We start from the raw sequence: 57,671 nt of genomic DNA, 5'->3' as shown, positions 1-57,671 counted from the left end.
TTTTGGGCTCCGTCTCTTAAGGTAGTGTCATACAACCAAATTTTTCGCTCATTCATCCTTATAATATCTCTATATCAGGCTATGAAATAATTTTAACGCAATAGCCTATTAAGATATAGATAAAATACTTAGAATTTAATCAATTTTATTTTGTTACAAATTCATTAAGGTATTTTAAAATTCTTTGACAATTCTTCCTTGACTGGTGAAAGAAATTCCTTGAGTACTAGCAGTACTAATCATAACCGATTCAGCGAAAGGTTTTACGACTTTTTTATCTGCTACCCATTCCATTAAAAAATTAGCACCTATTCCTCCTCTAGTATCACTATCTTCGATATAAAAATTAGTAGAAGCTAAAGGTTTTAATGTTACAGGAGAAGCTAAATAATCGTCAATTAAATTACCTTGAGTATCATAATATTTAACAGATTTAATAATAATAGAATTATCTAAATCAATGTTATGAAAACTTACCGTAACCGCTAAATTATGGCTTCTTTGCTGATTGGAATGATAAATATTAGAATATACTGGAATATAAATAATTTGTCCCGTAATCGGTTTAAAATCTGGAGATAAATTAATAGTTTCGGTATTAATAGGATTTTTATTATTAGTAATATTAGTCGGTTGATTATCTAAGGTTTGAGTAGAATTACAAGCGAAAAAGAAGAGAGAGATTAACAATAAAAAACAGAATAAATATTTTTTAGGCATTATTAATTACCATAACGAAGAATAAACTTTTTATTTACAAAAAGAAGAAGATTAAATAATAAGATAGTTATTATCAATTTACCTTAAAATATATTTCAATAATTTTTGATTCTCCTACCCTGACAGTGAATGATTAAGAGACTATATTATAAGCCTGTGGAAAACTTAAATTTTAGGGATAATCGTAAATATTTTATAATATTTTTCTTAGTATGGCATAAATTTACGAAATCCACTGGATAAATAGATAGAAATAAAAAACATCAAATTTACAGGAGAATTAAACCATGACAAAACAAAATGTATCTCAAAAACCTATTATTAAACCTGCCGTCACACTAAAAGGAAATCTCAATGTTGAGAAAATTAAAGTAGGGGAATATTTAGCAGAAATTCAATATTATCAAGTCGTTAAAGTTAACCCTAAAACCATTAAAGTTGTTAGTGATAAAGGAGTAGAATCAAATATAGATAAAGATTTAGTTTTAGAGATGTATTCCGCTAGTCAATATCAAATAGAAAAATATATTACTCGCATAGAAGTTAATAATATTTTAGCGAATATTGGACAACAAATATTTACCGTTAATTTTAACAAACAAGTTAAACAAGATGATATAAAAAATAAGTTATTAACTGCTATTAAAGATGAAGAAGGAAATCCTCTTACTTATGAACAAATAGAGAAAAATTTAAAGACAATTAGTAAGGAATTAAACAAAGGAGAAGAAAGAACTTTAATCGGTTATTTATTAGAGATTAATAATGAGATGGGCAGAAGTAGTGCCATTGATTTAGAAATAGAGAGAGGTAAAAATCGTTTGCGTCAAATTGATCATCGTACTATTAATTATTTAATATTTAAAAATACTAAATATCTTGTTAAATAAAAACTATTAATAATAGGAAAAAACGAAAAGTGATAACCATAGAGATATATTTGATTTATTTTGTCACGATATTAACATTAAGTTAAATTATTAGATAGTAGAAATTATATCAAGGATACTTAAATAGCCTAAGTACCATCAACAATGTACAATCTTAAGTTAAACTCAAGCAACTATAAGAAAATAATATGAAAAATTACCAACTCAAAAGAGTTTTAGCTTTATTTATTAGTCTTAATTGGTTAACCGTTGGCTGTGGTATGTTTGGCACAACGGGAGAAAATACCACCACAACACCAGAAACAGAAAATACGAATACTGCTGAAAATAGTAGTGAAGGCTTGAAATTAGGAGCATTATTTCCTATCACTGGGGATTTATCGTCTATTGGGCAAAATATGCCTATTGCATCTCAATTAGCGGTGGATACTGTTAACGCTTGTGGAGGTGTCAATGGTAAACCTGTAACTTTAGTGAAAGAAGATGATCAAACTGATCCTGTAGCTGGAACTTCTGCTATAACGAAATTAACGGAAGTGGATAAAGTATCAGGAGTAGTTGGTTCGTTTGCCAGTAGTGTTTCTACGGCAGCTTTGGATGTAGCGGTGAGAAATAACGTTATGATGATTTCACCGGGTAGCACAAGCCCTGTTTTTACTGATAGAGCGAAAAAAGGAGAATTTAACGGATTTTGGGCGCGCACAGCACCTCCAGACACCTATCAAGCCCAAGCCTTAGCCGCTTTAGCCCAGAAAGAGGGTTTTAAAAATGTTTCTACAGTAGTGATAAATAATGATTATGGAGTAGCATTTGAATCGCAATTTGTAAATGCGTTTACTACGGCAGGAGGCAACATTCTCAATAAAGAAAAACCAGTACGTTATGATCCAAAAGCCACTACATTAGACTCAGAAGCAGGATTAGCCTTCGCAAATAAACCAGATGCAGTAGCGGCGGTATTATATGCAGAAACAGGTAGTTTATTGTTACAAGCGGCTTATAAACAAGGTTTAACTAAAGGCGTTACGGTATTGTTAACTGATGGTGTTTATTCGGAAGATTTCACGAAACAAGTAGGAAAAACTGCCGATGGTACATCTATCATAGCTGGTGCATTAGGCACTGTACCGGGGGCTGACGGTAAGGCTTTACAGGATTTTACCACTTTATGGAAGGAAAAAACAGGAGATAAACCAGTGACGGCTTTTGTGCCTCATACATGGGATGCAACGATTTTATTAATGTTAGCGGCACAATCAGCAGGAAGTAATACTGGAGAAGGGATTAAGAGTAAAATTCGAGAAGTATCAGTAGGTGAAGGTACAGAGGTTACAGATCCTTGTCAGGCTATGGAATTATTACGCAAAGGTGAGAAAATTAATTATCAAGGTGCTAGTGGTAATGTGGATGTAGATGAAAATGGTGATGTTGTGGGAGTTTATGATGTTTGGAAAGTTAACCCTGATGGTAGTTTAGCGGTTATTGATAAGATTTCCCCTATCATTAAATAACTCATTTTTATAATTTTTTAGTTAAATTTGACTAACTTTGGCTATCAGTAATTTACTAATATTATGTATTTTAATAGTTTGAAAAAAAAGTTTATTAGTTATCAAAAATATTTACTAAAAATTAGAGTTATTGTCAATATAATTAGTTAACAATTAATTTCATCAACACAGTTTAATTTTTCAGATATTTACCAATAATTTTACTATTATGTTTATCGCCATTGTTTCATTAAAAGGAGGCGTAGGTAAAACTACTACTGCCATACATTTATCAACTTATTTACACATGGATAAACCGACTTTATTAATAGATGCTGATCCTAACCGTTCTGCGTTAGTATGGGCTAGGGAAGATAATCTACCTTTTATCGTAGCATCTCAAGCTGGTTCTGCAACATTTGTGCCTAAACATAGCCATATTATCACGGATATGAAAGCTCGACCAGAAGAAGACGACTTATTAGATTTAGCTAAGGGAAATGACTTAATTATTATTCCTACAACACCGAATCATCTCGATTTAGATGCCACTATTAAAGCAGTGGATTTTTTCAAAAAACATAATGTTAATAATTATAAAATTCTCTTGACAAAAGTTGATTCAAGAACTACTAATAGTAAAACAGCTAAACAATTTTTAATCAGAGAAAACATCCCTTTATTTAAAACTGAAATTCCGTTATTAATTGCCTTTGAAAGAGCATCACAAAATGGTAAAACTGTTAAAGATTATCATGATTCCCGTGGTAAACAAGCATGGAAACAATATGAATCCGTTGGCAAAGAAATAATTAATTTATAAACTTATATTATTTTGATTATCGCTTATATTTACACTAATCCTGTGATAGAAATAACTCCTGATTCTTTTTTTTGGGGTTGTGAAATTGAGGCGATTTATCAAGATATTGGTGAGAGACAACAATTAATAAAGTTAATTCGTGATTGTGAAAAAAATGCGCCAAGTTATCTATTAATTCGTAGTTTATCTGAATTTGGGAATAGTTTAGATGAGGTTACTCAAATTATAACTATAATAGAAGAATTAGGTATAGAAATTATTGCTATTGATGAAGATTATAATAGTAGTAAATTCAAAATAATTAATAATAGTAAGACTAAAGAAAAATTACTTAATATTTGGAATGATATTAGCCAAAAAATCCATCAAAAAAAATTATTAAAATCTCACGGTAATAATCGTTTAAATATTTTACCACCACCGGGTAAAGCACCATTTGGTTATTTAAAAGGAAAAGATAGTTATATTATTAATAGAGCAACTTCTTCTATTATTAGAGACTTTTTTGAACATTTTTTGTTATATTCTTCTGTCAGTGATAGTGTTAGATATTTAGCGAAAAAATATGATAAAAAAATTGCTTTATCCACAGCTATTAATTGGTTAAAAAATCCTGTTTATCGAGGAGATTTAAACTATAAAAATAAAGAAATTATTTCCGATACCCACACCCCGATTATTAGTCGAGAAGAAGGGGCACAAATTGATAGAATCTTAAAAAGTCATCGGTTAGTAAAACCCAGAAGTGCGTCAGCAAATTATTCTTTAGCAGGTTTATTAAGGTGTCAACAATGTGAATCCTCTTTTAGAATTAGCAAGGTAAAAAATAAGAAATATCCTGAAAAATATTTATACCTAATTCCGACTAAATGTCAAGGTAATTGTAATTATAAATCGGTTAAATATGACTTAGTTTTTTCTGAGGTTATTAATAAAATTTGTCGAGATTTTCCTTTGTTAAGTAAAAATACTAATTCTCCTGATTCTAGGGTAATCAAACAGCAGTTAGAAACTAAAATAAAAGATAATGAAGATATTTTAAATAAACTGAAAACTTTAGAAATAGAAAAAATTTTAGATAAAGAAACAACATCTTTAAGAAGTTATAAGATTAACCTAGAAATTGGACAATTAAAACAACAAATTGCACAGTTACCTCCTGATAATTTAGAAAAAATTGCAGTGGCGATTTCTAATCCTCAATTTTGGTATGATTTATCTGCTATAGAGTGTCGCTTTTATTTAAGAGAATTTATTAAAGTCATTAAAATTAATTCTGTTAATAAAGAGGAGAAATATATTGATATAACTTTAGAATTTATCTTTCAAAATAATGTATAATTATTAACGTTAATTCTCATGGCTAAATTAATTATTATGCGTATTTTACACACAATGTTACGAGTGGGTAATCTCGAAAAATCTCTTGATTTCTATTGCAATGTTTTAGGGATGAAGTTATTACGAAAAAAAGACTATGAAAGCGGTAAATTTACCTTAGCATTTGTAGGTTATGGTGACGAAAAAGATAACAGCGTCATCGAACTTACTCACAATTGGGATACGAATAGTTATGATATTGGTAACGGTTATGGTCATATTGCGTTAGGGGTTGATGATATTTTCCGTACTTGTGATCAAATTAAGTCTTTAGGTGGTAAAGTGACTAGAGAACCGGGGGCAATGAAACATGGTTCAACAATAATTGCTTTTGTAGAAGATCCCGATGGTTATAAAATTGAGTTAATTCAAGTTAGTACTCAAGGAAATAAAACAGAATCAAAAAATTAATTATTAATTCATTCAACTTTTGATAATTTGTGTTAGCATCAGCAATAAATCATTGAGAGTAATACCTTTATGGCTAAGGTTTTAGTTTTGAATGCTTCCTATGAGCCGCTCAATATTACTAACTGGAAAAGAGCGGTGGTTTTGTTAATAAAAGGTAAAGCTGAGCCTTTAGAGCATCATTCGCAATTTATTCATCAAACTTTTTCATTACCATCGGTGATTAGGTTACGTCACTATGTCAAAGTGCCTTATAAAGACATTCCTCTGACTAGAAAAAATATCTTTGAGAGGGATAAAAATTCTTGTCAATATTGCAGTTATAAAGGAGATCAAATAACTTTAGATCATATCATACCTCGTTCTCGTGGTGGTGGTGATAGTTGGGAAAATTTGGTGGCGGCTTGTGTACGCTGTAATATAAAAAAAGGAAGTCGTACACCAAAAGAAGCTCAAATGCCTTTACATAAACAACCAAGAAAACCTTATAGTAGCCTTCATTTTGAAATTGCTAAATGTACTAAAGATAATAATAATCATGAATGGCGTAAGTATGTTATTGGTATTTAATAATTGAACATTGTTAATCTTCTTTTTTTTAATACCAAATGCTGTCAATATTGGGTACATTAATTATTGATTGAAAGCAAATTTTTTTACCCACAATTACCATGAATTTATTAAAATTAATTAGTCTGACTTTAGCATTGATTCTTAGTTTAATCACGATAGTTAATCCCGTAGAAGCCTTAGATTATACTAAAAGAGATTTATTTGAAAGTGATTTTTCTGGACAAGATTTGGTAGGATCAACTTTTAATAAAGCAAATCTTCGTAGTAGCAATTTAAGCAAAGCAAATTTACAAGGGGTTAGCTTTTTTGGTGCTAACATGGATTCAGCTAATTTAGAAGGTGCAAATTTAACCAATGCAGTATTGGATTCAGCGAGAATGACAAGAGTTAATCTTCATAACGCTATTCTTGAAGGTGCTTTTGCTACTAATACTAAATTTGAACAAGCAAATATTGAAGGTGCAGATTTTACAGATGTATTGTTACGTCCAGATTTAGAAGAATTATTATGTAGTATGGCAACGGGTACTAATCCTATTACGGGAAAAAATACCCGTGATACTCTTTATTGTGAATAACAATTTATCCTTAGGGTTTGCACAGAAAAATCACAAATTTTTTTTCAGCAATTCCCTAGTTAATAAACAACCATTTTTTTAACATTTCTTGTTGTTTTTTCGAGGGATTATCGATCATTTTTACTAGATAATTAGATGGTTGAGGAGAAGCTAATTTTATCTCGATAGTTTTCAATTCTTCTTGATGAAAATAAGTTAATTTAATCATGTCGTTTTCTTGATAATCTAGTAATCTTTCGTTTAAATTATCTGCGGTTACTCGAAAACCATCAATAGCTAATAACTCGTCTCCAGCATCAATTCCAGCTTTTCCTGCAGGGGAATTTGCTTCTACAAAACTTATTTCTTCATTGCCATTTTTTTTCGTGATATTTAAACCTAAATAAGGAGGAATATTTTTGTCTATTTGTGGTTCTAATTTTACACCAAAAGGCTCAAAATATTCATTAAAGGGTAATTCTGCTGTGGTATCTAAATATAAGTAGAAAAATTCCTTTAAATTTGTATTGGCAATGAGTTCTATTTCTGTTTGTAATTGTTCAGGGGTAAAACCTATTTCTGATACTCCAAATTTTAACCACATAGTTTTCATCACATCATCAAAAGACTTTTCATTGTCGGTATTTTTTCTAATCAATAAATCTAATAATAGAGTAATAAATTGCCCTTTTAAATAATACGAAATCTGATTATTATTACTATAAGCATCTCGGCGATATAATTTAATCCAAGCATCAAAACTAGATTCTTTTAAAGGTTGAATATTTCGCCCTGAAGTTGTTAAATATTGACTAATATCTTTACTTAATAACTCGAAAAATGTTTGATAATTATAAATACCAGCTCTGAGGGGAATAATCATGTCATAATAACTGGTTGTACCTTCAGAAAACCATAAAGAAGTGGTATAATTTTCTTGATCATAATCGAAATTTTCTAAGGCTTTAGGACGAATTCTTTTTACATTCCAAAGATGGAAATATTCATGGGCAACTAATTGTAAGAAACGATAGTATTTTTCTTGTTTTTTGAAGCCAAAACGAGGATAATTTAAGACACAACAATTTTTATGTTCTAATCCTCCAAAGCCACTAGCGGATAAATGTAATAAGAAAAAGTAATTATCATAGGGCAAATTACCAAATATTTTTTCTTCAGTTTTAATAATTTTTTCTGTGTCTTTAATTAGTTTCTGAATGTCAATATTTCCGTCTCCCCAAATTACCCATTGATGAGGTTTATTTTCTAGGGTAAAATCATAAATTTTTTGTGTACCAATTTCAAAAGGGCTATCTACTAAAGTATCAAAATTATCAGCTAAAAAGGTATTTTCTAAAGACGATATTTTTGGTAGGGATGTTGAAACTTGCCAAGAAGAGTAAGGTACATTAATAGTAATTGTAAGAGGTAAATTTTCGTAATTAGGTATATAAAAGAATAACGCAGCACCATTAAAATAACCGTGAGTAGCATCTAAATGATTAGTTCTAACAGTTAATTCATTAGCATAAATTTGATATTTTACTGTTATATTTTGCTCATTATTTGCAGTAACTAACCAATTATTTTTAGATGTTTTTTTCCAGTTTAATTTATTATTATTTACCGTTGAATAAGCTGTAAAATTTTGTAAATGTCGAGAATATTCCCTAACTAAATATGAGCCGGGTGTCCACACAGGCATTTTACAATTTAGAGTTTTTTCTTGCCAGTTTTCAATGTTTAAGGTTACTTCAAATAAGTGAGATTCTGGACAAGCCATCGAAATAAAATAATGGATATTTGGACTTAATTTATTCATGTTTTATCTTCAATAATTAGTGAAATTTATAAGTTATATTTGATAGTTATTCATTACCTAATTTACCGATAATATGATGTAATTGTTTAATATTTAAAATATAAAAAATATCACTATTTGATTTTAGATAAATCACTTTTTTTTCTTCTAATTTATTCATAATTTGACTACATTCTTCTAAACTTAATTGAGCTAAATCTGCTAAATCTTGTTTTAAAAAAGGATAAAGTTTAATGCCTTTTTCTGTGATTTCACCATATTTATCTGCAAGGGAAATTAAAACAGTAGCTAATCTTACTTTTCCTGTTTGGCGATGAAATTGACAATATTTTTGATATTCGGTAACTCGACTTACCATCAATTTTAGAAAACGGTTTTGTATTTGAGAATCTCGAAATAATATTTGTAAAAATCTTTGTGCGGAGATACTTAATACTTCTACCGCCGAAATGGCGATAACTCGACTATTACCATTAAGAGTACTTAAAATTCCTGCTTCTCCTACACAGCCACCTTTACCGATAATTTCTAATGTGACATTTTCTTCGCTATAAATATTTTCTAGCTTTACCCATCCCGAAACTATAAAATAAATAGCTTTTCCCCAGTCGTCTTCGGCAATAATCACTTCTTCTGATTCATAATTGTCACTGTCTGCCATAGAAACTAGCCATTCTATGGTTTCAGTATTTAGGTTATGGAATAGGGGAAAAAGATCGCTAATTTCTTGCGTCTCCATGAAATATTAATTAAATATAAGAAGTTGATTTTAAGATCTTGAACTACTGCATTCTACTCGATTTAGTCAATAAACATCAACTAATTTAAAATTACTTCCGTTGAGAGCAGGTTTCAGGTTTAATATCCTCGAATTTAGGTGATTAGTCAATCAAAAAATGTAAAGTTTTCCCTCCTCTAACCTCCGAAACTTGAGGGGAATTAAAGGAAAGATTGTCCACAAATTATTTAATATTGCTATATATTTTCTATGTATTTTTTTTACTTAAAACCCTTTACACCTGACACCTTTACACCACCAAAAATTTTATAGTTAACGGATGGTAAAATTAAAGGACATGGGCCATAAGAAACTAACCAAAAAATATTTATGGAAATCTTAAGTTTTCCTTACATTAACTTTACTTTATTTTCGACAAATGTAAAAATAGATACAGAAATAAAAAATATTTTAGTAATTTTAAACAAAAAAATTATATCTACAACCTAAAGAGAAAATAATATGAAAATGAAATATCGTGGCAATCAATATAAATCAGAAACTTCCGTGCTGGAAATGAAAGAAAGTGACATTATCGGCAAATATAGAGGTAGTGAATGGAATTATAAATTACCGAAACATATTCCACAACTTCAACCTAAATTATTTTTAACCTATCGTGGTACGAGTTATAGTACTTGCCCTAATGCTATTCCTTTGATGATGGAGACAAAAACACCCATAACTACTTCTCATCTTGTCACTACGGTAGCAGAATGTAACTTAGAGCAAGTACATTTATCTAACTTGAGAAGAAACTTAGAAAGAAGAATCAAAGTGGCACAAGAAAACCACAATGATTATTTATTAGAAATGTTGAAACAAGAATCTCAACAATTAGCCGTTAACTAATTAATTATTAATTACTTACTATATACAGGGCCTAATCCCACTTTTGGAGCATAAAGAGCGCGATCGCCTAATTCATGTTCTATGCGTAATAAGCGGTTATATTTAGCTACTCTTTCACTACGACATAAAGAACCTGTTTTTATTTGTCCTGCTCTTGTAGCCACAGCTAAATCGGCAATAGTGGTATCTTCAGTTTCTCCAGAACGATGACTAATAACAGAGCTGTAACCTTTACGAGTAGCTAATTCGATGGTTTGGAGAGTTTCTGTTAAAGTACCGATTTGATTAAGTTTAATAAGGATAGAGTTAGCAATACCTAAATCTATACCTTTTTGTAAACGTGTGATATTAGTAACAAATAAATCATCACCGACTAACTGAATTTTAGATCCGAGTTTTTCGGTAAGTAATTTCCAGTTATCCCAATCATCTTCGTGTAAAGCATCTTCGATGGAGACAATAGGATATTTACCAACTAAACTTTCTAAATAATTAATAAATTCTACGGGAGAATGATCACAACCATCGTAGTTATATTGACCATTTTTGTAAAATTCACTAGCGGCAACATCCATGGCTAGGGCAACTTGATCTCCTGCTTTATAACCTGCAATTTCAATGGCTTGAATTAATAAGTCTAAAGCCTCTTGATTTGAACCTAAATTAGGGGCATAACCACCTTCATCTCCCACTCCTGTTAGTAAACCTTTCTCTTTTAAAACTTTGCTTAAACAAGCGAAAATTTCTGCACCCCACCGTAAACCTTCAGAAAAAGTTTCTGCACCGATGGGCATAATCATAAATTCCTGAAAATCTACGTTATTATTAGCATGACTTCCGCCGTTAAGAACGTTCATCATGGGTACGGGTAAAACATTAGCTAAAGGGCCTCCTAAATAGCGATAAAGAGGAATTTGTAACTCTCCCGCTACCGCTTTGGCATTGGCTAAAGATACGGCTAAAATCGCATTGGCACCCAAATTTTTTTTATTAGGTGAACCATCAAGATTAATCATAGCTGTATCAATCCCAACTTGGTCAAAGGCATCATGATCAAGTAATGCTGGTTCAATTTTATCGATGATATTATCTACCGCTTTTAAAACTCCATTGCCACCGTATCTATGGCGATCGCCATCTCGTAATTCATGGGCTTCAAAGCTACCAGTAGAAGCACCACTAGGTACTTGAGCTAAACCGACAGAGCCATTTTCTAAGCGGACTTCAGCCTCTACAGTGGGCCTTCCACGGGAGTCTAAAATTTCTCTAGCGGTAATTTCTTCAATTAACATTGATTGTTGTTCTAACATGGATAAACCTAATTTATTGAATAAAATCTACACCAATGATACTCTTAGAACTGTCAAAAATTACGAAGACTTTTTCTTTATTTTGGCTAAATTCTAAGTCCATAATTACAACATCCGTATTGTCACCTTTTGAGCCGTTTCTAAGGGTAGTTTTGGTAATTCCTTTAAAATCCCCTTTACCTTGGATAAAGCTATTCCAACGGGATTGTAACTGTTGAGGTAAGATGGTTTCTTTGAGGAAGGGATTTAACCACCCCCTTGCTTGAGCGGATTCTTGAGATACTAAAGAGTTAATAAATTCTGTGGCAATAGTTTCGATGTTTTTATTGGTGGGAATATCTACACCGATGACTTCTTGTTGATCATTAAAAATTACAATCCAATCTTCTGTGATTTTCTCAAAATTGAGGGTTAAAACAACTAAATCACTGCCGGGGGTAACGATTACTTTTGAGTCAGTTAATTTTTGAAATTTACCATTTTGAGTTAAGGTATCCGTAAGAAGGGATTTCATATACTCTAAAGGAATCTCCGAGCGTAAATCTGGAGTAAACAGTTGAGAGACAGAATCAAATTTTTCTGTAAAAAATAAGTTAATAACTTCTTTGGCTTTGGCTTCAAGTTGAGGCGATTTTTCTTGATTGTTACTTTGAGTGATAATTTGATGAGTTTGAGTTTTTTCGGCATAACTGGAGGTTTGATAACTTAACCCTCCGAGTATCAAAGAAAGTGTACTGATAGCGATAAATCGACTAATTTTCATGAAAATAAATTACCTAAATATTTTGATGTGATAACTACTTAGTTTGAATTTTACTTCCTTTTATAAAGAAAAAATTAAATAGATTTGAGAAAATATTTTTTAATCATGGTAGAAAATGCTTCGATTTGGATAGGTTTACTTAAATAGTTATCCATACCTAAAGCTAAACAACGATCTTTTTCTCCTTTGACAGTTCCAGCCGTAAGAGCGATAATGGGTGTATGATGGTTAGATTTTTGTAAAGATCTAATTTTTTGTGTAGCTTCATAACCGCTCATAATGGGCATTTGTATATCCATTAAGATAATATTAGGGTTATATTGTTGATATTTTTTGATGGCTTCTTCTCCATGATTAGCTTCGATAATGTTAATGTCAGGTAAAACTTTCTGAATAATAACTTTGGCTAACATCATAATTTTATTATCTTCCACCAAAAGAATGCTATAGGATGAATAATCGAAAAAAGTATCTTCTTGAGAGGATGTTATGGGTAAAAGATGATTATCTATGTCTGCGGTTTCGGTTTTAACTTTGAGGGTAAAAAAGAAACGACTTCCTTTATTTAATTGACTTTCAAGTTTTAATTTACTGTCCATTAAATATAAAAGTTTATTAGAAATCGTCAAGCCTAAACCTGTGCCTCCATATTTACGAGTAGTAGATTCATCTTCTTGAGAAAAGGCTTTAAATATTATTTTTTGTTTTTCGGGAGATATACCAATGCCTGTATCTTTTACGGAAAATTCTATAGTAGCAATATTGGTTATTTTATCAATATTTAATAGCTTAATCGCTAATTCAATTTCTCCTGTTTCTGTGAATTTTGTGGCGTTACTGAGAAGGTTAATTAATACTTGTTTAAGTCTTAAATCATCTATCCATGCAAAACGAGGTAACTTAGGAGAAACATTTAATATTAATTCAATTTCTTTATCAATAATTTTAAAACGAATTATATCCATTATTAGCCTCGAAAGTTCCCATAAATCATATTTATTAATGGCTAATTCTAGTTTTCCTGCTTCTATTTTAGAAAAGTCAAGAATATCGTTAATTAAATCTAATAATATATCTCCTGATTGATGAACAAAATTTAAGTATTCTTGTTGAGTTGAGTTAAGATTAGTTTCTAATAATAATTCGGAAAAACCTATAATACCATGAAGAGGAGTGCGAATTTCGTGACTCATATTTGCTAAAAATTCTGATTTTGCACGACTAGCAGATTCCGCTTGTTGTTTTGTTTTTAATAAATTTTCTTCAAGGTTTTTTCTTTGAATTGCACTAGAAACACTGTCGGCAAAACTAGATAATAAACTAATTTCGGCTTCTGTCCAAATTCTTTCCTCATGACAGTCATCAAAACCAATAATTGCCGTAGTTATTCCATTATTTAGGAGAGGAAAATAAATTAAAGATTTGATATTTTGTTCTACTAATATGGGCTTAAAAAGTACATCATCTGCAATATTTTTAATTAAAATATGAAAGGTTTTTCCTGCTAAAATTACTTGTTCGGCTTCTTTAAAAAATGAGGTAGGAATATTTTGTAATTCAGGACTATTAATAACAGGTTCTCTTTCGTCTCGATAACATTCATATTTATGGTTACAAACTAACTCATGACCATTATGCTCGAAAGTGAAATAATAGGCTTGATCTGCTTCTATAGCATGGCATAAAATATTTAAAGAATTGGCAATAGCATTTTCAACATTTTTATTAGATAATAATTCTTTTGTAGCTTGAGAAATAGCTAATAACATTTTTTCTTTCTGTTGTAATTTATTCTCTGTTATTTTCTGTTTATTTATATCAAAAATAATGCCTTCAATAAAAAGCAATTCACCTTCATTATTATAAATTCCTTTACCTTTATCTAATACCCAAATTTTATTTCCTTCCATGGTAATTAGGGGGTATTCCACAGCAAAAGATTCTTTGTTTGTTAAAGATTTTGTGATATTTTCGTGAACTTTTTTAATATAATCTGGATGAATAATAATATTCAAATTGATAGTTTGATTATCAAAAAAATCTATCGGTTTATATCCTGATAATCTTTGAATTTCATCACTTATAAAAATAGTCGTAAAATCTTCATCATTTAAACATTGATAAGCTACCCCCGACATATTTGCAATGAGATTTTTTAGTTTATTTTCACTCTCAATTAAAGCAATTTTTGTTTGTTGATTTTTAGTTATATCTGTAACAATTCCGTCTATTCTAATGCGATCGCCATCATCATTAAAGATATATTTGGCTTTATTAGAAATCCATTTTATTTCACCATTAGGTTTGATAATACGATATTCGGTCACAGAATAACCTTTAGTTTCCATATTATGCCAAATATCATCAATAATACCTTTATCTTCAGGGTGAATAATTTTATACCAATAACTATAATCATTCATCCAATCTTCATAGGAAATACCATAAAAGTCTTCCACAGAAGGAGTAATAAAAAGTACCTTATAATCAGGTAAACTAACAGACCAAATTACTTCATTAAGAGAGTTTAAAATACTTTGTAATTGATTTTTTGTAGTTTCTAGTTCAATTTCTGCTTGTTTTTGCTCAGTAATATCTGTTTGTGTACCAAACCAAAACCAATTATTTTTATCATCTTGTTGGGGTTGAGATTTTATTTCCATCCAACGAATTTCATCATTGACAATAAATCTTGCAGTATGATTAAACTTAGATTTTGTCGCAATGGCTTCATCATTTTTTGCCATAAATAATTCTTTATCTTCAGGGTGAATAAGATCTACAGCTAATTGAGAATTTTGTAAAATATCTTCTTCTTTTATACCATTAAGATTACACCAAACAGGACTGACATAAATAAAATTAAAATTTTCTCTTAACTTATAAATTCCCATAGGAATAACAGAGACTAATTCGTTAAATTCTTTAGTTTTTTCTATTAAGGCAATTTCATTTAATTTTTGTTTATTAATATCTTGAAATGAGCCATAAATTCGAGAACATTTACCTTCTTTAAAATCAGATTTAATGATAGCTTTTACCCAAATTTCTATGGCTTTAGCGGTGATAAATTGCACTTCTACAATAGAATTTTTACCTAAATTAATAGCATCACTTACTGCTTTTTTGATCTTTTCTCGACTTTCTCCTTTTTTATAAAAATTAATAGCTTCTTTTAAAGTAGGTTGATAATCTAAAGGTACATCATGAATAATTTTAGTCATATCAGTCCATTTAGAAATATAATTAATTAAGTCAACTTCCCAACCGCCAACTCTAGCTAATTCGTTAGTTTGATTTAAAAATTCTTTAGTTTGATTAAGTTCAATTTCTATATTTTTTTTCTCGGTTATATCTTCAGAAATACCTAATAAATAAGTTGTTTCTCCTGCTGAATTAATAACAGGAATTTTTTTTGTATATAATATTATTTTTCCATTATTTAAAGTAGTTATCTTTTCTTCTATTTCAATTTTTTGAATATTTGTGATAACTTGTTTATCTTTTTCATAGAAAAAATTTGCTTCATCTTCAGGAAATAAATCATAATCATTTTTACCTAATAAATCATCTTTTTTAAACCCAGTTATAATTTCTGCTACTTTATTAAATTCAACAAACCTTAAATCTTTCGCTTTTTTCACGAATAACATTAAGGGAATATTATTAATAATTTCAGATAAAAATTGTTGACTTTCTCTTAATTCTAATTCAGTTTTTTTCTCCTCAGTAACATCTCTTGCTACTCCGTAAATTAAATTATTATAGGTTATTGATTGCCACTGTATATGACGAAATGTACCATTTTGGTGACGATAACGATTTTCAAAATTATGTATAGGTTGATTATCGGCTAATTTAGCCATAATATTAATGGTAGATGGAACATCATCAGGATGTACAAAATCAAGAAATTTACTGCCTTCTAACTCTTTAATAGAGTAACCTAAAACCGATTCCCAAGCCTGATTAACTCGTAAAAAATACCCTTCTAAATTGGCAATACATAGCAAATCTAATGCTAAAAGGAAAAATTGTTGTAAATCTTTGTCAGATATTTCTCTTAAGTTTTCATTATTTTGATTAGTTGATTTTTTGGGAGTCATATAACAATTAACAAATAATAATTAATTATTATTCTACTTTATCACTTGAAGATATAATAAGTTTGAATGTGAGTGCAATATCATATCATAACTTATTGACCTTCGATTTTTCTTAAAATAATTTTATTTATAAGCATTAAAAGTATTTAGGGATTATATAGTTTGAAATTAATAAAAATAACTAATAATCTTTGTTGCCTCTTGCCTATAATTAATTTTGCCTACTTATTTATCTATGACTTTTTTCCATAACGCTAAACCTCCTCCTCTACCTCTAGCCGCAATTATATTTTCTGAGACATAAAAATAACTAAAAAAGGCTTGTTGATTAATATTTTTTTGATAAAATTGACTATGGCTATCTTTGCCATTTCTGATATTCATTTCATAGGTTTTTTGTCCTAAAATAAACATTTTTAAATAGGTAAAATCAAAGGCTATTATATTTTTTTTTAGAATAAATTTACTAGGGCCATCGATAATAAATTTTACTAACCCAAATTTAACAATATTTTCGATTTTTCCTTGATTTTTTTCCTTTAAATTTTCTTCCGAGGAATAAGAAATAATAACTTTAACAAGAGAAGGTAAATAAAAACCACTACCGAGAAAATTACCTAACTTTTTTTGACTGTTTTTAGTACCAGTAATGAAATGTAACTGCCAATGTCCTATTAATTGCTCAAATTGATATTGAGTTTTTTCTTGATGGCTATGTTTTTCTGCTGCTAATAAAGCCTCAACTAATAAGTTACTTTTTGGTAAAGAATTTTTATGATTAACAGCATTATTTAAAATCTCAATAAAATCTATCATTATCGTTATTTTATCTACTTAATTTAACTAAATTTTTTATATTTTACTCTGATAATATCTTCAATATTTTGATAATTAATATCTTATTTTAAATAAAATCTGTAACTTTTAAAACAACTTTATTTGCCCCTGCTTTCAATAATTGCTGACTATATTTATTAATATTTTCATCCCCTTGAATATGAGGTGGCAAAACCCCTACTGCAATAAATTCTCTTTCAGGTTGAATTTTTCTAGCATTAATGATGGTTGTCATATCCGCTACAGTATCCCCTAAATATACCACAGGCAATAATGACGGTAATGATAATTTTTCTTCTATCAATTGTACTGCTAAAAATAACCCCGTAGGATCTGGTTTTCCCAAAGCGTCTTCCATCGCTATTAATACGGGATTTTCTAAGGCCAAACGATGTTTTAAAATGTATTCTGCTGATCCCCTAGTTGCACCACTAAAAAAGCCCCAACTATATTTATTAGCGGTTAAAGTAGTAAAATATGTTTGAGTTACTAATAATGGCTCAGTTGTAATATAACCTTCCCAAGTTTCGGGTTTATCAGGTTGGCTACCTCGATAACGACTTTGAAAAAAGTTGACAATGTCTGAATAGCGATAACTAACATCATCACGAGATTTTCCGATACTTTCAAAATAACGCAAAATTAGCTCCTGTGAGCCTTCCCAATCATTATTCCAAATTCCTTCGGCTTTTAAATTATCAATATCATCCATACTGGGGCGATAATTATAATTCGTATAATATTCCACTGTGTCCGCTAAAGCACGACGATATGAACCTGTTACGTCTCGGATAACTCCATCAATATCAAAAATAACAATACTTTTCATTTTCAAAAAACTTAATTGATCATGATTTTAACTAGGATTACCTAAGTTTGATGTTAAAAACCTTGTCATTGATAAGGCTTTAAAAGCAGTAGGTAAGCATATTCTACTTTAACAAAAGAATTAAACAAGGATAAATAATTATCTAAAATCAATTTGACTAATGTTTCAATCAATTATGACTCTTATCTCCCCATAAACAGTGATAATTTTCTGGTTCACTGAGGGAGGATCAATCTTAGGTTATAATGTCCTAATATGTTAAATTATTTGTCTATAAAAATTATTATTTGGAGGTTTACTTGGAAGCGGTAGAAACTAAAATTGACTCTCGATTTGTGTTAAAAGTTGTCTGGTTAGATAAAGATGTTGCTCTTGCCGTTGATTATGTCATCAGTAAAGGTACTAGCCCTTTAACAGCATACTATTTTTGGCCTCGTAGTGATGCTTGGCAAGAATTAAAAGACGAGTTAGATAAAAAAAATTGGATTACCGATGGGGAAAAAATCCAGTTACTTAATCAAGCCACTGAAGTTATTAATTTCTGGCAAGAAAAAGGTAGAGTTACCAGTATGTTTCAAGCTCAACAAAAGTTTCCTGAAGTGGTTTTCTCTGGTACTAATTAAATTGTTTAAGTTAGAAAAAACCCTGACACTTTTTTTGTTGAATTAAGACTATGATCAATGTTCCGTTAAAATAAGTTACAGTTTTATTACTACTTTAAATTTAACGGAAACAATTTTCAAAATATGTTATAAATAATTACATTAATTTAAGTTACTATATTTTCTTATGGATTTATCTTTTCATCATCTAATTGACTATAGTTTGTTTTTTGCTCAAATAATTGAAGATCCTGATATTATAGGTCAAATTACCGATGCTTGGAATAATTTTATCGAATCAGGTCAAGTGTGGGCGATGTTGACGGGTATTTTTTTCGGTTATGTTTTCGCTAATTTTACTCGATTTTAACGGTTAATAATTTTCAAAACTTCCACTGTTCATTTTTTAAATGTAATAAATAATACTATTTCTTAATCATTTTTAGAAAAATATTATAAATAATCAATATTCATAATTAACCGTGACTAAAAAACAGACTTGGAGCGATCGCTTTGAAACTTCTTTACATCCAGTTATAGCGGTATTTAACGCTAGTATCGGCTTTGACATAGAATTAATTGAGTATGATCTCACTGGATCGACTGCCCATGCTAAAATGCTTGGTCATACGGGGATTATCTCTGAAGAAGAAGCAGAAACTCTCATCAAAGGTTTAGCTCAAATTCGTCAAGAATACCGAGACGGAAATTTTAACCCCGGAATTGATCAAGAAGATGTACATTTTGCCGTAGAAAGACGTTTAACGGAAATTGTGGGAGATGTAGGAAAAAAGTTACATACTGCCCGTTCTCGTAATGATCAAGTTGGTACTGATATTCGCTTATATTTACGAGATCAAATTCAGCAAATCCAAGGATTATTAAGAAATTGGCAACAAGCATTATTAAACCACGCGCAAAATCATATTGAAACTTTAATACCGGGTTATACTCACCTACAACGAGCGCAACCCATAAGTTTAGCTCATCATCTTATGGCATACACTCAGATGGCACAAAGAGATTGGGAAAGATTAGGACAAATTTACGAGCGTACGAATATATCTCCTTTAGGCAGTGGTGCTTTAGCAGGTACAACATTCCCTATTGATCGTCATTTTAGCGCCAAAGAGTTGGGATTTAGTTCTGTTTATGAGAATAGCTTAGATGGTGTTAGTGATCGAGATTTTGCCATTGAATTTTTATGCGCTTCTAGCTTGATAATGGTGCATCTTAGTCGTATCAGCGAAGAAATGATTTTATGGGCATCTCAAGAATTTAGCTTTATTACTCTTAAAGACAGTTGCTCTACAGGATCAAGTATTATGCCTCAAAAGAAAAATCCTGACATTCCTGAATTAGTCAGAGGCAAAACAGGGCGAGTTTTTGGGCATTTACAAGCATTATTAACCATCATGAAAGGTTTACCTCTTGCTTATAATAAAGACTTGCAGGAAGACAAAGAAGCTATTTTCGATACCGTTAATACCGTTAAAGGTTGTTTATCAGCCATGACTATTTTACTGTCTGAAGGGTTAGAGTTTCGTACTTCTCGCTTAGAAGAAGCCGTTAACGAAGATTTTTCTAACGCTACGGATGTAGCTGATTATTTAGCTTCTAAAGGTGTGCCTTTCCGAGAGGCTTATAATTTAGTCGGTAAAGTTGTTAAAACCAGTTTAGCCGCCGGAAAACTCCTTAAGGATTTAACCCTTGAGCAATGGCAAGAGTTACACCCCGCTTTTGAGTCTGATATTTATGCCGCTATTGCACCTAAACAAGTTGTATCCGCTCGTAATAGTTATGGTGGTACAGGTTTTGAACAAATTAAACTGGCGATCGCCAATCTTAAGGAAAAAATGTCTGTAAGTTAAAATAATCAAAAGTCCCCTTAACTTCAAGCAGGGGACAAATCAATTCCTAATCAACATCGAAGTTAGTGTAAAATTGAGTAAGAATAATTACCCAATAGTAAGTTGTGTCCATAGAAAATATCCCATTTAACACCATTGAAGAAGCCTTAGCAGAGATAAAAGCAGGTCACTCCATTGTAGTTGTCGATGATGAAAATAGAGAAAATGAAGGGGATGTGATATGTGCTGCGGAATTTGCCACCCCTGATATGATTAATTTTATGGCAGTAGAAGCGAGAGGTTTAATTTGTCTTGCCATGACTGGAGAAAGGTTAGACGAGTTAGATTTACCTTTGATGGTGACGAAAAATACCGATAGTAATCAGACGGCTTTTACCGTAAGTATTGATGGGGCAAAGCATTGGGGAGTTAGTACGGGAATTTCTGCTGAAGATCGTGCAAAAACCATTCAAATTGCGATCAATCCTACCACACAACCCGATGATTTAGCAAGGCCTGGACATATTTTTCCCTTACGCGCCAAAAAAGGAGGAGTTTTGAAACGTGCAGGGCACACAGAAGCCGCCGTAGATTTGTCTCGTTTAGCTGGTTTATATCCTGCTGGAGTAATTTGTGAGATTCAAAATCCTGACGGTAGTATGGCACGTTTACCAGATTTATATGAATATGCCCAACAACATAATTTAAAATTAATTAGTATTGCTGATTTAATTAGTTATCGCCTAAAGTATGATCGTTTTGTCTATCGGGAAACAATTTGTAACTTTCCTAGTCAATTCGGAGATTTTCAAATATATGCTTATCGCAACGGTTTAGATAATACAGAACATTTAGCTATCGTTAAAGGGGATATTAGTCAATTTGCCCATCAAACCGTCATGGTAAGAATGCACTCAGAATGCTTGACAGGTGATGCTTTAGGCTCATTACGTTGTGATTGTCGAATGCAGTTACAGGCGGCTTTAAAAATGATTGAGAATGCAGAATTGGGTGTAGTTGTGTATTTACGTCAAGAAGGGCGAGGTATCGGTTTAGTAAATAAAATCAAGGCTTATACTTTACAAGATAGGGGTTTTGACACCGTTGAGGCTAACGAAGAATTAGGTTTTCCTGCGGATTTGCGCGATTATGGTATGGGCGCTCAAATGTTAAATGATTTAGGCATAAATAAGATTCGTTTAATTACGAATAACCCTCGAAAAATTGCTGGTTTAAAAGGTTATGGTATCGAAATTATTGAACGTTTACCGTTGTTTATAGAAGCTAATAATTATAACTCCAATTATTTGGCAACTAAAGCAGAAAAATTAGGACATTTATTATTACAATCTTATGTTTGCACTGTGGCTATTACATGGAAAAATCCTCTAACTTCCGCTACAAAACGTTATCAAAAATTAGAAAATTTGCGTAATTTAGCTCGTAGTAATAACTTAATTGTACAGGAAGAAACTCGCCCTGTTTCCATTGCTTTATTTAGTCAACCATCTATGATTTTTCATTTAGGTTTTGATAAGCCAAATAAGATAAAAATTAATTGGTATAAAGATGTTAATAATCCAGAAGTAAAAGCTATTTTAGACATTTTAAATCAAATTACTTCTTGGGAAAGTTTAGCCACCTTACAATTTTTAATAGCTGATGGTGACGATCCAATGTTAAGTTTAAAAGTAACTTTAGATAGAGAAAATATTAGTCAAGATTTTTCTGTTAATAATTGGCAAACTCAAACTATTTATATTTATCAAATTTAATTTTGGGATATGTCTAATAAATGGGCAAAGGGATTAAACCTGAAACCTGAAACTTGCTTTCATCGGATATTTAAACCATAAAACTGAGGTTAGCTTAGGAGTTAGAAATTGTCAATGATCAATGATCAATTCAAGATAATTCATTGTAAAATGGACTTTAGCAACTAAAATGTTGTTAAACTATAAAAAAAGAATTACTATACTAAAAAAAATATGAGCGCCGCCGTTAAAACCTTAGTTAATCAGCCTTATAAATACGGATTTATTACAGATATTGAGTCAGATACTATTCCTAAAGGCTTAAGTGAAGATGTTGTTAGATTAATTTCTGCGAAAAAAAATGAGCCTGAATTTATGTTAGAATTTCGTCTCAAGGCTTATCGTCAATGGTTAAAAATGACTGAACCTACATGGGCTCATGTGGGTTATCCTAAAATTAATTACCAAGATATTATTTATTATTCTGCACCTAAACAACAAAAAAAGAAACTTGATAGTTTAGATGAAGTTGATCCCACTCTCTTAGAAACCTTTGAAAAATTAGGTATCTCATTATCTGAGCAAAAAAGATTAAGTAATGTTGCCGTTGATGCTATTTTTGATAGTGTTTCTATCGGTACAACTTTTAAAGAAAAATTAGCTAAAGATGGTGTCATATTTTGCTCAATTTCTGAAGCTCTACAGGAACATCCTGAGTTAGTACAAAAATATTTAGGCAGTGTTGTACCTTCGGCAGATAACTATTTTGCCGCCCTTAACGGTGCTGTATTTAGTGATGGTTCATTCGTATTTATTCCCAAAGGTGTAAAATGTCCGATGGAATTATCTACTTATTTTCGGATTAATAACGGCGATACGGGGCAATTTGAACGGACTTTAATTGTAGCAGAAGAAGGAGCATCCTTGAGCTATTTGGAAGGTTGTACTGCTCCTATGTATGATAGTAATCAACTTCATGCGGCAGTGGTGGAATTGGTGGCTTTAGATAACGCAGACATCAAATATTCTACCGTGCAAAATTGGTATGCAGGAGACGAAAAAGGTAAAGGCGGTATTTATAATTTCGTTACCAAGCGCGGTTTATGTAAAGGGGTTAACTCGAAAATTTCTTGGACTCAAGTGGAGACTGGATCTGCGATAACATGGAAATATCCTAGCTGTGTTTTAGTGGGTGATAATTCTGTGGGGGAATTTTATTCCATCGCTTTAACAAATAATATGCAACAAGCCGATACTGGTACTAAAATGATTCATATTGGCAAAAATACTCGCAGTACCATTATTTCTAAGGGAATATCCGCAGGAAACTCTAAAAATAGCTATCGTGGATTAGTGAAAGTAGGGAATAAAGCCACTGGTGCAAGAAATTACTCTCAATGTGATTCTATGCTGATTGGCGATAACGCTGAAGCTAACACCTTTCCTTATATTCAAGTGGACAATAACGGTGCTAGAGTTGAACATGAAGCCTCTACTTCTAAAATTGGTGAAGATCAATTGTTCTATTTTGCCCAACGAGGTATATCTGAAGAAGACGCAGTCTCAATGTTAGTAAGTGGTTTCTGTAAAGATGTTTTAAACGAGTTACCGATGGAATTTGCCGCCGAAGCTGATAAACTTCTCAGTCTCAAATTAGAAGGCAGTGTCGGATAATTGACAAGATTAGTTTTTATCACAATATACTCAATAAAGTCCCCATAATTGGGGATTTAGGGGCGAAATTAAGGAACATCGACCTAATTGGGGATTTAGTGGACGAAAAAAAAGCGAAATTTTGAGATATTGTGATGATTAAAAAACTTTATTACGGTGATAATTTAGATATTCTTAAAAATCATATTAGTGATGAAATAATAGATTTAATTTATCTTGATCCTCCTTTCAATTCTCAAGTAAATTATAACGTTATTTTTAACACTCCAAAAGGAGAAAAATCTGAGACACAAATTACTGCTTTTGAAGATATTTGGACATGGAATATTGAGTCAGAAAGATGTATCCAAGATTTAAAACAAATTAGAGGAGATTTAGCGGAATTATTAAATTTATTAGTACGCACTTTAGGTAAAAATTCCCTATCCGCTTACTTAGTAATGATGGCAATTCGGTTAGTAGAATTATATCGAGTTTTAAAGCCTACAGGTAGTTTATATCTTCATTCTGATCCCACTGCGTCTCATTATTTAAAGATGATTTTAGACATTATTTTCGAGGCTAAAAACTTTAGAAATGAGATTATTTGGGAAAGAAGTAAAAATCGTTCTTCTATCAGTAAAAGTCTTCGTAAAGCCCATGATGTAATTTTATTTTATAGTAAGTCAAATAATTATATTTTTAACCTATTATATAAACAATTATCAAAGGCATCTTTAGAAAATTATCGATACGAAGATGAAAAAGGAAAATATCGTTTAGTGCCTTTATTAGTAAGTGGTAAAAGAAATGGAGAAACAGGTAAAGTTTGGCGAGAAATTAATCCAAATAAACAAGGTAAATCAGGTATGCACTGGGTAACAATACCAGAAAAGTTAGAAGAATATGATCGACAAAATTTGATTATTTTTTCTAAAAACAATATTCCTAATTTAAAATATTATCTTGAAGATAATTCTGGAGTTCCGTTAAGTGATAATTGGTATGATATACCTTTAATTTCTTCAAATTCCAAAGAATCTTTAGGTTATCCGACTCAAAAGCCATTAAAATTATTAGAAAGAATCATCGAATCAAGTAGTAATGAAAATGACCTAATTTTAGATCCTTTTTGTGGTTGTGGTACAGCAGTTCATGCCTCCGAAAAATTAAATCGTCAATGGATTGGTATTGATATTACTCATCTTGCAATTTCCCTCATTGAAAAACGTTTACGAGATGCTTTCAGTGAAAAATATTCAGATAATTCCGAAGATTTAATCAAGAAAAAAACAGACTTTTTTGAAGTAGAAGGTACACCAAAAACTTTAGATGCTGCCTTAGATTTATTTAACCGAGATGCTTATCAATTTCAATGGTGGGCAATATCTCTGGTTAACGCTCAACCTTATCAAGGTAAAAAGAAAAAAGGTGCTGATTCTGGTATTGATGGTATTATTTATTTCGATGATTTTGATAGTAAAAAAAGTGAATCTGTTATCAAAAAAATTATTGTTAGTGTTAAAGGCGGTAAAAATATTAATGTATCCATGATTCGTGATTTACGAGGCACAATGGAAGCAAATAACGCTAGTATGGGGTTTTTTATTACTCTTATTTCTCCCACAAAACCGATGATTCAAGAAGCCGCAAAAGCAGGTTTTTATCAAGCAGGAAATGGGACACAATATCCAGTAATTCAAGTCTTTAGTATTGAAGGTTTAATTAATGGTAATGAAAAAGCAAAATATTATGATTTAAGTTGGGGAAAAAGTACTTTTAAACAAGCACAAAAAGAGCAAGAATCTAATGGAAAACAAATAGAAATTAACGGTATTTATTGATAAGTAAGGAATATAACGCTACTTTTACTTAATTATTAACTTTTTAATGTACGGTATCGTACAGACATTTCCGTAATATTGCTAACATAATTATGTATGTATATTAAGTTTTGAAGATAAACCCTTGAGCAACTATAAATTATCTCCCGTTAATCAATTATTAAGGACTTTACCCATTGAGGAATATCAAAGACTTGCACCCCATTTACGAGAATTGGTATTAGTGTCAGGGCAAGTGTTACACGAACCCTATGAAGAAATTAAGTCTGTCTATTTTCCCATTACTGCCATGATTTCTCTGGTATCTATTATGGAAAATGGCTCAACTACAGAAATTGGCTTGATAGGCAATGAAGGAATGATTGGATTACCCATATTTTTAGGAGGAGAATACACCATTAGTCGTGCCATTGTGCAAATGTCGGGCAAAAGCTGGAAAATAAGCTCAGATATTGTCTTGCGTGAATTTAAAAAAGCAGGTGCATTACAAAAAATATTACTTCTTCATACCCAAGCTAGATTAACTCAAATTGCCCAAAGTGCGGCTTGTAATCGTCAACATAAAATTGAAGCACGATTGGCACGATGGTTATTATCAGTCTATGATTGTGTGTTAAAAGATGAATTAGATTTGACTCAAGAATTTATTTCTAATATGTTAGGTGTTCGTCGTGCAGGAGTAACTATTGCCGCTAATGCTTTACAAGATGCAGGAATAATTCGTTATAACCGAGGTAAAATTGTTATTCTTGATCATAAAAAACTTGAAGAAACTTCCTGTGAATGTTATCGAGTTGTACAAAAAGAATTTTTAAGATTACTCGGATCTCGTAGGGGCTAATAAATCCTTAACAATTGGGTATTAACCATCAAGAATAGAAGTAAAATGCTAGATAATGAAGGTAAAATCACTATCAAAGATGAATGATTAAATGTCTAATGTACTATACAGTACAGACAAAATTTAAGAATACAACTAAAGTTAAATCAGACTAAATTGTTCTTAATAATATATCAAATAGTGTTAGAGCTTACCAGCTATTACCTCTTTTAATTAAAAATTTTTACAGCGTATTTTAGATACATAAAATATATACAGATCAGTCTAGTAAATTTTAAATAGCTATAAGCAAGAGGATTTTATTATGACGTATCAAGTCTTTAACTCTACTTTACCCCTCGTGAAAACAGAAATTGATCAGTTTTTAAAAAATTATTCTAGTGACCATTATTATAAAAAAGCATTATCTATTCCTTATTTTCGTCAAAAATTAATTGCTAAAATTCTCAATATAATTCCTAATAAACATATCATCATTGATGAGTGTCATAATTTCGCCGATGATTTAACTTTTTGTATTGGTTCATTAGAAGAACAATTATTAATTAATAAGCAAATTATGGATAATCTAAATCAAATTGTTGAGGAATATAATCAATTTAAAAAAACTCACCGTAACCAAAATTATAACTATCCAAAAGAAAGTAAAATTAACTTAAATGAACTGTTTTGGTGGATTAGATTTGATACCATAAGACCTTTTGCTACTTACTATTTTGGTCCTTTTGATAGCGTCTCAGAAGCCTCTAAAAATTGTAGTGGTTATCTTGAAGACTTAATGGCAGAAAATGCACAAGAAATTAGTTTTTCCTTTCAATTTATGAATCCTCCGTCATTGACTGTTATTAATGATATGGAAGATTTACAAATAGAAAATGAACAATTATTAGAAAGTTTATGGAATACTGAAAAAGAAAATAAGTATTATGAAAATCTATTTTTAAGTTCTCCTGATAGTTGCTTAATTATCAATCAAGATAACATCATAACGGTGGTAAATAAAAATGCAGAAATACTGCTTAAAACATCTAAAGAAAAGTTAGTTAATCAACCTTTAAATTCTTTTCTTGATGCTTCTAATATAGATAGTTTTTCTCATTTTCTTCTTTCCTTAAATGGTAAAACGGATCAAGATAATAAACAATCTTTTTTTAGTTTAAATTTATTATTACCTGATAAATCTACTCTTAATGTGAGCGTAAAAATATCAGCCATAAACAATCATCATAATCATATTATCGGTTGGTATTTATCTTTTCATGATGTAACTGAACTTCAACAAAGACAAGATGAACTTTATTATCAATCCCGTAATGATTGTCTAACAAATTTACCAAATCGCCGCTCATTATTAGAATTTTTAGAAAGTATTTTAAATGAAGCAGAAAAAACCTATTCTAGTCAATTTGCTGTATTATATTTAGACATCAATAAGTTTAAAATAATTAATGATACTTTTGGACACTTGGTAGGAGATCAAGTTTTAATTACTTTAGCAAAACGATTAATTACTTGTGTCAGAAGTTTTGACCATGTCGCTCGATTGAGTGGTGATGAATTTATGATTGTCCTTAGTCATATTCATTCTACCGAAGAAGCCAGAGATTGTGCCAATCGGATACAAGAATCATTATCAAACTGTTTTCATATTGATGACCATGATATTATGGTTAGCGTTAGTATTGGTATTGTTATTGGAACTCCTAAAATTTCTAAAGTACCTACTTTGTTAGCTAATGCTGATATGGCGATCTATCAAGCAAAATATAATGGACAACTTTTTTCCATGTATCGTTGTTAAATTTGAAAGTTGTATAGCAAAAAGTAAAGGGATTAAAATTAATTTTTTTACTTTTCCCTGTTAATATTTAACAATCAATCTTTATTAAGTTACGGTTAAGAACCCATTAAGTTTGTATAAAGTGCAAAATAACCCAATTTTAGATAATCAAATTTTAGCTGTAATATCTAAAGAGCAATATCAAGCACTTTTTGCTAATTTAGAAAATGTCTCTCTAATATCAGGACAAGTTATATATAAGTTACACCAAAAAATTGATCATGTGTATTTCCCCCTTCATTCTATGATTTCTTTAGTATCAGTATTAAAAAATAAAGCTACTACGGAAATCGGCTTAATTGGAAATGAAGGATTTGTAGGACTTCCTGTCTTTTTAGGTGGTAATTATGCCACCAGTGACACCATTGTGCAAATATCAGACAGCGCCATGAGATTAGAGGCAAAAATATTTAAAGAAGAGTCTCATCGTGCGGGAAAACTTCAAAAAATATTATTACTCTATACTCAGGCTAGAATTACCCAAATATCTCAAAACGCTGTTTGTAAATGTCATCATCCTATTAACAATCAATTTGCTTGTTGGCTACTATATGCCCATGATTGTGTTAATCAAGATGAATTACCTTTAACTCAACAATTTATCGCCCAAATGTTAGGAGTGCGTCGGGCTACCGTTACTCTTATTGCACAAAAATTTCAAGAAAAAGGGATTATTCGTTATGCTCGTGGTAACATTACAATCTTAAACCGAGATCTTTTAGAGTCTAATGCTTGTGAATGTTACGATTTTGTCAAGTCAGAATTTTCCCGATTATTGAATTTTACTTAACTTCTTACTCCTTATTCTTCCGCCCAATTTTGGGGTTTTAAGAACACTTCATATAATTGGGCTTCGGGGGTATTTGGTTCCGGTTTATAGCCATATTCCCAACGCACAAGGGGAGGTAGTGACATTAATATTGATTCCGTACGACCATTAGTTTGTAGCCCAAAAATAGTACCTCTGTCATAAACTAAATTAAATTCGACATAGCGACCACGACGATATAATTGAAAATCCCGTTCACGATGCCCATATTCTGTATTTTGACGTTTTTCGGCAATAGGCACATAAGCAGGTAAAAAAGCTCTACTACAATCTTGTACAAAAGCAAATAAGTCTTCCCAACTACGATTATCTTGAGGAGGTAATGCCCGACTATAATTAGCAGCTTCTTTATCACTATGAGGGCCACGATAAAGAGGATCTGTACCGTCTTGGTAATCAAAAAATAATCCACCTATCCCTCTAGTTTCATCACGATGTTTGAGATAAAAATATTCATCACACCAACGCTTAAAAACAGGATAATATTCAGGATGATGTTGATCACAGGCTTGTTTAAAAGTAGTATGAAAATGTTTAGCATCTTCGGCAAAAGGATAATAAGGCGTTAAATCTGCACCACCACCAAACCACCACACAGGCCCAGCTTCAAAATAACGATAGTTAAGGTGTACAGTAGGAATGTAAGGGTTTTTAGGATGTAAAACCATAGATGTCCCCGTAGCATAAAAAGAATGTCCTTCTGCTTCAGGACGTTGTTGCAATATACTCGGAGGAAGATGATTTCCCCAAACTTCGGAAAAGTTAACTCCTCCTTGTTCAAAAATATTACCATCTGTAATTACCCGTGTGCGACCACCGCCTCCTTCTTCCCGTTGCCAACTATCTTCGATAAATTTACCTTTACCGTCTAAGGTTTCTAAACCTGAGCAAATTTCGTCTTGTATCGTTTTCATAAATTGACTAACTCTTGCTTTTGCATCTTCAGGAGGAAAAGAAGTTATCACAGGAGATTGTTTTTCTGAGGTAGTAGTCATGTTCTTATAAATATTTACTAATATAACCTACAATCTACCAATCTAAACTGTCAGAGCAACTTTAGACTATCATTATTTGTAGATCTTAATATTCTGCAACACTGAAACCCTGAATAAACCTGAGTGAAACATAAAATTTTAAATAAGGAGTAATGAGTAATGAGTAATGAGTAATTAATTTCTAATTTCTAATTTCTAAAGCCTTTATTCTAAAAGGTTTTTAATCTCGAACTCAGGTGATAAAGTATCAAGTATCAAGTTTAATTTCTTTGCCCCTTTACACTACTAAAAATTACTGAGTTAGGTATTAGATGTTAAAAACTATCTTTGCTTGATGTTTAAAAATTGGGTTAATTCTGGACGAAATATGAGTTTAACTTGTCCTGTAGGTCCATTGCGATGTTTAGCGATAATTACTTCCGCAACACCTTGATCAACCGTATCAGGATGGTAATATTCATCACGATATAACATCATGACTAAATCTGCATCTTGCTCGATAGATCCAGACTCACGCAAATCTGATAACATAGGACGTTTATTGGTACGTTGTTCTACTGCACGACTAAGCTGAGATAATGCAATAATAGGCGCATTTATTTCCCTTGCCAAACTTTTTAACGAGCGGGTAATTCTCGATAATTCTTGTACACGATTATCACTACTGCCCTGCATTAATTGTAAATAATCGATTAAAACTAAGCCTAATTTGCCTTTTTTTTCTGCTTGTAAACGACGAACTTCTGAGCGCATTTGCATAACAGTTAAATTACCGCTATCATCAATATAAATTGGTAACTCAGATAATTTCGCCATAGCCGTCATTAAAGGCTCCATTTCTTGCTCTGTAATTCTACCAGTTCTTAATCTGCTACTTTCTAATTTCCCCTCCGCTGAAAGTAATCTCATGGCTAGTTGTTCCCTTGACATTTCTAAGCTAAAAATAGCTACGGCTAAATCATGTTGTTTAGCAATATTCGCTGCAATATTTAAGGCAAAACTTGTTTTTCCCATGGCAGGACGACCAGCTATAATAATTAAATCAGAAGGCTGAAAACCACCGCCCATTAAAGCATCTAAATCATAAAAATCACTACTAAGACCGGGTAAAGCTAGTTTTTCTTGAAAGTTTTGAATTTCGGTAAAAGTATCGATTAAAGTATCTGAAATAGGTATTAATCCTTGTTGAATTCTTGCTTGAGTAAGTTTAAATATTTTTTGTTCAGCTTCATCTAAAACTTGATCTAAATCTTTCGTTGTATCATAACCTAATTCACTAATTTCTTTAGCTGTAGTTATTAATAATCGCCTAACATATTTATCCGTAATTAAAGGTACATAACGATCAATATTAGCAGAAGAAACAGTACGATCTAGTAAACTAACTATTTTAGGAGTACCACCAATTTTGTCTAATAAATTATGATCATTTAACCATGTACTAATCGTCATTAAATCTACTGGTTGCCCTTGAAAATATAAATTTCTGGCGGCTTCATAAATTTGGCGATGACCATTGACATAAAAGGCTTCTGGTGGTAATATATCAATAATTTTACCCATAGCGTTAGGATCAAATAAAATTCCTCCTAAAATGATTTCCTCTGCTTCTATATTCTGTGGTGGTAAAGAGGTTGCGGCTAAATCTGGGGTAAAGTCGTTCATTATAGATAATGGAGATTAATGACGTTTATTGGGTGCAAAAACAGATAGTATTTAATTAATTTATCATTATTAAGTTCACAATCATCTATTGCTAATTATTAGTAACTATAATACTATTTTTAGAAGGGTAAAATTGATCACTTTCCTTTGAACAGAAAATGGAAAATTATCCCTTGCGAATCTCAGAATAAATAACTGATTTACCATAAATATTAATTAACTATCTGGATAATGGCGTGATGAAAAAAAGAGCATTAAAAGATTGCATTCTCGGTGCTATTGATATTGGCACAAATTCGATACATATGGTAGTTGTAAAAATTAACGCTCAAATTCCTTCTTTCAGTATCATTGCTAAAGAGAAAGATACCGTTAGATTAGGCGATCGCAATATTGAAACAGGGAATCTTACAGAAGAAGCGATAAATCGTTCTTTAGCAGCCCTAAAACGTTGTAAACATTTAGCGCAGAGTTTAAAAGTTGATCAAATTATTGCAGTAGCAACAAGTGCCACAAGAGAAGCACCGAATGGGAAAGATTTTTTAAAACAAATAGAGACAGAATTAGGTATTGTGGTGGACTTAATTTCAGGACCTGAAGAAGCTCGAAGAATCTATCTAGGAGTGCTATCAGGCATGGATTTTGGCGGAAAAGTTCATGGTATGATTGATATTGGCGGAGGCTCAACAGAGATAATTTTAGGAGATAATCAAGAGGCAAGATTTTTAAGTAGTACAAAAATTGGTGCAGTTAGTCTTACAAGAGATTTTATTCATAGTGATCCCATCAGCAATCAAGAATATATTACTTTACAATGTTACGTTAGAGGAATATTAGAGCGCCCCGTAGAAGAATTTAAAAACGCCCTCAAATTAGGGGAAAAGCCTGTTTTAGTAGGCACATCAGGCACAGCAGAAACTTTAGCCTTAATCCATTCTTCGGAAAATCAAGGAGTAGCACCTTTAAAGTTAAATGGTTATCAAATATCAAGACAAGATATAGAAAAAATTTTACATAAATTAATTGGGATGAATTACGCCCAAAGGGCTAGTTTACCCGCAATGTCTGAACGTAGAGCCGAAATTATCATCTCAGGCACTCTAATCTTACTAGAAGCCATGAAAATGTTAGATATTTATTGTCTCACTATTTGTGAACGGGCTTTAAGAGAAGGAGTTATTGTTGACTGGATGTTGCAAAATGGCTACATTGAAGATCGTCTTGCCTTTCAAGGAGAAGTTCGCCCTCGTAATATTTATAAAATAGCTCATAAATATCAAGTGGACTTAAACCACGCTGATAAAATAGCCGATTTTGCCCTTAATATCTTTGACTCCATCAAAAATCAATTACATTTCTGGGGCGATTTAGAGCGAGAATACCTTTGGTCTGCTACTATTTTACATAATTCTGGTTTATATATTTCTCATAGCGCCCATCATAAACACTCTTATTATTTAATCCGCAACGCCGAGTTATTGGGATTTAGTGAAATCGAAATCGAGTTAATTGCTCAAATTGCTCGTTATCACCGTAAAAGTAAACCAAAGCGTAAACATGAAACCTATGCTAATTTATCGGATTCTCACCGTAAAATGATTAAACAATTAAGTGCTATTCTTAGATTAGCCATTGCCCTTGATCGTCGTCAAATTCGAGCTATTAAAACCTTAGAATGTAGATATGATCATGAATATAGACAACTTCATTTACATTTAACTCCTCGTCAACCTAATGATGATTGTGCTTTAGAATTATGGAATTTAGATTATAAAAAACCTATTTTTGAGCAAGAATATCAAGTTAAAGTTTTAACCACTTTACATAAATAATTATTCATTATTCACTATATACTATTAATTATGAATACAGAAATGTCTATAACTCCAGAAATTGCGATCGCCAATTTGAACCAAAAAAAAGACTTAGGATTAAGATATTATGCAGCGTGGTGGTTAGGAAAATTTCGAGTAAAAACAGCCATAGCCGTAGAAAGCCTGATAAAAGCCCTCAAAGATGAAGAAGATAGAGCACCTGATGGGGGCTTTCCTTTGCGTAGAAATGCGGCTAAAGCCCTAGGTAAACTAGATGATTTGAGGGCTGTTGAGCCTTTAATTCAATGTTTTGAGTGCGATGATTATTATGTCAGAGAATCCGCAGCCCAAGCCTTAGAAATGTTAGGGGATTCAAGAGCAATTCACCCTTTAATGACTCTTTTAGATAATGCCGTTAAAGAGGATAAATTAACGAATTATGCAGTAGAACAAGTCATCGGTAAACCTTATCTAAATCAGCCCTATGAAGCGATTATCGAGGCTTTAGGAACACTTTTCGCTAAAAATTCTATAAATCTAATTAAACCCTTTCTTGAGCATCCTACCCCAAAGATAGCTTATGCTGCCGCTAGGGCGATGTATCAATTAACCGATGATGATGTTTATGGAGAAATATTAGTAACTGCATTAAAAGGGAAAGAGTTACAACTAAGAAGATCTGCTTTGATGGATTTAGGTGCTATTGGTTATGTAAAATCAGGGGAAGCCATTGGTAAAGCCTATGCAGAAAATAGCTTAAAATTGATTGCCATGAAAGGATTATTAGAGTCTCAAGTCAAAAAAGATTCTACCGCCGAATTATCCCCAGATACCATTAAATTAATGGCAATAATGGATAGCCTTTTATAGTAATTAATGATTTTTTCTATCTCCTAAAAATTATGATTGAAGTTGAAAATTTAAGTAAAATTTACGGTGCGACTCAAGCCATTAAAGATATTTCTTTTTCCGTAGAAAAGGGTACTATTTTAGGATTTTTAGGGGCGAATGGTGCTGGTAAAACCACCACAATGCGTATTCTTAGCGGTTATATTCCAGCAACGACAGGAAAAGTCACCATAGCTGGTTTTGAAGTCCATAAAAACCCTATGGCAGTAAGAGAAAGAATTGGTTACTTACCTGAAAATCCTCCTCTTTATACGGATATGACAGTGAGAGAATATCTTAGTTTCGTGACAAAAATTAAAGGAATTTCGAGAACACAACGAGGAGAAAAAATCAAAAAGGCTTTACAATGTTGTCAGATAGAAGATCGAGCAGATACCATTATCAGAAAATTATCTAAAGGTTATCGTCAAAGAGTTGGTATCGCCCAAGCTATTGTTCATGATCCACCCGTGATAATATTAGATGAGCCTACCGTAGGTTTAGATCCTCGTCAAATTATCGAAGTTAGAAACCTTATTAAAAGTTTAGCAGGAGAAAGGACTGTTATTTTATCTACCCATATTTTACCCGAAGTAAGTATGACGTGTGATTTAGTTACAATTATCAGTAAAGGTATGGTTGTAACAACTGGGACTCCTGATGAACTTTTGCAACAAATGCAAGGCAACACCGGTTATGAAATAGAAGTGGAAGGAGATGTTAGTAATTTAGTTATCAAATTAGAGCAAATTTTAGGAGTTAAGACAGTCAATATAACAGAAATAAGTGAAAGAAAAAATCGTTTTTTGATTAATATTTCCCTTGATAAAAACTATGATATGGGAAAAGATATTGCCTCCACCATTGTTTATGAAGGCATTGGTATTTATGAGATGAAAAGAAGTCATCCTTCCCTTGAAGATGTCTTTTTACAACTTACGACAAACGAGAGTTTTACGGAATAATTTTGATAATTTTGACAAGATATGTTACTGTTAATTAACATATCCTATAATATAATTAAAAGTTGTTTTATTTATACATAAATATTATTAAATTATCACAAATTAGAAGTCTAATAAAGCATTTTCTTGATGAGTTAAAATAACACAGTCAGAAGTAACAAAAGTTCGACAAGTTAATAAAAATCCTGCTTCTTCTTCTTTAGGTTTTAAAAAAGTATGATCATGAATAATTGTACCTTCTAAAAGTTTAGCCGCACAAGTGACACAAATTCCAGCATTGCACGATAAAGGTAAATTAATTCCGTTAGCTATTGCTACATCACTAATATATTCATTTTCTTTGACTTTTAAAATTATTTTTTCTCCATCAGGTTTTATTAATGTCACTTGATGAGTTTTAATCGATAAAGGAGAATTTATCGTCATAGTAGCCATAATTTTTATTTTTTAAATTAATAAGTAAATTATTCATTATCACTAAATAATTTTTGATTTTTTTTACTTAACTTTCGTAATAGTTTTTTTTGGTTTTACTGCCGATATTTTTGATTTTTATGGTTAAATTGGTAAATGTTTTATAATTAGTACATGGACTTCTAATATTAAGTTTTGTAAAAATTTTAATTATTTTCTTGGTGATAATTGTTCGTATTGTATCGATTAAAACATTAATGCAAAAGATTATTGTTAAAAATCGTAAGAAATATTAATATTACAAAATATATCTATTAGGATTAATATCATTAACCCCTACAGATTCTTAATTAGGGGCAGATGAATAAGTCATAAAGCTATTAAAATCTAGGGTTTAGACGTATTACATTTAAAAAAAGTGCAGAGTTTTCACAGATTTTAGTCAAAAGTTGTCTCTTTTTCTGATAATTTTCCCTGAAACTATAGCGTAGTAAAAAAAAATCATAAAGTTAAGAATTAGACTAAACACTTTTATTTATAAGTATTTAACCTGATACCTGATACCTGATACCTGATACCTGATACCTGATACCCGATACCCGATACCCGATACCTGATACCTACCCTCACCACAATACTATGAGGCAAATCCTAATTAGTAAGAGCGATGGTCATAGCTTTAGCTGGTATGGTATTATAAACCTGGGTTAAATATTGCATTACTGCCTGAGAATCGTTAAGAGATAAAGGAATATTACCTAAGACATCAAGGATAGTTTTATTTTCCGTTGGTGGTACAATTACCACTAAAGAAGAATCTAAAGCCTCGTCATATTCCCAGAAGTTATCAATAGTTAAAGGTGCAGATATTTTGTTAACATTATTTTTACTCTTCGGAATTGACTTGATTTTGCCTAACATTTCAGGTTGTAAAGTTTTTCCTGATAGTTGATGACTACGACATATTCGCAACCCTTCTAAAATTTGCTCTTTACTTCTACCGCGCAATTGGAATATAATAAAAGGATCTTCACTAAAACGATCTGCTAATTGATAATAAACTGCACCAATATGTTTACAAGGATTGGCTTTATCAGGACAAGTACAACGAGATTTGACATCCGTTAAGTTAAAGGGAAATAAACTTAAACCGTTTTTGATGAAAACTTGCTCTATTTCTGAAGGCATTTCACCCACTAACAATTGTGCGGCTAAAATTGCCTTTTCTGCCATAGTAGTAATGACATATCCCCAATCTTCATCGGAAAAAGCATCTAATGCTAATGTTACCTTATAGGGTTTTTCTTCTGTGCCTTGCACTTCTGCAATTAATTGAGATTGTTTAAATTCGATGTTTAAGACATTACCTTCACGAGAGTAATTACGCGCCCTTTCTAGCCTTTTTTTGAAACGATAAGAATCTAATAATTCCAACCATTTTTCTACCCACCATTGTCTGTTAATCATATTGTTTAATTTTTAATTTTCTGAAGATAACATAATAAACGTAAATAATCTGTGATGTTTAAAGATTAATATACGCATTAAAGCATTTAGAAATAGTATATTTTAAAAGTAATAAAAATAACTAATAATCTTCCCCGCCTTTTGTCTTTTACCCTTTACTCTTTGCCCTTTGATAGAGTAAACATACAATTAATTTTGCTTACTTACTCAATTATTATAACCTTGATAAACTATTGAATTTCTGATGATGATATGTCAGGCAAATGATAGAATAAAATGACTAAAATTAGAATTAATTGTCAACCTTAGCTTTAAATATGAAATAAGTAATTGTTAATAACTCTTAATTCCTCATTTCTAATATCCCATTTCTAATTAAAATATGGTATTTGTTAAACGTGTAGAATTGTCTCGTTTTAAATCTTTTGGAGGTAATAATTCAGTTCCTTTTTTACCCGGATTTACTGTGATTTCAGGTCCAAATGGCTCAGGAAAATCTAATATTTTAGATGCTTTATTATTCTGTTTAGGTTTAGCAAGTTCAAAGGGAATGAGGGCGGAAAGACTACCAGATTTGATTAATAACAGTCAAAACGGTAATGGAAAAGTGATGGAGACAGTAGTTTCAGTTACCTTTGATTTAGAAAATTTAGAAGGTTTAAATAACAGTATAGTAGAAAAAAAAGAAGATATTAATATAATTCATCATTCAGAAAAAGAAGAATTTTATATAGATAATCAAAAAGAAAATAAATTAAATAATATTGAAAATAAAGAAGAAAAAAAGCTAAATTTAGAATCACTATCAGAATTAAAAGTAACAAGACGTTTAAGAGTAACAAAAGGAGGAAGTTATGCCTCGACATTTTATTTGAATGATAGTCCTTGTACAGCTAATGAGCTACATGAGCAATTAAATCGTCTGCGGATTTATCCTGAAGGTTACAACGTGGTTTTGCAAGGGGATGTTACTCGCATTATTACCATGAATACCAAGGAAAGACGAGGAATTATTGATGAATTAGCAGGAGTTGCAGAATTTGATCGCAAAATTGAGCAAACTAAGGCAACTTTAGATGGAGTAAAGGAAAGAGAGGAGAAATGCCATATTATCCAAGATGAATTAATCCAAAATAGTGCTAAGTTGAAGCAAGATTCCGAAAAAGCGGCAAAATATCAAAAAATTAAGCTACAAATTCAGGAAAAAAAACAGTGGGAAATAGTAATTAATTTTCGTTATTTAGAGCAACAGAAAAAAGAGATAGAAAAGCAGTTATTAGACTTAGAAATTCAGCAGAAAAGTAAGACAGAATTGTTAACTAAAATTCAAAGTAAAATTAATGATAATAAAATTGAGTTAGTCAAATTAAATCAAGAAGTTAAAGCATTAGGAGAAGAAGAACAAATTAATGTTGCTTCTCGTCTAGCTACTCAAAAGGCAAAACGACAACAATTACAGCAAACACTAGATGGATTAATAAAAAATGAGAAAGAGACAAAAATTAAAGAGGAAGAAATAACAAAAAAAATAAAAGACTATCAGCAACAATTAGAGAGTTTATCTGTAAAAATTGAGCAACTAGAAAACGAGAATATTCCGCAGTTAGAAAATAGTAAAATTTCTGTTAAAACTGAGTTAGATAACTATAAACAACAAGCTCAAGAAATAGCTTCTCAATCTCAAGCGTGGGTAGCAAAGCAAACAGAATTAAATCAAGAAATCGGCGTTATTCAAAAAGAGTTAAATCCCTTACTAACTCAACAAGCATTATTAACAGAAAGATGTCAACAATTGCAATTAACTATTAAAAATGAAAATGAGCAATTAAAGAAGTTAGATGAAGATATTATTAGTAAAGTTGACCAAGTTTCCCTTTTAATAGACGAAAATGGAGATTCAGAGGAGAATATTCAAACTTTAGCCGAAAAATTAGCAAAAATTGAAGCAGAAATTTCCTTAAACCAAGATACCATCAATCGCCTACAAATTGAGCAACGGGAAAAACAACGAAAGTTAGACAAATTAGAAGCAACCAAACAAGCACAACAAGAAGCCCAAGGCACTTATGCTAGTAAGATTATTCTTAACTCAGATTTACCCGGTGTATGTGGTTTAGTGGCACAATTAGGGGAAGTCAATCCTCTTTATCAATTGGCGTTAGAAATCTCGGCTGGTAGTCGTTTAGGCTTTATCGTGGTAGAAGATGATTCCATTGCGGCGATGGGTATTAAATTATTAAAGCAACAAAAGGCAGGAAGGGCGACTTTTTTACCGTTGAATAAGATACAGTCTCCCCGTTTAAATATTCCCAGAGAAATTTCTCAAGCAAAAGGTTTTATTGATTTAGCGACTAATTTAGTTAAGTTTGAGCCGAAATATCAAGGAATTTTTGCTTATGTTTTCGGAAATACTGTTATTTTTGAAGATTTAGACTCCGCACGAAGACTAACAGGGCAAGGGCGTATTGTTACTTTAGATGGAGAGTTATTAGAAACTTCTGGGGCGATGACAGGAGGAAGTGTGTCTCAACGTTCAAGCCTTAAATTTGGTAGGGTTTCATCAACGGAAAGTAAAGAGTTTCAGGAGTTAAATGACCGTATTAGAGAAATTGAAGACATAATAATCCAGCTTAGTTTGAAAATATCAGAAAAAAGAGACTTTGTCAAGCAGTGGTCAGAACAGTTAAATCAAGAAAGACAAAAAAGACAGAAAAAACAGTTAATGTTAGAGCAATGTCAGGAAGAAATTAGTCGTTTAGAAAAAGAAAAAGAAAAAATTATTGAGTCTAATGCTAATAACTATCAAGATTTAGTTAAAGGAAAACAAGAGTTAACTAAACTTGAGAAAAACTTGCCTTTATTACAAGAAAAATTAATAGAAAAACAAGGAGAATTAAAAGATTTAGAATCTAGCTATAATAATCAACAGTGGCAAAATTTACAGCAGATAATTAGTCAACAAGAATTGTTATTAGAAGGAAGACAATCAGCATTAAATGAAAGTAAGCAAAATTTACAAAGATTAATTAATCAAAAGGAAGATTTACAAATAAAAATTAAAGATAGTCAGGAAAATATTAATAGCTTATTGACTCAACAAAATCAAGTCAAAAAAGATAAATTTAAGTTAACTAATGAGTTAAAAACAATTGAGGAAGATATTAATAAGTATGAAAATATTTTTCAAGAATTAGCTCAAAAATTAGAGACAATTAAAGAAATAAGAAATAAACAAGAAAGTCAAATTAAAAAGTTAGAAAGTGAACAACAACAGTTACAATGGGCATTAGAAAAAATAGTTTTACTACACCAAGAATCTCAAACAAAATTATATGATCTAACTTTACAAATAGAAGAAATTAGCCAAGATTTACCTAATCCTTTACCTGAAATTCCTTGGTTAGTTAATAATAGTAAAAGTGGTGAAATTAATAATAAAATAACCTTCGATAGTTTACAAGATCAACTAGAGCAAATTAAACAAGAAATTCGTCAAGGAGAGAAAAAATTAGAAGCCCTTGAGCCTGTTAATATGTTAGCTTTAGAACAGTACAAAAAAAATCAGGAAAGACTAGAAGAATTGTCAGAAAAATTAACAACTTTAGTAAAAGAAAGAACAGAATTATTATTACGAGTAGAAAATTTTACTACTTTAAGATTAAGAGCATTTAAAGAATCTTTTACTGCTGTTAATGAAAACTTTAAAACAATTTTTGCAACTCTTTCTGAGGGGGATGGTTACTTAAAATTAGAGGACGAAAATAATCCTTTTAATGGTGGTTTAACTTTAGTTGCTCATCCTAAAGGAAAACCAGTACAAAGATTAAGTTCGATGTCGGGGGGAGAAAAATCTTTAACGGCTTTAAGTTTCATTTTCGCTTTACAAAGGTATCGCCCTTCTCCTTTTTATGCCTTTGATGAGGTAGATATGTTTTTAGATGGTGCGAATGTAGAAAAACTGTCAAAAATGATTCAACAACAGGCAAAATCTGCTCAATTTATTGTGGTAAGTTTAAGACGACCAATGATTGAGGCTTCTCAACGTACTATTGGAGTAACTCAAGCTAAAGGTGCTTATACTCAAGTATTGGGCATTAAGTTAACAATGGATAATTAGGAGTTGTTGAAAAAATATGAATGGAATAGGGAGGAGAAATACTTGTCAATCAAACTTTTAATCTTAATATTAATAATATTTACAAAAATAGTTTATGGACACAATGACATCAATAATGTTAAGTTTTTCAATAAAAATTCTTAAAACTATGTACTTTTTTGTTGATATATTATCTCTAAATTCTTAATTTTAATAAATTTCAGATTTTTTGCTAATTTATTTAATGATTTATAATTGATTAATGATAATTTTTTTCAAAATAGATAGATAATTAAAATAAAGGCTCTCCTACAGTAGTTATGACAAATTAATAGAAAATAATTAATGTAAACTTTAATCAGTATGGCTTTGAGAATTTTAAAAATGCAATTATTATACATTAACAGTTTGAATTTAACCTAATACCTGATACCTTTTTTTAGACATAATTTATCACGATGAGAAGTAGTAGAGCCAAAATAAACTTTATTTACAAGAGATTATTATTTAAAACTTATGGAAAAACTTAGCTTTATTTTCAAGATTAAAAAATATATTAATTACTTTTTTTTCTTAGGGATTTTTTTAATATCAGCAGGAATTGTTTTACTGCAAATAAACGGTAATTTATCTAATCTTGTTATCGGCATTATAAGCAGTGGAATAACAGTTATTATTTTCGGAATATGTATTTTTCTTTATAGTAATAAAGGTTTTTTGGGAAAAAGGGGAGTTGAAGCTGGTATAAATGCCATTATTTCTACTTCGGCGTTATTATTAATTTTAGGTTTAGTCAATTTTTTGGGATTAAAATATTCAGTAAAAATTGATTTAACGGAGAATAATCTTTACACTCTTTCTCCTCAATCTCAACAATTAATTAGTAATTTAAGTCAACCTTTAAAAGTTTATATTTTTGATAATCCACCTAATGATTTTGATCGCAAATTATTGCAAGATTATGAAAGACAAAACAATAAATTTCAATACCAATTTGTTAATCCTCAAGTGGATATTAATTTAGCTCAAAAATTTAATGTGACTCGTTTAGGTGATGTTTATTTAGAGTATGGAGATAAGCAACAATTAGCGCAAACTTTATCGCCTCAAAATCGTCTTTCAGAAATTAAATTAACCAATGCTATCGCTAAAATTCAACAAACGACGCAACCGATAATATATATTTTACAAGGTCATGGTGAATCGGCGATAGAAGAAGGACAAGTTAGTATTTCTCAAGCAGTAACAACCTTACGAGATAAAGGTTATACCGTTAATTTTCTCACCCTTGCTACTTCTCCTTTAATTCCACCCGATGCTAATGTTTTGATAATCAGTAATCCCGAAAAAGAATTATTAGAAGGGGAGATAAAAATTATTCAAAAATACTTAGATGATGGCGGTGGTTTATTGGTGATGTATAACGCCGGAAGTAATGTTAATCTTGAGCAAGTATTGAGAAAATGGGGAATAAAATTCGACGACAGATTAGTAGTTGATGCTTCAGGTACAGGAGAAGTGTTCGGATTAGGTCCTTCTATTACTATAATTGTTGATTATGGTGCTCATCCTATAACTCAAAATTTTGGTAATGGTATGAGTTTGTTTCCTTGGGCAAGACCAATCATAACCGAAACTGTAACCGATGTCACGGCAACACCTTTTTTGATTACCAATAGTCAATCATGGGGTGAAAGAAATCCCGAAGGAGAAAATGTAGAATTAGATCCTACAGTAGATTTACAAGGCCCGTTAAATATTGGAGTAGCATTAACTAAGAAAAATCTTGTAAAAAGTATTTCTAAGAGTCAAGAGAATAGTTCAAATACAAAAAATGACTTAAAAATCAAAAATAACGAAAACCTAACCTTAAAAGAAGAATCTGTAAAAAAAGTTAACCCTGATAATAATTTGCCTTTGCCACCAAAGATGAAAACTCCATCAGAGGAAAAAACCAATAGTGAAACATTATCAAACCCTCAATCTTCACAAACTAGAATGGTAGTAATCGGTAATGCTAACTTTGCTACGGATGGTTGGTTTCAACAACAGCTAAACAGTGATTTATTTATCAATACGGTAGGATGGTTAGCTAATGAGAAAGATTCGACTTTATCTATTAGCCCAAAAGAGGCAACTAATCGTAGAATCAATTTAACTACTTTTCAAGCTGGTTTAATTGGTTGGTTAGCTTTATTTATCATCCCAGCATTAGCTTTTACTGTTTCTATGGTTACATGGTGGCAAAGAAGCCGTTAAGAAAATAATTCCTAAAGATTTTAACAGAGTTTATTAATTGACTGTCGTTGATACTCTGCTAATAAAAAGGCGGTAGCGATGGCTACATTTAATGATTCAACGTTATTAACTAAAGGAATTTTAACATTTTCCGTGGCTAAAATGGCTAATTCTGGTGATAAACCTTGGCTTTCATTGCCTAAAAGTAAGATAGTAGGTTTAGTAAAATCAATTTGCCAATGGGTTTTTTTTCCTTGGAGAGAGGTTGCAATAATTTGATAGCCTTGAGATTGATATTTTTTAACTACAGAAATAAGATCATTTTCTACTTTTGCTTGAATTTTAAACCATTCTCCCACGGATGAGCGCATCACTTTAGGATTATCTAAATCCACACTATCACTACTTAACCAGAGAAAATCAACATCGGTAGCAACTGAAGTACGAATAATTGTGCCTAAGTTACCCGGATCTTGAATGCGATGACAAATTAACCCTAAACGTAGATTTTCAGGAGGTTGTGCTTGTCGAGAATTACGATAAGCGGTGGCGATAATACCATCTGGATTGACGGTGGTAGCTATATGTTTCATCAATTCAGGGGAAACGGTTTCGATTCTTTCTCCTTGATTTTGTAATGTTTGCCAAAGGGAATCGTTTTTTTCCTGCCATAATGGGGTTGATAATATTGTTACCAAAGGATAATTAACTTGACTGGCAACTTCTAATAAATTTGTACCTTCTAATAAGTGTAAATTTTGGCGATGTCTTTCTTGAGTTTTCTGTAATTTTCTGACTTCTTTTATGAGGGGATTTTGCAAACTGGTTAACATAATTTAGGAGATAGGAGATAGAAAGGAAACGGGGAGTTAGATAAATTTTAAATCTATTTTTAGTATTTTTCAGGGTATCAATTATAGCCATTTTGAAGTAAAAAATCTAAACTAATATCTTGTGATAAAGGAGTTTTTTCTACACGATGACGGATTAATTTATCAACATATTTACCTAAGATATCGCTTTCTAAATTTACCCAATCTCCTGACTGAAGTTGTGATAAATTAGTTTGCGCGTAGGTATGAGGAATAACTGCAACATTAAACCAATTACCATCTATATCACAATCGGCGATAGTTAAACTAATGCCATTAACGGCAATACTAGCTTTAGAAACAATATAAGGAGAAATATAATTTTGCCACTCAGTTTTTAATTGCGAAGGCGCAGTAAATGTCATTTCCCAAGATTGTTGACAATTTACCGATTCAACTAAACATCCTATACCATCTACATGACCTGTAACAAAATGTCCGCCAATTTTACTCCCTACTCGTAAAGAAGTTTCAAGATTAACGTTTTTCTGTTTCTGAATATTTTTCTCTAAAGTTGTGCGTTGTAAGGTTTCTGGAGAAGCCGTAGCGATAAAACTTTCTTGTAAAATTTTTTCTACTGTCAAACAAATTCCATCGACGGCAACGCTATCACCTATGGCTAAATCTTGACAAATTAGATTTTCTCGATTTTTCTCGATGTCAATGATAAATAAATTATTACCCTTGGCTTTTATTTTTCCTTTTCCTTGGATTAATCCAGTAAACATATTTTTTATAATTATAGAATTTACCCATTGACAAAAATCCTTAAATACCAGTATGACTTTTCCAACATTATAAGGTCATATTTAGAACTATTTTTTATGATTACCAAATATTCTATAGTTATTACTAATTACCTCAAATAACGATATTTCGTTATTGCACATTATTGATAATTTGTAAAGCGCGTAACTTCTAAATTACTATCTGATGTTACGCAAAAATAGCAGGTAAGGTTTGACAGTAGTCTTTTGCCCCAAGCTGATTTTATGAGTATTTTTTTTTGAATGAAAAATACAGCGTGAGGCAATAGAGCCGAAATACCTAAAAATTAGAAATTTAAAGCTGTTAATTAAAAAAAGCTGGGCTTATGACGAATTAACCCCAAAAATTCCTCTCTAGTTTTATTCTCTTCTTGAAACGCTCCTATCATAGCACTGGTGACAGTCCATGAACCCGGTTTTTGTACTCCGCGCATTGCCATACACATATGAGTTGCTTCCATTACTACTGCAACCCCTTGAGGATCGAGAATAGTTTGGATTGCTTCGGCAATTTGGCGGGTAAGGCGTTCTTGTACCTGCAATCTTCGAGAATACATTTCAACAATACGAGCTAATTTACTTAAGCCGACTACTTTTTGATTGGGAATATAGGCAACGTGAGCTCTACCCATAAAAGGTAACATATGATGTTCACAGAGACTGAAAAAGTCAATATCTCTAACTAATACCATCTCGTTATGACCTTCGTCAAAAATAGCACCATTAACAAGTTTTTCCAACGATTGACTATAACCTTGAGTTAAAAACTGCATGGCTTCTGCTACCCTTTTTGGAGTTTTAAGTAATCCTTCTCGTTCTGGATCTTCCCCTACAGATTTCAACATGATAGTTACAGAATCCATCATTTGTTGTTTGTTTACTTCTTCTGGAGAAAGATTTATATTTACGACTTGTCCATTATGAGTATTTCGATCAGGACGAGTAGCAATATTATTATATACATCAGTGCTAACAGTCGCAGAAATATCAGGATTAGTCTTATTAGAATTAGAACTATTGGAAAAGTCTGTCATAGTTAATAAGCAAATTAGTTTAATGGTGTGATTTAGAAATGGGATTTTTGTTACAGATCATCAAAACAAACAAAACTCTATCTTATTAAGATGTTTGAGGGTTTTATCCAGCAAAAACACCGCCACAAAACAAGTTCATTCTGTGGTTTTGAATGAAATTTGAGATTATAGAGATCCAATACTATGAGTTATGGTTAATTGTTCGATAACCGCTTCTTGGGGAAGCAATACGGCTTGTAAAATAACTTCGGCTACGGTTTCAGGTTTGAGCATTGCAGATTTTTGAAAGTCTGCTTGTACTGTTTCAGTTTCCCAGATGGGTGTGTTAACTGCACCGGGTGAAATAGTGGTAACTCTAATACCGTTGCTTCTTTCTTCTAAAGCTAAACATTGACTGAAGGTAACTAAAGCAGCTTTACTCACTGCATAAGTTCCCCATTCAGGAAAATAATTATTAGCGGCGATGGATGCCACGTTGATAATTGTGCCTTGACTTTGTTTTCTCATGTGCGGTAATACCCCCATCACGCACTCAAAAACGCTTGTCAAGTTAAGATTTAATACTTTTTGCCAATCTGTTAAGGGAGTTTCTCTCAGAAGGTTTGTGTAACCCATTCCTGCATTATTCACAAGAATATCCACTCCTCCTAATTCTTTCACAATGGCTTCTATATTCGCTCTGATGTTAGATAATTCTCCTAAATCAAGAGAAACTATTTTCACCTTTACTCCATATTCCGAAACTATTTTTGCCACTTCTTCTAATTTTTCTTGCGATCGCCCCATTAAACATAAGTTAATGGCTGATTTTGCAAAGGCCATGGCGGTGGCTTTACCAATTCCACTACTAGCTCCAGTAATGATAGCTGTTCGTTGATTTGGGGAATATTCCATGATAAATATTGCTTTCCTTTTTAAAATTAGTAAACTAGATTGAATTTAAACTTTAACTAGCTTCTATTAATAGAGTATCAGGTTAGTAGTTTCTCATAATGTGAAGTTTTGTAACAAAAATCACCCCTATTATTATAACACTAATAGACATTGAGTAATTAGTAATAAATAATTATCGGCGACGACGACTACCAAAACCGCTACTTCTTCTGGAGGTTGTAGGGCGAGTGCGACTAGATTTATTACTACCAAAACTATTGCTACTAGGTTGTTTTACTTTACTTGATGTACCGTTAGTTTTGAGATTACTTGTACCTACTCCTGATCCTGTTCCTTTGGTACTATTAGTATTAACTCGATTAATGCTATTACCTGAACTATTTTTAATTGTGCCTGTAGTGCGGAAAGATTGACGATTTTTTTCTACTTGAGGAATAGTATTATTATTAGTACGATAGCTCTGTACCGCTTGATCATAACTATTACCATAACCTCCAAAACCTGTTAAATTACCACCAGAGCGAAATGTTGGCGGAACATAATACTGAGGTCTAAATAACATACTACCCAATGCTTGTCCAGCTAATGCACCAGCAAAAGGACTCCAAAAACTTGATTGTTGTCTAACAACAACGGTTTCTTGTTTGCCTGTGTTGGAGTTAGTAACGGTTTCCGTTTCGTTATGGACATATTCTATACGAAAATCCTCTGTAAGGTGCATTATCGCTTCGTTACCATTGATTTCTACAAAGGTTTGTTGCCCGTTTTTAATTTCTTCATCGGTTAACCTCGCCATTTGTAGATTAGTGGTGCGAAAAGTTGGATTACTTCCAGAGGGAGTATTTAATAACATGAGGATATATTCACCGTCAACATCGTTAAAGGTGGCTTGTTGTACAGGATATTTCCCACTAGCAATGTTATTTTTAGGGACGTTTGTATTATTAGTAAAAGTGGTAGGATTATTGGTGTTTACGCTATTGGATGAACCACAAGCGACAGTACTAAAACTTAGAATTATGGTTAAAAAAATGGCTATAACTGGCTTAAACATTCTTTTTATGGGTAACTTTTATAATGGAATTAACTCAGGAAAATTGATAATTATTTGATCAGATGTTAACCTTTCTCCTAATCTAGCAGGGGAAAAATGGATGGCGATCGCTCGATAGTTTTGCTTGTAATTAAGATTAATCAGAGCTTTCAAAGCATCGGTTAAGGCTTCCATATCGGCTAAATCAGTTTCAAGTTCTGATAGTTCACCTTCAAAGGCTACAATAATCATAACAATTATATTGTCAGTAACAGGTAGTGATAAAGGGGTATTTTCCGCAACTTCTTCCTCCTCGAAATCTGGTTGACTGAGATAACGTTGCCCTGAATCAGTAAATAATTCTGTCACGAAATCTCCAGCATCAGCTTCATTCCAAAATACATCACCTTCATTGGAGGCACTTTGCCAATAAGTTTTATACTGCAAAATTCCTTCACAAGTATTAACTAAACATTCCCCCATTACCTCCATATCTCCATCGGTATCTACTGCCATTCGAGCATTTTGATTTAATATTCCTAACAGGGGTGCAACTTCATTGCCTTGTAAATGAATAAAAATTCGAGAAACTACATACCGTGTTTTGCCTACAAATTGATTAAAGCGATCAGTTATACTCATAATAATTGGTAATTGATAATTGATAATTTTTATCTTTATTATTTACGGACTAATAAAATAGGACAATTTGCATTTACTCGAATATAATCAGATAAAGAAGTACCTAATAAACGATCTAAATCAACTAGGTTTTTGGCAATAGAAGGACGACGATCAGGAGAACCTAATAATAACAAATCAATGTTTTTATCTTCTACTAATCGACAAATTTGTTTACCCGGTCTGCCACCAGTTACGATACATTTAGTATTAATACCAAAACGTTTTGCTTTAGAAGCAGCTGGAGCTAAAATAGGATTATGTTCCATTTCCGTGGTAGATAGCTCTAAATCTATCTTCATATCAGGGTTAACCCGCACTAAGTATAATTCTGCTTCACGATAATCTTTGAGCATATACAATGCCAATTCTAAAGCATAATCTGCGGACTCTGATTTGTCTAAAGCTAACATTACTCGTTTAATTTTGCGCACATAAATGTCATCATTTACTAACAACATTGGGCGATCGCTTAATTGAAATACATATTGACTGACGGAATTTTCGAGAAAGGCTTCTAAACCTTTTAAACCTCTTGAGCCCATTAAAATTAAATCAGTATCAGTCTGTTGAGCAACTTGACAAACAATATCTTTAGGATCGCCTTGCTTTAGGATAGTAGAAACTTTGACAGGATCAATATTAACTTTTGTAACAATATCCGAAAGGATTTTTCCGCCTTCTTCCCATTTTTGAGCTAAAGTATCGGCAGAAGACTGTGGTGGTATTACATGAAGAACCGTAATTTCACTGTGTTGAAAAGCAGGAATATCTAATAAAACCTTAAGCATTTCTTGAGTGTGACCAGTGCCAGAATCAGCATATAAAATTTTATCTAACATAATTTTACAATCATTTTTTAATAAAGGCTTTATCTATAAAATACAGCGATTTGCGTCCTCTATATTTAACATTTTGTAACGATTATTTCTCGAATTGATCGAAAAATTGTTGCTCAAAATCAATTAAATGATTATCATAGTTATGAATAAGCTACTACGTTGGTGACTGCCAATCAAGTTTTTTGATCTATACTTGATTTATAAGGAAACTAACAGAGTTCTAGTAGCAGTAAACCGAGCTTTTGTACTCGGAAACGAACACAGAAACGTTGGTATCCCCCTGGTTTTCCAGGTCATAAACTGAGGTAAAACGGCGTAGTGGTTTTATTTAATTAATTAGTAATAAAAAAAATAAATTTTTGTAATATAGCTTAATATTTAAGAGTTTTAAGTGTTTTTAACTTCAAAAAGATAATCAAATAAATTTTAATTTTTTCCATATTTCATTGGTTTTGACTCTTCAATTTTTCCTAAATAATTAATGGTTTTAGAAGCAGTAAAAGTAAAGAATCTCACAGAAAAAGAATTAGATCAAGTATTAGAATTAGATAGTCTTTGCTTCGGCGGATTATGGAGTTTAGACGGTTATAAAAGAGAAATTGCAAGTCCAAATAGTTGTTTATTAACACTAACAATAAATATTAAAGAAAGTGAAAAAGTGATTGGTTTAGGTTGTTTTTGGTCAATTCTTGAGGAAGCTCATTTAACTATTTTAGCTATTCATCCAGATTTTCAAGGAAAAAGTTTAGGTAAATTGTTATTAACTAAATTGTTAGAAAAAGCAGAAAAAAAAGGCTTAGAAAGGGCTACTTTAGAAGTAGGAGAAAATAATAAAAAGGCTTTAAATTTATATAAACAATTTGGTTTTGTTGAGGCTGGAAGAAGAAAAAAATATTATAAAAAAACTGATGAAGATGCTTTAATACTTTGGAAAAAATTTATTTAATATTATTATTGCTCAGAATTTTTTTACTATTATATCTTATGCAATTAATTAATTATAACTATGACATATTTAAGTATAAATAATTAAAAGAAAACTCTTAAGTATTAAGATAATTAGGAAAAATGGTCATTTTTTGAGGGGAAAAAATTTTAAAAAATACCAAAATATACTGATTGTTTAATAAAAAAAAGACATTATGATCTTATATATAGGCAAAGTTGCTAAACAAAGAAGGTGATACCATGAAAGCAGAACTTATACTAGAAGAAAAACTAGAAAAACCTTGGTGGAATCGTCCTTTATTAGGAGAAAAAACACTAATAGATTATCTTTTTAGTGAGTATATTAAATTAGAAATACCTCCAGAAATTTTGTCTGTTTATAATTATGCCTTAGAAAAATCAGATAATATTACCTTGACATTAAAAGCACTATTAAACGATAAATTTAGTAATAAAGGTTTTTTGATTTATGCAAGAATAGAAGGATACTTAAATAAATATTGTCAACATAAAAAACACTATTTTATAGTAGGAAAAGAACTTTTTAAAACCTTATTAGATAACTTAGATATTCTCAATAAATTAACAGATATAGAAGCAGAATATAATAATGGAGTTTTTTTAGAATTTTATCAATTTGCTTTAGAATTAATCCAAAAATATCCTAATAAATTAATTTTTCAAGAAAAACTTAAAAAAGCAAAAGAATATTTCACGATACAATTAAATGAAGAACAAGAAAAAAAAGTTATAGGAGTTTATATTAAATATTTATTATTATTATCTGAAGTTGATAATTTAGCCAACTATTTTTATTTAGTTAAAATTAATCAACTTACTAATTGGGAGTTATTAAAAAAGATTAAAACTTTTATTGAGGAAAATCAACAATCAAATATTGAAGAATTAAAACCGTTTATTTTATTAGTAAAAAACGATGAAGATTGGTTTACAAAAATTGCCACTAAAATTATTAAAATAAAGAAAGAAGATACTGAAGATTCATTAATCATTGCTAATATTTTACAATATATTGCTTTAAGTTATAAATATGAAGTAATTTATCCACAATTTCAATTATTTTTAAATTATTTAAGTAAATGGGAAAAAGTATATTATTATATTATTTCTTTAAGAGATAAATATGGAAGTAAAAAATATAATTATCCTCCTAACTTTAAAGTAAAAATTTCAGGTTTTGATATTTATAAGAGTTATTACGACTATTTAGATTCTAGTTATTTTATGAAGCAAAAACATTAAATTAATTATCTCAAAGATTTTCACTTACAGTTTTGTTATATGATGATTGAGAGAAAAATGAAGAAAGAAATAAAATAATAGAATATGAAAATAGTTGTTACTGGTGGTAGGGGTTTTTTAGGCAGACACCTTTTACCACAGTTAAAAATACAATATCCTCAAGGTGAAATTATCGGTTTATCTTCCCAAGATTATGACTTAATGAATCCTGTGGAAGTGATAAAAATGTTTGAAGACTTACACCCAGAAATATTAATTCATTTAGCCGCTTATTCAGGGGGAATTGGTGCAAATCGAACATTTCCAGCAGATTTTTATTATCGCAACACCATTTTAACAGCCTTAGTATTTGAACAGGCAGCGAAATTTAACGTCAAAAAAATGATTTATACTATGGGAGGATGTAGCTATCCTGCCACAGCAACATCACCTATTGATGAATCTCAAATGTGGCAAGGTTATCCTCAATTAGAAAGTGCAGGTTATTCCAGTGCAAAAAAAATGGGAATTGTCGCTTCACAGTCTTATCGCACTCAATATGGTTTAAATTCAGTGGTATTAATTCCGGGTAATTTATATGGTGAATATGATAATTTTCGTAACAATGAATCTCATGTTGTACCTGCTTTAATTAGACGTTTTTATGAAGCGAAATTAAATAATTTAGAAGAAGTCATAATGTGGGGAAGTGGTGCAGCTAAACGAGATTTTGTTTATGCTGAAGACGTGGCAAAAGTTATCCCTTATTTTATTGATAATTATAACTCAAGTGAACCGATAAATATTTCTTCAGGTACAACTACACCTATTAAAGAATTAGCAGAATTAGTGAAAGAAACTACTAACTTTGAAGGAAAACTAAGTTGGGATACATCTAAACCAGATGGGCAAATGGTAAAAATTTTTGATGTTACTAAATTAAATTCTTTAGGTTTATCCTGTGACACTAATTTAAAAGACGGCTTAGAAAAAACTTTTGCTTGGTTAAGTACAAATTATGAAAATAAAACCGATGGAATTCGACTCTAACTTTAAAATTATTATACTTGGTGGAGAGGGCTTTGTTGGCTCGGCTTATACTCGTTATTGTCAAAAAAATAACCTTGATTATGTAGTAATAAATCGAGCTAATTATAAAGATAATATTGGTAGAAAATGTGACTTATTAATTAACGCCAACGGCAACTCTAAAAAATTTTTAGCAAAAGATAATCCTTTACTAGAATTTGATGCTTCTGTACGTTCTGTGCGACAATCTTTAATAGATTTTCCTACTAAAAAGTATATCTTTTTGTCATCTTGTGATGTTTACCCTAATTATTCCAATCCTGAATTAACTAAAGAAGATGGACTTATTGACATTTCAACCCAAAGCCCCTATGGTTTTCATAAGTACTTAGCTGAACAATGTGTGCGTCATAGTCATTCAGACTGGTTAATTTTCCGTATGGGTGGTTTTGTCGGTGAAGGGATGAAGAAAAATGCTATTTTTGACATTCTTAAAGGAGAAAAACTATGGTTACATCCTGAAAGTCAATTGCAATATATTCACACTGATGTAGCGACAAAAATGGTGATGAATATTATTAAACAAGGTTATACTCAAAACATTTTCAATCTTTGCGGTAACGGTTTAATAAAGTTACAGGAAATTATTGACTTAACCAAGAGAAACATTGAGGTAAATTTAGAAATTCCTCCTGTTTATTATGAAGTCTCTATCGATAAAATTCAGTCAGTGGTGAATATTCCTTCTACCCGTGAAACCGTTATCAATTTTGTAAATAGTTTCAATCTTGAATAGATATTATTTATAGTTTAAAGACTCAAGATACTTTATACATAATGGAGGTTATATTCATTTTGAGAAGTAATTATTCACCTTAACTAATAGTTATTCATCTTAGGAAAAATAATTCTTAATTTGTTGATTTTGGTTTAGGATTATTCTGGTTATTTTCATTATCTTCACCGCAACAATCCATTGGTTTATTATTATTTATCATCTCCTGATTTTTACATTTTTTGGTATTTTCACCCATCATCATTTCATGATTATTTCCCATCATTTGATGATTTTCGTGATTCATCATTTCATGATTATTTCCCATCATTTGATGATTTTCATTATTGACACATTTTCCTTGATTTTCTGTGGTTTCTTTTTTAGTTTCTGTGGTTTGACTAAACGCAGAATTAGCTTGTAATCCTAAATTTAATCCTACACCACTAACTAATAGAAGAATTAATGATATTTTTTTTAGATTTTTCATAACTTTATTCTCTTTTATTTCTTTTAATAACTTGATCTTAACAACCAATTATGAAATTATGATGAAATAACTTTTTTAGGATTTTTTAGGATTAAAAATCAATAATTATCATTAAGATAAGCTAGTAAAATCTAATACTTTTTATAACTATTAAATACTTTAATTTGCTGATTATTAAAAGCAACCACATCAAAAGGTTGTTTTATTTTATCAGATTCCATGCCCGGGCTACCAATGGGCATTTGTGCTACTGCTAACCCTTTCATGTTAGGCTTTTTGGTTAAAAAACGTTTAATATCATCGGCTGGAATATGCCCTTCCATTACATAACCATCAATAATAGCAGTATGACAAGAAGCTAATTGAGAGGGTAAGCTATTTTTTTGTTTGATAGCCTCAACGTTGTCAGTTTTGATGTCTGTTACTTCAAAACCATGTTTTTTCATGTGTGCAATCCATTGTTTACAACAACCACAAGAAGGGCTATTATAAACTGTGATTTTTTTATTACCATTATATTTTACTATCTCTTTATCCCATACACTAAGGGTTATTGATTTATTTTCATGATTTTCGTGGGTTTGGTGGGCATAAATTGGAGTATTAATATTAAAAGCAATACTACCAATAATGGCAACGGTGACAATACCAGTTAAGGATTGAATAATTTTTGTTTTTATCATGGTGGTTTCTCCTTTTATTTTCTTTTTTTTTCTATTACTATTTATCTTGACAAAAGAATATGAAATTATGATGAAATGATATTTTATTCTCTGTTTTTCATAACAATTTTTTCTATTATTTAGGTAAATAAACAGTAAAAATACTACCTTTATTGACACTACTTTCTAATTCTATTCTTCCATTATGATATAAAGCGATGGCCTGTGCAATAGCTAACCCTAAACCTGAACCACCTTTGTCTCTATTTCGAGCTTTATTCACTCTATAAAAACGATTAAAAATGAGGGTTTTGTCTTCTTCACTAATACCTATTCCTGTATCAATAACTTTGATAATTACTTCTTTTTTCTCGACTTCTAAAGATATAATAACTTTGCCATTTTCATGATTATTTTCCATAGCATTAATGACTAAATTTGTTAATAATCTATAAATTTGCTCTTCATTACCTTTGATTAAAAGATTTTCTTTAACTTTAATTTTTTGGATAAACTCAATGTTATTTTTTAAAGCTAAAAAAGATAATTCTTCAACTAAATCATTAACTAAATCAACCAAATTAATATCAGTTTTAACAGGAATATAACTATTTTCTGTGATTGAATCGAGACGACTTAAAATCAATAAATCACTAACTAAATTAATTAATCTTTGGTTTTGTCGATTAATAGTTATTAATGTTTCTTTACTATCTGTTAAAGGTAATTCTTTTATCATCATGATAGAATCAAGAGTTGCTTTTATGGCTGCTAAAGGAGTACGCAATTCATGGGCAACATCAGAGCTAAATTGTTGTATTTGTTGATAGGATTTATATACTGGTTGCATCGCTTTTTTTGCTAAATACCAACTAGCAATTATCACTAAAGTAATTAATAATGGTAAACCTAATAATAAAAACCATTTAATATTATTGACATAATGATCAAAATCTTCTAAACTTCTTCCTATTTGTAAATAACCCCATTGTTTATTATCTTTAGTATGTAAAAGTAAAGAAATTTGACGGTAACGAATATTATTTTTATCTTTTAAATTAATTAATTCTTCTTGTTGATTAATGATAGATAAACCTTCAATTTCTATCCCCGCTTTTCCTAATAAATTTCCTGACAAATCGAAAAACTGAAAGTAATATTTACCCTGTTGGATAAATTTAGTTATATATTTACTCTGATGATAAATTTGCTCACATTTTTGATTAACTAAACATAAATCTGGTAAAATTTCTGTGACGGTATTTTCTAGTTTATTTGGTTTAATTAATAAAGATTTAAGGGTATCATGAAAAGTACCAGATACTGCTTTTAATTCCTGATTTATAGTAACATAATGAGCATGAGCAATAGCTTCATAAACTCCTAATGCACCTAAACTAATAATACCAGTAAAAATACTAGCATACCAACAAGTTAATGAGAATTGAGTTTGAGTAAAAATACGATTATTTTTCACAGAATTATTACTAATAATCAAAAAAGTCTTTGCTTATAGAAACGAGAATAAAATAATCAATAATTAATTATCAAGTTTTAAACGATAACCTAATCCATAAACTGTTTCAATTAAGTCTCCATATCCATATTGATTAAGTTTCTTTCTTAAGAGACGAATTTGAGCGGCAACTACATTACTAATAGTATCAGATCCAATTTCCCATAGTTGATCTAAAAGTTGATCTTTTGTTAAAATTTGTTGAGGATGACGCATAAAAAATTCTAACAGATGAAACTCTTTATTCGTTAAGGGAATTATCTCTTTTTTTCCTATTTTTAAGTCCACTTGAATAGTATTAGTTTGATAATCTAAAATTAAATTTTTTACCTTTAATTGTTGTGGTTTAATTTCTTGATTTCTTCTTAATAATGCTCTAATTCTTGCAAATAATTCTAACATTTCAAAAGGTTTAATTAAATAGTCATCTGCACCAGCATCTAACCCCATAATTTTATCCATCATAGTATCTTTTGCCGTTAACATTAATACGGGTAAAGAATTTTTTTGTTGTCGAATTATTTTTAACAATTCAATACCGGATAACTCTGGCAATAACCAATCAAAGATACCAATGTTATAAGTAATATTTGGACTTTCTAATAAATATAATCCTTCTTGTCCTGATGTTACCCAATCTACCACATAATTTTGCCCTAAAAGCGATCGCTTAATAGCAATACCTAAATCTTCTTCATCTTCCATGAGCAATATTCGCATATAATTAGACTATTTATCAAGAATTAATAATATCATTAATTTTAATTAATAGCTTTAATTATAAAGGAAAATAAATTATCTTCACTAACTTTATAAAATTTATTTATTAATATGACTTAGAAATTTTAGCTATCGGTACTTAAACAAAAATTATGCCCAAACAAAGCCCAAACTTGCTTTATAATTAGTAAATACCTCAATATTATCTTTTAACCATTGAAAAAAGCGAAAAGATATGGCGGTGCGAAACGCTTCTAAGGCTTCACCAAAAGT

General features: G+C 31.0%; 50 protein-coding genes and 1 other RNA gene (1 of these 51 running past the window's edge). 27 read left to right on the top strand and 24 right to left on the bottom strand.

The features are described from left to right. Nucleotides 1–56, bottom strand: partial view of a citramalate synthase gene (gene cimA, locus ACEW8E_RS12295; protein WP_373480638.1) — the 5' portion only. The gene continues 1,582 nt to the left of window position 1, outside the view; only the first 56 of its 1,638 coding nucleotides appear in the window; the start codon lies at nucleotides 54–56; its stop codon lies off the left edge, out of view. Nucleotides 57–174: 118 nt separating this feature from the next. After that, complete coding sequence (locus tag ACEW8E_RS12290) at nucleotides 175–720, bottom strand: DUF3124 domain-containing protein (RefSeq protein ID WP_373480637.1); 546 nt, start codon at nucleotides 718–720, stop codon at nucleotides 175–177. Between the two features lie 287 nt (nucleotides 721–1,007). On the opposite strand from ACEW8E_RS12290, the gene ACEW8E_RS12285 reads away from it, so the two are divergent. The 7 genes from ACEW8E_RS12285 (at nucleotide 1,008) to ACEW8E_RS12255 (ending at nucleotide 6,862) form a co-directional block, all read left to right on the top strand. Next, nucleotides 1,008–1,610 carry a hypothetical protein gene (locus ACEW8E_RS12285; RefSeq protein ID WP_373480636.1) on the top strand — a complete coding sequence of 201 codons (603 nt, stop codon included), beginning with the start codon at nucleotides 1,008–1,010 and terminating at the stop codon, nucleotides 1,608–1,610. A 188-nt stretch (nucleotides 1,611–1,798) separates the two neighbouring features. Next, a complete protein-coding gene (locus tag ACEW8E_RS12280; protein WP_373480635.1) occupies nucleotides 1,799–3,121 on the top strand; it encodes an ABC transporter substrate-binding protein in 1,323 nt (440 codons plus the stop codon). A gap of 208 nt (nucleotides 3,122–3,329) precedes the next feature. After that, the gene (locus ACEW8E_RS12275; protein ID WP_373480634.1) at nucleotides 3,330–3,923 is read left to right on the top strand and encodes an AAA family ATPase; all 594 of its coding nucleotides are present in this window, start codon (nucleotides 3,330–3,332) and stop codon (nucleotides 3,921–3,923) included. 12 nt (nucleotides 3,924–3,935) lie between these two features. Continuing rightward, nucleotides 3,936–5,264 (top strand): recombinase family protein, encoded by a 1,329-nt coding sequence (locus ACEW8E_RS12270; protein ID WP_373480633.1) that lies wholly within the window; start codon nucleotides 3,936–3,938, stop codon nucleotides 5,262–5,264. Between the two features lie 36 nt (nucleotides 5,265–5,300). Beyond that, nucleotides 5,301–5,714: a lactoylglutathione lyase gene (gloA, locus tag ACEW8E_RS12265; RefSeq protein ID WP_373480670.1), complete on the top strand. Its 414-nt coding sequence runs from the start codon at nucleotides 5,301–5,303 to the stop codon at nucleotides 5,712–5,714. Nucleotides 5,715–5,783: 69 nt separating this feature from the next. Beyond that, complete coding sequence (locus tag ACEW8E_RS12260; protein ID WP_373480632.1) at nucleotides 5,784–6,281, top strand: HNH endonuclease; 498 nt, start codon at nucleotides 5,784–5,786, stop codon at nucleotides 6,279–6,281. A gap of 101 nt (nucleotides 6,282–6,382) precedes the next feature. Continuing rightward, nucleotides 6,383–6,862 (top strand): pentapeptide repeat-containing protein, encoded by a 480-nt coding sequence (locus tag ACEW8E_RS12255; protein WP_373480631.1) that lies wholly within the window; start codon nucleotides 6,383–6,385, stop codon nucleotides 6,860–6,862. A gap of 55 nt (nucleotides 6,863–6,917) precedes the next feature. On the opposite strand, the gene ACEW8E_RS12250 is transcribed toward ACEW8E_RS12255, so the two are convergent. Both ACEW8E_RS12250 and ACEW8E_RS12245 read right to left on the bottom strand, forming a co-directional pair. Further along, entirely contained in the window at nucleotides 6,918–8,663 is a 1,746-nt protein-coding gene (locus tag ACEW8E_RS12250) for a M61 family metallopeptidase (protein ID WP_373480630.1), read from the bottom strand. Nucleotides 8,664–8,709: 46 nt separating this feature from the next. After that, nucleotides 8,710–9,402, bottom strand: coding sequence for a Crp/Fnr family transcriptional regulator (locus tag ACEW8E_RS12245; RefSeq protein ID WP_373480629.1), 693 nt, complete (start codon nucleotides 9,400–9,402; stop codon nucleotides 8,710–8,712). 501 nt (nucleotides 9,403–9,903) lie between these two features. Here ACEW8E_RS12245 and ACEW8E_RS12240 point away from each other — a divergent pair. Next, nucleotides 9,904–10,293 (top strand): DUF4278 domain-containing protein, encoded by a 390-nt coding sequence (locus ACEW8E_RS12240; RefSeq protein ID WP_373480628.1) that lies wholly within the window; start codon nucleotides 9,904–9,906, stop codon nucleotides 10,291–10,293. 11 nt (nucleotides 10,294–10,304) lie between these two features. Here ACEW8E_RS12240 and eno read toward each other — a convergent pair whose 3' ends face one another. The 5 genes from eno to ACEW8E_RS12215 all read right to left on the bottom strand — a co-directional run bounded on the left by eno (nucleotide 10,305) and on the right by ACEW8E_RS12215 (nucleotide 18,138). Then, nucleotides 10,305–11,603 carry a phosphopyruvate hydratase gene (eno, locus tag ACEW8E_RS12235; RefSeq protein WP_373480627.1) on the bottom strand — a complete coding sequence of 433 codons (1,299 nt, stop codon included), beginning with the start codon at nucleotides 11,601–11,603 and terminating at the stop codon, nucleotides 10,305–10,307. Between the two features lie 13 nt (nucleotides 11,604–11,616). Beyond that, nucleotides 11,617–12,366: a DUF3887 domain-containing protein gene (locus ACEW8E_RS12230; RefSeq protein ID WP_373480626.1), complete on the bottom strand. Its 750-nt coding sequence runs from the start codon at nucleotides 12,364–12,366 to the stop codon at nucleotides 11,617–11,619. Nucleotides 12,367–12,440: 74 nt separating this feature from the next. After that, nucleotides 12,441–16,472, bottom strand: coding sequence for a PAS domain-containing protein (locus tag ACEW8E_RS12225; RefSeq protein ID WP_373480625.1), 4,032 nt, complete (start codon nucleotides 16,470–16,472; stop codon nucleotides 12,441–12,443). A 225-nt stretch (nucleotides 16,473–16,697) separates the two neighbouring features. Further along, complete coding sequence (locus ACEW8E_RS12220) at nucleotides 16,698–17,288, bottom strand: hypothetical protein (protein WP_373480624.1); 591 nt, start codon at nucleotides 17,286–17,288, stop codon at nucleotides 16,698–16,700. An 88-nt stretch (nucleotides 17,289–17,376) separates the two neighbouring features. Further along, the gene (locus tag ACEW8E_RS12215; protein ID WP_373480623.1) at nucleotides 17,377–18,138 is read right to left on the bottom strand and encodes a TIGR01548 family HAD-type hydrolase; all 762 of its coding nucleotides are present in this window, start codon (nucleotides 18,136–18,138) and stop codon (nucleotides 17,377–17,379) included. A gap of 287 nt (nucleotides 18,139–18,425) precedes the next feature. Here ACEW8E_RS12215 and ACEW8E_RS12210 point away from each other — a divergent pair, with 287 nt between their 5' ends. The 9 genes from ACEW8E_RS12210 (at nucleotide 18,426) to ACEW8E_RS12170 (ending at nucleotide 29,312) form a co-directional block, all read left to right on the top strand. Next, on the top strand, nucleotides 18,426–18,761 hold the full coding sequence (locus ACEW8E_RS12210) for a 30S ribosomal protein PSRP-3 (RefSeq protein ID WP_373480622.1): 336 nt from the start codon (nucleotides 18,426–18,428) through the stop codon (nucleotides 18,759–18,761). A 166-nt stretch (nucleotides 18,762–18,927) separates the two neighbouring features. Continuing rightward, nucleotides 18,928–19,110 (top strand): hypothetical protein, encoded by a 183-nt coding sequence (locus ACEW8E_RS12205; RefSeq protein WP_373480621.1) that lies wholly within the window; start codon nucleotides 18,928–18,930, stop codon nucleotides 19,108–19,110. Between the two features lie 112 nt (nucleotides 19,111–19,222). After that, entirely contained in the window at nucleotides 19,223–20,611 is a 1,389-nt protein-coding gene (argH, locus tag ACEW8E_RS12200; protein WP_373480620.1) for an argininosuccinate lyase, read from the top strand. A gap of 104 nt (nucleotides 20,612–20,715) precedes the next feature. Then, complete coding sequence (gene ribBA, locus ACEW8E_RS12195; protein ID WP_373480619.1) at nucleotides 20,716–22,365, top strand: bifunctional 3,4-dihydroxy-2-butanone-4-phosphate synthase/GTP cyclohydrolase II; 1,650 nt, start codon at nucleotides 20,716–20,718, stop codon at nucleotides 22,363–22,365. A 213-nt stretch (nucleotides 22,366–22,578) separates the two neighbouring features. Beyond that, the gene (gene sufB / locus ACEW8E_RS12190; RefSeq protein ID WP_373480618.1) at nucleotides 22,579–24,018 is read left to right on the top strand and encodes a Fe-S cluster assembly protein SufB; all 1,440 of its coding nucleotides are present in this window, start codon (nucleotides 22,579–22,581) and stop codon (nucleotides 24,016–24,018) included. A gap of 134 nt (nucleotides 24,019–24,152) precedes the next feature. After that, nucleotides 24,153–25,841 (top strand): DNA methyltransferase, encoded by a 1,689-nt coding sequence (locus ACEW8E_RS12185; RefSeq protein ID WP_373480617.1) that lies wholly within the window; start codon nucleotides 24,153–24,155, stop codon nucleotides 25,839–25,841. Nucleotides 25,842–25,965: 124 nt separating this feature from the next. Next, nucleotides 25,966–26,682, top strand: a complete 717-nt coding sequence (locus ACEW8E_RS12180) for a Crp/Fnr family transcriptional regulator (RefSeq protein ID WP_373480616.1) — start codon at nucleotides 25,966–25,968, stop codon at nucleotides 26,680–26,682. Nucleotides 26,683–26,986: 304 nt separating this feature from the next. Continuing rightward, on the top strand, nucleotides 26,987–28,483 hold the full coding sequence (locus ACEW8E_RS12175) for a diguanylate cyclase domain-containing protein (protein WP_373480615.1): 1,497 nt from the start codon (nucleotides 26,987–26,989) through the stop codon (nucleotides 28,481–28,483). A 121-nt stretch (nucleotides 28,484–28,604) separates the two neighbouring features. After that, nucleotides 28,605–29,312 (top strand): Crp/Fnr family transcriptional regulator, encoded by a 708-nt coding sequence (locus ACEW8E_RS12170; protein WP_373480614.1) that lies wholly within the window; start codon nucleotides 28,605–28,607, stop codon nucleotides 29,310–29,312. An 11-nt stretch (nucleotides 29,313–29,323) separates the two neighbouring features. Here ACEW8E_RS12170 and hemF read toward each other — a convergent pair whose 3' ends face one another. Both hemF and dnaB read right to left on the bottom strand, forming a co-directional pair. Further along, nucleotides 29,324–30,346: an oxygen-dependent coproporphyrinogen oxidase gene (gene hemF / locus ACEW8E_RS12165; RefSeq protein ID WP_373480613.1), complete on the bottom strand. Its 1,023-nt coding sequence runs from the start codon at nucleotides 30,344–30,346 to the stop codon at nucleotides 29,324–29,326. Nucleotides 30,347–30,667: 321 nt separating this feature from the next. After that, on the bottom strand, nucleotides 30,668–32,011 hold the full coding sequence (gene dnaB, locus ACEW8E_RS12160) for a replicative DNA helicase (protein WP_373480612.1): 1,344 nt from the start codon (nucleotides 32,009–32,011) through the stop codon (nucleotides 30,668–30,670). A gap of 239 nt (nucleotides 32,012–32,250) precedes the next feature. On the opposite strand from dnaB, the gene ACEW8E_RS12155 reads away from it, so the two are divergent. From ACEW8E_RS12155 to ACEW8E_RS12145, 3 genes are read left to right on the top strand one after another with little or no spacing between them, the layout of a single operon-like run. Beyond that, nucleotides 32,251–33,843, top strand: a complete 1,593-nt coding sequence (locus ACEW8E_RS12155; protein ID WP_373480669.1) for a Ppx/GppA phosphatase family protein — start codon at nucleotides 32,251–32,253, stop codon at nucleotides 33,841–33,843. A 30-nt stretch (nucleotides 33,844–33,873) separates the two neighbouring features. After that, on the top strand, nucleotides 33,874–34,695 hold the full coding sequence (locus ACEW8E_RS12150; RefSeq protein ID WP_373480611.1) for a HEAT repeat domain-containing protein: 822 nt from the start codon (nucleotides 33,874–33,876) through the stop codon (nucleotides 34,693–34,695). 32 nt (nucleotides 34,696–34,727) lie between these two features. Next, the gene (locus ACEW8E_RS12145; RefSeq protein ID WP_373480610.1) at nucleotides 34,728–35,678 is read left to right on the top strand and encodes an ATP-binding cassette domain-containing protein; all 951 of its coding nucleotides are present in this window, start codon (nucleotides 34,728–34,730) and stop codon (nucleotides 35,676–35,678) included. Nucleotides 35,679–35,780: 102 nt separating this feature from the next. Here the strand turns inward: ACEW8E_RS12145 and ACEW8E_RS12140 are convergent, their stop codons facing one another. Further along, complete coding sequence (locus ACEW8E_RS12140; protein WP_373480609.1) at nucleotides 35,781–36,113, bottom strand: 2Fe-2S iron-sulfur cluster-binding protein; 333 nt, start codon at nucleotides 36,111–36,113, stop codon at nucleotides 35,781–35,783. A 630-nt stretch (nucleotides 36,114–36,743) separates the two neighbouring features. Continuing rightward, nucleotides 36,744–37,559, bottom strand: a complete 816-nt coding sequence (locus ACEW8E_RS12135) for an SWIM zinc finger family protein (protein WP_373480608.1) — start codon at nucleotides 37,557–37,559, stop codon at nucleotides 36,744–36,746. Between the two features lie 382 nt (nucleotides 37,560–37,941). On the opposite strand from ACEW8E_RS12135, the gene smc reads away from it, so the two are divergent. Together smc and ACEW8E_RS12125 are read left to right on the top strand one after the other, a co-directional pair. After that, a complete protein-coding gene (gene smc, locus ACEW8E_RS12130) occupies nucleotides 37,942–41,676 on the top strand; it encodes a chromosome segregation protein SMC (protein WP_373480607.1) in 3,735 nt (1,244 codons plus the stop codon). 495 nt (nucleotides 41,677–42,171) lie between these two features. Then, nucleotides 42,172–43,914, top strand: a complete 1,743-nt coding sequence (locus tag ACEW8E_RS12125; RefSeq protein WP_373480606.1) for a GldG family protein — start codon at nucleotides 42,172–42,174, stop codon at nucleotides 43,912–43,914. Between the two features lie 20 nt (nucleotides 43,915–43,934). Here the strand turns inward: ACEW8E_RS12125 and ACEW8E_RS12120 are convergent, their stop codons facing one another. The 7 genes from ACEW8E_RS12120 to ACEW8E_RS12090 form a co-directional block, all read right to left on the bottom strand. Then, nucleotides 43,935–44,726 carry a TrmH family RNA methyltransferase gene (locus tag ACEW8E_RS12120; protein ID WP_373480605.1) on the bottom strand — a complete coding sequence of 264 codons (792 nt, stop codon included), beginning with the start codon at nucleotides 44,724–44,726 and terminating at the stop codon, nucleotides 43,935–43,937. Nucleotides 44,727–44,803: 77 nt separating this feature from the next. Further along, the gene (locus tag ACEW8E_RS12115; RefSeq protein ID WP_373480604.1) at nucleotides 44,804–45,493 is read right to left on the bottom strand and encodes a riboflavin synthase; all 690 of its coding nucleotides are present in this window, start codon (nucleotides 45,491–45,493) and stop codon (nucleotides 44,804–44,806) included. A gap of 347 nt (nucleotides 45,494–45,840) precedes the next feature. Beyond that, nucleotides 45,841–46,566, bottom strand: coding sequence for a GTP cyclohydrolase I FolE (gene folE, locus ACEW8E_RS12110; RefSeq protein ID WP_373480603.1), 726 nt, complete (start codon nucleotides 46,564–46,566; stop codon nucleotides 45,841–45,843). Nucleotides 46,567–46,731: 165 nt separating this feature from the next. Continuing rightward, nucleotides 46,732–47,460, bottom strand: coding sequence for an SDR family oxidoreductase (locus ACEW8E_RS12105; RefSeq protein WP_373480602.1), 729 nt, complete (start codon nucleotides 47,458–47,460; stop codon nucleotides 46,732–46,734). Between the two features lie 172 nt (nucleotides 47,461–47,632). Further along, a complete protein-coding gene (locus ACEW8E_RS12100; RefSeq protein WP_373480601.1) occupies nucleotides 47,633–48,514 on the bottom strand; it encodes a hypothetical protein in 882 nt (293 codons plus the stop codon). 18 nt (nucleotides 48,515–48,532) lie between these two features. After that, a complete protein-coding gene (locus ACEW8E_RS12095; protein ID WP_373480668.1) occupies nucleotides 48,533–49,138 on the bottom strand; it encodes a DUF1517 domain-containing protein in 606 nt (201 codons plus the stop codon). 35 nt (nucleotides 49,139–49,173) lie between these two features. After that, complete coding sequence (locus ACEW8E_RS12090) at nucleotides 49,174–50,016, bottom strand: universal stress protein (RefSeq protein WP_373480600.1); 843 nt, start codon at nucleotides 50,014–50,016, stop codon at nucleotides 49,174–49,176. Between the two features lie 145 nt (nucleotides 50,017–50,161). Between ACEW8E_RS12090 and ssrS the strand changes: the two genes are divergently transcribed. The 5 genes from ssrS to ACEW8E_RS12065 all read left to right on the top strand — a co-directional run bounded on the left by ssrS (nucleotide 50,162) and on the right by ACEW8E_RS12065 (nucleotide 54,031). Beyond that, nucleotides 50,162–50,345, top strand: a non-coding RNA gene (gene ssrS / locus ACEW8E_RS12085) — 6S RNA. Nucleotides 50,346–50,497: 152 nt separating this feature from the next. Continuing rightward, complete coding sequence (gene rimI / locus ACEW8E_RS12080; RefSeq protein WP_373480599.1) at nucleotides 50,498–50,962, top strand: ribosomal protein S18-alanine N-acetyltransferase; 465 nt, start codon at nucleotides 50,498–50,500, stop codon at nucleotides 50,960–50,962. 242 nt (nucleotides 50,963–51,204) lie between these two features. Then, nucleotides 51,205–52,227, top strand: a complete 1,023-nt coding sequence (locus ACEW8E_RS12075) for a hypothetical protein (protein ID WP_373480598.1) — start codon at nucleotides 51,205–51,207, stop codon at nucleotides 52,225–52,227. An 84-nt stretch (nucleotides 52,228–52,311) separates the two neighbouring features. Further along, entirely contained in the window at nucleotides 52,312–53,256 is a 945-nt protein-coding gene (locus tag ACEW8E_RS12070) for an NAD-dependent epimerase/dehydratase family protein (protein ID WP_373480597.1), read from the top strand. After that, on the top strand, nucleotides 53,240–54,031 hold the full coding sequence (locus ACEW8E_RS12065) for an NAD-dependent epimerase/dehydratase family protein (protein WP_373480596.1): 792 nt from the start codon (nucleotides 53,240–53,242) through the stop codon (nucleotides 54,029–54,031). Before ACEW8E_RS12070 ends, ACEW8E_RS12065 begins: the two co-directional genes overlap by 17 nt. Before the next feature lie 115 nt (nucleotides 54,032–54,146). On the opposite strand, the gene ACEW8E_RS12060 is transcribed toward ACEW8E_RS12065, so the two are convergent. The 4 genes from ACEW8E_RS12060 to rppA all read right to left on the bottom strand — a co-directional run bounded on the left by ACEW8E_RS12060 (nucleotide 54,147) and on the right by rppA (nucleotide 57,398). Continuing rightward, a complete protein-coding gene (locus ACEW8E_RS12060) occupies nucleotides 54,147–54,500 on the bottom strand; it encodes a hypothetical protein (RefSeq protein WP_373480595.1) in 354 nt (117 codons plus the stop codon). 131 nt (nucleotides 54,501–54,631) lie between these two features. Continuing rightward, nucleotides 54,632–55,183, bottom strand: coding sequence for a DUF411 domain-containing protein (locus tag ACEW8E_RS12055; RefSeq protein WP_373480594.1), 552 nt, complete (start codon nucleotides 55,181–55,183; stop codon nucleotides 54,632–54,634). Between the two features lie 115 nt (nucleotides 55,184–55,298). Beyond that, nucleotides 55,299–56,639: a two-component system sensor histidine kinase RppB gene (gene rppB, locus ACEW8E_RS12050; RefSeq protein WP_373480593.1), complete on the bottom strand. Its 1,341-nt coding sequence runs from the start codon at nucleotides 56,637–56,639 to the stop codon at nucleotides 55,299–55,301. A gap of 63 nt (nucleotides 56,640–56,702) precedes the next feature. Then, nucleotides 56,703–57,398, bottom strand: a complete 696-nt coding sequence (rppA, locus tag ACEW8E_RS12045; RefSeq protein WP_373480592.1) for a two-component system response regulator RppA — start codon at nucleotides 57,396–57,398, stop codon at nucleotides 56,703–56,705. Nucleotides 57,399–57,671: the final 273 nt, after the last annotated feature.

Source organism: Geminocystis sp. (genome assembly GCF_041753295.1).
GTDB lineage: Bacteria > Cyanobacteriota > Cyanobacteriia > Cyanobacteriales > Cyanobacteriaceae > Geminocystis.
Note: the sequence above shows the minus strand (reverse complement) of the source record. Positions and strands in the feature narration are given on the sequence as shown.

What these genes read in the sequence shown, in the direction of transcription:
- gloA (WP_373480670.1), top strand. Translation starts at nt 5,301, where the DNA reads ATGCGTATTTTACACACAATGTTACGAGTGGGTAATCTCGAAAAATCT.
- ACEW8E_RS12145 (WP_373480610.1), top strand. Translation starts at nt 34,728, where the DNA reads ATGATTGAAGTTGAAAATTTAAGTAAAATTTACGGTGCGACTCAAGCC.
- ACEW8E_RS12290 (WP_373480637.1), bottom strand. Translation starts at nt 720, where the DNA reads ATGCCTAAAAAATATTTATTCTGTTTTTTATTGTTAATCTCTCTCTTC.
- ACEW8E_RS12120 (WP_373480605.1), bottom strand. Translation starts at nt 44,726, where the DNA reads ATGTTAACCAGTTTGCAAAATCCCCTCATAAAAGAAGTCAGAAAATTA.
- ACEW8E_RS12250 (WP_373480630.1), bottom strand. Translation starts at nt 8,663, where the DNA reads ATGAATAAATTAAGTCCAAATATCCATTATTTTATTTCGATGGCTTGT.
- ACEW8E_RS12155 (WP_373480669.1), top strand. Translation starts at nt 32,251, where the DNA reads ATGAAAAAAAGAGCATTAAAAGATTGCATTCTCGGTGCTATTGATATT.
- ACEW8E_RS12070 (WP_373480597.1), top strand. Translation starts at nt 52,312, where the DNA reads ATGAAAATAGTTGTTACTGGTGGTAGGGGTTTTTTAGGCAGACACCTT.
- ACEW8E_RS12065 (WP_373480596.1), top strand. Translation starts at nt 53,240, where the DNA reads ATGGAATTCGACTCTAACTTTAAAATTATTATACTTGGTGGAGAGGGC.
- rimI (WP_373480599.1), top strand. Translation starts at nt 50,498, where the DNA reads ATGGTTTTAGAAGCAGTAAAAGTAAAGAATCTCACAGAAAAAGAATTA.
- ACEW8E_RS12090 (WP_373480600.1), bottom strand. Translation starts at nt 50,016, where the DNA reads ATGTTAGATAAAATTTTATATGCTGATTCTGGCACTGGTCACACTCAA.
- ACEW8E_RS12205 (WP_373480621.1), top strand. Translation starts at nt 18,928, where the DNA reads ATGGATTTATCTTTTCATCATCTAATTGACTATAGTTTGTTTTTTGCT.
- ACEW8E_RS12230 (WP_373480626.1), bottom strand. Translation starts at nt 12,366, where the DNA reads ATGAAAATTAGTCGATTTATCGCTATCAGTACACTTTCTTTGATACTC.
- ACEW8E_RS12105 (WP_373480602.1), bottom strand. Translation starts at nt 47,460, where the DNA reads ATGGAATATTCCCCAAATCAACGAACAGCTATCATTACTGGAGCTAGT.
- ACEW8E_RS12285 (WP_373480636.1), top strand. Translation starts at nt 1,008, where the DNA reads ATGACAAAACAAAATGTATCTCAAAAACCTATTATTAAACCTGCCGTC.
- ACEW8E_RS12280 (WP_373480635.1), top strand. Translation starts at nt 1,799, where the DNA reads ATGAAAAATTACCAACTCAAAAGAGTTTTAGCTTTATTTATTAGTCTT.
- ACEW8E_RS12240 (WP_373480628.1), top strand. Translation starts at nt 9,904, where the DNA reads ATGAAAATGAAATATCGTGGCAATCAATATAAATCAGAAACTTCCGTG.
- sufB (WP_373480618.1), top strand. Translation starts at nt 22,579, where the DNA reads ATGAGCGCCGCCGTTAAAACCTTAGTTAATCAGCCTTATAAATACGGA.
- ACEW8E_RS12245 (WP_373480629.1), bottom strand. Translation starts at nt 9,402, where the DNA reads ATGGAGACGCAAGAAATTAGCGATCTTTTTCCCCTATTCCATAACCTA.
- hemF (WP_373480613.1), bottom strand. Translation starts at nt 30,346, where the DNA reads ATGACTACTACCTCAGAAAAACAATCTCCTGTGATAACTTCTTTTCCT.
- ACEW8E_RS12055 (WP_373480594.1), bottom strand. Translation starts at nt 55,183, where the DNA reads ATGATAAAAACAAAAATTATTCAATCCTTAACTGGTATTGTCACCGTT.
- ACEW8E_RS12060 (WP_373480595.1), bottom strand. Translation starts at nt 54,500, where the DNA reads ATGAAAAATCTAAAAAAAATATCATTAATTCTTCTATTAGTTAGTGGT.
- eno (WP_373480627.1), bottom strand. Translation starts at nt 11,603, where the DNA reads ATGTTAGAACAACAATCAATGTTAATTGAAGAAATTACCGCTAGAGAA.
- ACEW8E_RS12260 (WP_373480632.1), top strand. Translation starts at nt 5,784, where the DNA reads ATGGCTAAGGTTTTAGTTTTGAATGCTTCCTATGAGCCGCTCAATATT.
- ACEW8E_RS12150 (WP_373480611.1), top strand. Translation starts at nt 33,874, where the DNA reads ATGAATACAGAAATGTCTATAACTCCAGAAATTGCGATCGCCAATTTG.
- folE (WP_373480603.1), bottom strand. Translation starts at nt 46,566, where the DNA reads ATGACAGACTTTTCCAATAGTTCTAATTCTAATAAGACTAATCCTGAT.
- dnaB (WP_373480612.1), bottom strand. Translation starts at nt 32,011, where the DNA reads ATGAACGACTTTACCCCAGATTTAGCCGCAACCTCTTTACCACCACAG.
- rppA (WP_373480592.1), bottom strand. Translation starts at nt 57,398, where the DNA reads ATGCGAATATTGCTCATGGAAGATGAAGAAGATTTAGGTATTGCTATT.
- ACEW8E_RS12215 (WP_373480623.1), bottom strand. Translation starts at nt 18,138, where the DNA reads ATGAAAAGTATTGTTATTTTTGATATTGATGGAGTTATCCGAGACGTA.
- ACEW8E_RS12175 (WP_373480615.1), top strand. Translation starts at nt 26,987, where the DNA reads ATGACGTATCAAGTCTTTAACTCTACTTTACCCCTCGTGAAAACAGAA.
- smc (WP_373480607.1), top strand. Translation starts at nt 37,942, where the DNA reads ATGGTATTTGTTAAACGTGTAGAATTGTCTCGTTTTAAATCTTTTGGA.
- ACEW8E_RS12075 (WP_373480598.1), top strand. Translation starts at nt 51,205, where the DNA reads ATGAAAGCAGAACTTATACTAGAAGAAAAACTAGAAAAACCTTGGTGG.
- ACEW8E_RS12225 (WP_373480625.1), bottom strand. Translation starts at nt 16,472, where the DNA reads ATGACTCCCAAAAAATCAACTAATCAAAATAATGAAAACTTAAGAGAA.
- ACEW8E_RS12255 (WP_373480631.1), top strand. Translation starts at nt 6,383, where the DNA reads ATGAATTTATTAAAATTAATTAGTCTGACTTTAGCATTGATTCTTAGT.
- ACEW8E_RS12115 (WP_373480604.1), bottom strand. Translation starts at nt 45,493, where the DNA reads ATGTTTACTGGATTAATCCAAGGAAAAGGAAAAATAAAAGCCAAGGGT.
- ACEW8E_RS12125 (WP_373480606.1), top strand. Translation starts at nt 42,172, where the DNA reads ATGGAAAAACTTAGCTTTATTTTCAAGATTAAAAAATATATTAATTAC.
- ACEW8E_RS12140 (WP_373480609.1), bottom strand. Translation starts at nt 36,113, where the DNA reads ATGGCTACTATGACGATAAATTCTCCTTTATCGATTAAAACTCATCAA.
- ACEW8E_RS12100 (WP_373480601.1), bottom strand. Translation starts at nt 48,514, where the DNA reads ATGTTTAAGCCAGTTATAGCCATTTTTTTAACCATAATTCTAAGTTTT.
- ACEW8E_RS12220 (WP_373480624.1), bottom strand. Translation starts at nt 17,288, where the DNA reads ATGATAGATTTTATTGAGATTTTAAATAATGCTGTTAATCATAAAAAT.
- ACEW8E_RS12275 (WP_373480634.1), top strand. Translation starts at nt 3,330, where the DNA reads ATGTTTATCGCCATTGTTTCATTAAAAGGAGGCGTAGGTAAAACTACT.
- ACEW8E_RS12135 (WP_373480608.1), bottom strand. Translation starts at nt 37,559, where the DNA reads ATGATTAACAGACAATGGTGGGTAGAAAAATGGTTGGAATTATTAGAT.
- ACEW8E_RS12185 (WP_373480617.1), top strand. Translation starts at nt 24,153, where the DNA reads ATGATTAAAAAACTTTATTACGGTGATAATTTAGATATTCTTAAAAAT.